The sequence below is a fragment of the Agrobacterium sp. LAD9 genome, from assembly GCF_003031125.1.
In the GTDB taxonomy this organism is placed as follows: Bacteria; Pseudomonadota; Alphaproteobacteria; order Rhizobiales; family Rhizobiaceae; genus Agrobacterium; species Agrobacterium radiobacter.
In genome coordinates, this window is the sequence record NZ_PHGS01000016.1 from 173015 (window position 1) to 230685 (window position 57671).

Consider the following 57671-nt stretch of genomic DNA (forward strand, 5'->3'; position numbering starts at 1 on the left):
TCGCCGATCTGGCCTATACCACGCTTGATCCCCGTACACGGGAGGCCGCACGATGACCGATATCGCGCATAACAATACTGTTGATCGACCCAGCGCCCTGTCGCGCCTATCGACCACCACCATGCGGACGCTTCGAAAGCTCGCAGACGAACCGCTTGGAATGTTCGGCTTCGCCATTCTGGCCATTCTGGTTGTCGTCGCCATTTTCGCCCCGCTCATCGCGCCTTACGATCCTGCCCGTCAGGCGCTCGAAAACGCGCTCCAGCCTCCCAGCTGGGCGCATCTGGCCGGAACCGACGAATTCGGCCGCGACATTTTCAGCAGGCTTGTCTACGGCACCCGCATCACCATCCAGACGGTTTTGTCGGTCTCGATCATCGTTGGTCCGATCGGCCTTGCCATTGGCGTGATGGCCGGTTTCTTCGGTGGCAGAACCGACGCGATCCTGATGCGCGCGACCGATATCGTCCTGTCCTTCCCGTCGCTCGTGCTGGCATTGGCCTTTGCAGCCGCCATGGGCGCCGGTCTCGGCACGGCGATCATCGCAATCTCTCTGACGGCATGGCCGCCGATTGCGCGTCTTGCCCGTGCGGAAGCGCTTGTGGTGCGCAATACCGATTACGTCGCCGCCGCCCGTCTCTATGGCGCCTCGCCGCTGCGCATCCTGTTTCTATACATCGCGCCGATGTGCATTCCCTCGGTCATCGTTCGCCTGACATTGAACATGGCCGGCATCATCCTGACCGCCGCTTCACTCGGCTTCCTTGGTCTAGGAGCGCAGCCGCCGCTGCCGGAATGGGGTGCAATGATCTCCAGCGGCCGCAAGTTCATGCTCGATTACTGGTGGGTCGCCGTCATGCCCGGCATCGCCATCCTGCTGACGAGCCTTGCCTTCAACATCGCCGGCGATACGCTGCGCGACCTCCTGGATCCGCGCCATGCCCGTTCCTGATAGCTCCCCCATTCTTTCGGTCCGCGACCTCAATGTCCGTTTCGGCCGCAACACCATTCCGGCCGTGTCCAACGTCAATTTCGACGTCGGGCGCGAAAGGGTCGGCATCGTCGGTGAATCCGGCTCCGGAAAATCCACCACCGGCCGTGCCGCCATGCGGCTCCTGCCGAAAAGCGCTACCGTGACGGCGGAGCGGATGGACTTTCTCTCCGAACCGCTGCTCACAAAATCCGAACGCCAGATGGGCGCGATCCGCGGCAGCGAGATGGCGCTGATCATGCAGGATCCGCGTTATTCGCTGAACCCGGTGCTGCCCATCGGAAAGCAGGTGGCGGAAGCAGCCGAGCTGCATCTGGCGCTGACCGGCAAGGCGGCGAGAGGTGCCGCCCGCGACATGTTGCTGCGCGTGCGCATCAACGATCCCGACCGCGTGATGGCGCTTTATCCGCACCAGATATCGGGCGGCATGGGCCAGCGCGTGATGATCGCCATGATGCTGCTCGCCAAGCCGAAGCTGGTCATTGCCGACGAACCGACTTCGGCCCTCGATGTCAGCGTGCGCAAGGATGTGCTTTTGCTTCTGGACGAGATGGTGCGCGAGAATAATTCCGGCCTGATCCTCATCAGCCATGACATCCGCATGGTCGCGGCCTTCTGCGAACGCGTGCTGGTCATGTATGGCGGGCGCGTCGTGGAAACGCTGACAAAGCTGGAGGATGCGCAGCATCCCTATACGCGCGGCCTGATCGCGGCGATGCCCGATCCCCGCAATCCGGTGCGGCGTCTCAAAGTGCTGGATCGTCAGGCAATCGATGCGGAGGTGATGCGATGATCACGGTAGACAAGCTCGACGTCGTCTACGGCGAAAAGGAAAAGCGCAATCACGTCGTGCGCGGCGTCAGCCTCACGGTCAACAAAGGCGAAACCCTTGGCATCGTCGGCGAGAGCGGTTGCGGCAAGTCGACCTTGCTGCGGTCGCTAGCGGGGCTGGAAGCCGGCTGGACCGGCTCGATCAGCTTTAACGGCAAACCGGTCGGCAAGACCCGCAGCCGCGACGAACTGAAACTGGCCCAGATGGTATTTCAGGACCCCTACGGTTCGCTGCACCCACGCCACCGCATCGGCCGGGCGCTCGCCGAACCGATCCGCGCGATGGCGCTTGGGGATGGCTGGTCGAAGGTTCCTGCCGCCCTGCAGCAGGTGGGCTTGCCCGCACATTTCGCCGAGCGCTTCCCGCATGAACTTTCCGGCGGCCAGCGCCAGCGCGTGGCAATTGCCCGCGCGCTGATCCTCGAGCCGCCGATCCTGCTGCTCGATGAGCCGACATCCGCGCTCGACGTCTCCATCCAGGCCGAAATCCTGAACCTGCTTGCCGACCAGCGCGAAGAACGCGACCTGACCTTTGTTCTCGTCAGTCACGACCTCGCGGTGATCGCCCATATGTGCGATCGCGTGCTGGTCATGCAGAACGGCGTTTTTGTCGATGAGTTGACCAAGGCCGATCTTGAAGCGGGCGTTACCCATTCGGCCTATTCAGGCGAGCTGTTCGAAAGCAGTTTTCTCTGAAATCCTCCGTCGCGACATGGTCGGCAATAGCCTGAACCGCGACGGGGCTCCGTTCAGACGGACATCGGGTCCGCGGCTCGTGCCAGCCGCGGGCGCGATAATCAGTTCAGCCGATCTCCGTTTTCATCCGAAAACAGATGGATGCAGTCGAGCGCTGGCGAGACCCTTATCTCGTCGCCGACTGCCTGCCCTATGCGTTCCCGAAAGACGCCTAGCACCCTTGAACCGCCGAGTTTCATGGTGACCTGCGTTTCCGATCCCAGCGGTTCGACGAGCATTATCTCCGCCGGTACGCCGGACGCATCGAGTGAGAAGTGCTCCGGGCGGATGCCATAGACGGCCCCTCTTCCCGCCAGACCGGCCGCAGCAGCCGGCAGGGGCAAGACCACACCCCCGGTTTCAAAACCGCCTGCCGATATCGTCCCGGACAGAAAATTCATCGATGGTGATCCGATGAAGCCGGCGACGAACTGATTTGCCGGGCGGTCGTAAAGTTCGAGCGGCGTGCCGACCTGCTCGACCCTGCCGCCGTTCAGGACCACGACCCTGTCCGCCATCGTCATCGCCTCCACCTGGTCATGCGTCACATAGATCGTGGTGGTCTTGAGCTTCTGGTGCAGCGCCTTGATCTCGCCACGCATGACGACGCGCAGTTTCGCATCGAGATTGGACAGGGGTTCGTCGAACAGGAACACCTGCGGATTGCGAACAATGGCGCGGCCCATCGCAACACGCTGGCGCTGGCCGCCGGAAAGCTGGCGCGGATAACGGTCGAGCAGCTGTGTGAGGCCGAGAATATCCGCTGCCCAGTTCACCTTTTCAGCGATTTCCTGCTTGTTTGAACCACGATGCTCCAGCGAAAAGCCCATGTTGCTGGCGACCGTCATATGCGGATAAAGCGCATAGGACTGGAACACCATGGCGATATCGCGGTCCTTCGGGTCGAGATCGTTGACGATCCGCTCGCCGATCCTGAGTTCGCCGCCGGTAATCGTTTCAAGACCGGCTATCATCCGCAGCAATGTGGACTTGCCGCAGCCGGAGGGCCCGACAAGGACGACAAATTCGCCATCCCTGATGTCGAGATCGACACCGTGAATGGTTTTCACCGCGCCATAGCTTTTGCGGATGTCGGACAGGGTAACGTTAGCCATCGATCGATTCCGGTTCTTCAGCCCTTGAGGCCGGTATGGGCGAGGCCTTCGACGAACTGCTTCTGGGCAATCACGAAGACGATGAGCACGGGCAGCGCGGTGAGCGTCGCTGCGGCAAGCTGGATGTTCCACATCGGCCCGCCATAGGCGTCGGTATATTGGGTCAGCGCCTGCGGCAGCGTGAACATTTCGGCGCTGGAAAGAAAGACGATCGGCTCGAGGAACAGGTTCCAGGAATGCAGGAAGGTGAAGATCGCGACCGACGCCAGCGCCGGTTTTGCCAGCGGCAGTGCGATCTTGCGGAAAATCTTGAAACGCCCGAGACCATCGACACGCGCCGCCTCCTCAAGCTCGCCCGGCAGCGTCACGAAAAACTGCCGCATGACGAAGGTAGCGAACACACTTGGCGCGCCGAAAATGGGGACAAGGATCAGCGGCCAGTGAGTGTTGACCATGCCGGCTTTGAGGAACATCTGGAACAGCGGCACGATCGTCACTTCCGAGGGGATCAGGAGGCCAAGCAGCACGATCATGAAGATCAGATTGGCACCCGGAAACCGGATACGTGCGAAGGCATATCCTGCCATGGAGGAGACAATCATCGTGCCAATCGTCACGACAGCAGCAATATAGGCGGAGTTCCAATATTGCCGCACGAAGGGCTGCAACTCGAATACCTTCGAATAGGTCGTCCAATCCTGGTTTTGGGGAAAGAACTGCGGCGGGAAGGCGAAGATGTCGCTGATCGGCTTGATCGATGATGTCACCATCCACCAGGTCGGGAAAACGAACGGGATCAACAGCACACACAACAGCCCGTAAAGCGCCACCTGCATACGGGGGGAAAGGTCAGCTTTCATAAAAGACGATCCTCTTGCGCATCTGCCACTGGGCGAAGGTCAACACGGCGACGATCAGGAACAGCAGGATGGAAAGCGTCGAGCCATAACCGAAGAAATGGAACTGGAAGGCCTGCTGATAGAGGTAATAAACCAGCACCGTGGTCGAGAGACCCGGGCCGCCCTGGGTGAGAACCGCAATCTGCGCAAAAACCTGCAGCGAGCCGACGATGGTGATGATCGAGGTCAACAGGATAGTCGGGCTGATCAGCGGCAGGGTAATGCGACGGAACTGCTTGAAGGCGGGCGCACCGTCGATGCGGGCCGCCTGGTAGAGTTCCTTCGGCACGCCCTGGAGCGCCGCCAGAAACAGGATCATGTTGAGCCCGACATTCTTGAAGACCTGCACGACGATGACAGAAATCATCGCTGTCGTCTCCTCGCGCAGCCAGTTGGGCCCCTCGATGCCGATCATCAGCAACATGCCGTTGATGCCGCCGTTCTTCTGCAACAGAAAACCCCAGACAATCGTCCAGGCGACCAGCGAAACGACCACCGGCGAGAAGAACAGGGTTCTGAAGATCGCAATACCGGCAAGTTTCTGGTTGAGCAGCACGGCGAGCAGCAGCGCCAGCGACAGGTTGAACACGACCAGCCCGGCCGAGAAGATCGCGGTCGCGCCCAGCACCTCACGAAGATTGCCGTCTTCCATCAACATCCGGTAGTTCTGCGTACCGGTATAGGTGAAGGTATTGGCGAGCACATTCCACTCATGCAGCGAATACCAGAACACCAGCCCGAGCGGGATCAGCACGAAGATGACGATCCCGCTCAGTTGCGGGGCGATGAACAGAAAGCCTGCGAGGCTGTCGCGCCGCGCGATGGTCCAGAACGCCGATACCGGGCGACCTGGACGACGGGTAACTTCCTGCGCGACAGCCATGGCTTTCTCCTCAGCGCTTCAGAAGCGGCCCGATCTGGCCGCAGATTTTTTGAAGCGCGCCCGCGACATCGGCCTCCGGCCGCCAGACGGCGTCGAGGTTCGAGCGCACGATCTGCTGGATCTGGGCAAAACCGGTATGGCCGGGCATGACCTTGCCGGTGGCGATGCCTGATATGACGACCTTTTCGATCTGCTCCTGGCTGAGCAGCGGATTGGTCTTTTTCAACACCTCCGCATTCAGCAGCGACTTGCGCGCCGAGGGAAAGAACTGGCTGAGCTTGGCGGAATTTTCCGGATTGGTCATGTAGGCGACGAACTCGGCTGCAGTCTCGGCATTCTTGCCGGACTGCATGACGCCGATGCCCGCCTGGCCGATCAAGGCATATTCGCCAGCCGGCCCCTTGGGCAGCGGCACGAGGTCCCAGCCGAAAGGCTTGTCCTTCGGCAGAAGCGAGGCACGGCTGATCTGGGTTATGGTCATGGCCGCATTACCGGCAAAGAAATCGACCGTCTCGCCCGGACCGGGCATGGCCTTCTTCTCGAAGATGGCGTCGTGGATGAACGAGACGGCATCCGCCATCGGCTTTTCCGCCATGGTGCAGGTTGCACCGTCAGCACTCCAGGGGGAAGCACCCCAGCCGTTCCACACCGAGGTGAGATATTGCCAGCTCTGGTAATTGAAATCGCGGACGACAAGCCCGCCCTTGCCGGCTTTTGCGACGGCAGAGGCCGTGGCGATGGCGTTCTCCCATGTCCATTCGCCGGCAGCGATCATGTCCGCCGGCGTCTTGGCGCCTGCGGCCTTGATGAGATCATTGTTGACGAAGACGGCAAAGGGTGAGGTCGAGAACGGATAGGCAAAGAGCTTGCCATCCTGCGACCAGCGTTCCGTGGCGCCGGCGCTGACTTCCTCGAGATTATAGCCCGGCGCGGCCTTCAGCGTATCGGTGAGCGGGTAGAGCGCACCGGATTTGACGAAATCATAGGCCGAGGTCTCGAAAATCCAGGCCATGTCAGGCGCATTGCCGCCCGCAATCTGGGTCGTGAGCGCAGTCGTATAGGTGTCAAAAGGCAGGGACTCATAGGTCACGCTGACGTTTGGATGATCCTTCTTGAAGCCCGCCGCGATGTCGTTGAACAGCTTCAGATGCGCCTCGTTGGCGCTCCAGATTGTCATGCGCAGCTTGATCGCATCCTGCGCCGCTGCGGCTCCTGCGAGCGCAAACGAGCCGATGAGGGCCAGCGCGCAGGCGGTGGATTGCATTTTCCAATGATTGTTCATTCCCAGTCCTCCTCCAAAGATGGGTTCGATCGAACGGCAGTCCGCCGTCCTAATAGGCCGCTATGTCCGGCCAGCGTATTTCGATGCCTTCGCGGGTCAGCGCCGTCTGGAAGGCATGAAGATGGTCATCGTCTTCCTGCACCTGATGCGGTGTGAGACCTTTTTCCAGGCAGTGGGCCGCAAGCATTCCAGCCACTTCGCCGATATTCCATTCGACCGGATGCAGGCGGTAGCAACCGTTGGTGATATGCGTCGTGCCGATATTCTTGCCGGCCGGAATGAGGTTCTTCACGCGTTCAGGGATCAGCGCGCCGAGCGGAATCTCGAAGGGGCAGGAAGGCACGTCAATGTAATTGTCGCCGCCGGTCGATGGATGCAGATCGATGCGATACATGCCGATACCGATGCTGTCGCGATATCGCACCGCGCCTTTGTCACCGCGAACCGTGTAGGAAAGGCCCTGCTCGACGATGCGCGTGACCGGCTTGATGCGGCGGCTTTCACGAATATAGGGCGCCATGGCGAGGCCATGTTCGGTGCCGGTGATATCGCCGCGCAGCCGCAGCCCGCGGAAACCCTGCCCGCCATCAAGACGCGGCGCTTCCGTCTGCAGCCAGTAGAAGACCGAATAGGAAAGGTCCGCCGCCGCCTTCAGATGCCGCGCCTTTTCCTCTTCCGACACATCGATAATCGTGCCGTCCATATAGTCGATCATCGGCCAGTTCACGAGGCAGATGTCGGACTTGTAGAAACCGGGCGTAAAGTTCTTCCGCGCCGCGATACGGCGGAAAATCCAGAGGTTTTCATCGCCGCCGCCCTTGCGCTGGTCGGCATCGACCAGCAGCGGATCGTCATCGGGATTTGGCGTGAAGGATCGGGTGGTATGATCAAGCGTGCGCGGATGCGGCGCGGTGAAGCCGAGGAGCGGCCCGCCCCAGAAGTGCGGCTGGTAAGAGCGCCAGTAATCGTAATTGTCAGGCTTGTCGATCGTCTGGTCACCGTCGACATGGTCGATGGCAAAGCAGATCGATACGGCCTGCACATTGTCCGGCTGGACTTCAGCCGGCGCACTTGGTTCACCCGTGTCCGACTGCGCCTCGAAACCCTTGGCATATTCCGTGCCCGTCATCGGCAAGAGATCGCCGAGTTCGGTGGCATCGAGGATGTAATCGGCGGAAATGACGATTTCAGCGCCGCTGTCGCGATGGCGGACGGTTACTGAGCGAACCCTGTCGCCCTCGACATCGGCCGCGACCGGACGCCAGGGCTTGAGCACCGTCAGGCGGCCGGCGCCGATATAGGGCATCAGCATGCTTTCCATGACCGCGAGGCTGACACGCGGCTCGGCGCAGATGCGGCTCACCCATCCGCCACCCGGATTGAGATCGCCCCAGGCCCGTGCGCCTTCCGTCAGCGGATAATGGACACGATAATATTGCCGCACACCGTTGCGCAACGCCCGGTAAGAGCGGGTGATGCCGAATTGCTCGACCCATGTATGCTCGTCCGACGGAACGGCCTGACTGGTCAATTGCCCGCCGATCCAGTCATATTCCTCGGTCATGATAACGCGCTTTCCGGCCCGTGCGGCAGCCAGTGCCGCCGCCACGCCGCCAAGGCCGCCACCGACCACGAGAATATCTGCTTGCATGTCTTTCACGTCGTCACATCCGTTTTGTTGACTGGGGACTTGTTTGCGGAGGCTGCCGGGGCCGGGCCCAATGTTTCCCCTCTGACGGGTTCACATTTGAGAAGGATCTGGCTACCCGGACTGCCGGTCTCGATGCGGTTGACCAGCATGGCAGTCGCCTGCCGGCCCATTTCCTCGCGGGGAATTTCATAGGAGGTGAAGCGCACCGGGCTGCGGGCGGCTCTGATATGGCTGCCAAGCACGATCATCGAAAAAGCCTCGGGCACGGCAAGCCCGCGCGCCCGCGCCAGCGCTTCGACACGCACGGCATCGGCCAGCTCTATGAAGAAGGCTGCCGTCGCCCCGCTTTCAAGGATGGCATCAAGGATCTTGTCGGCCGGCCGGTTGACGGCCTTGATATGAAGGGCAAGCGTGGCTGCATCACCGAGCGCCGCACTGAAACCACGCCAGCGGTCAGCGATCGATTCCGCCGGGCCATCGGGGCCGATATAAGCGAGCTTCGAGTGCCCCAGCGCTCTGGCGTCCTCGACGAGCTGCCGTGTTCCCGCGGCATAGTCGCCGCCCACATAAGGAACCGGCCCGCCAGCGTCTTCACGTCGGCCAATGGCCACGAAAGGATAGTCTTCCGAGACCAGCCGGGCGAGTTCCTTACGGTCGAATTCGCGACCGAGAACCAGACAGCCATCGGCGATCCTGAGCCTGTTGCCTTCCGAAAAAATCTTGCGGTTATTGCCGACGCCGGCGCTGGTCAGCAGCAGAAGATCATAGGCCTGCTGCTGCGCCTCTTCCTCGATACCCAGCAGGAACGGCGTGAAGAAGTCGGCCTGCGCGCTCGGGAAAGCCGGCTCGTAGGTGAAAACGCCGAGGATGCGGTTCAGCCCCTTGGCCATTCGCCGCGCGATCGGGTCGGCGACATAACCTGTCTGGCGAATGACCGCCTGTACCCGTTCGCGGGTTTCAGCCGGGATGCGGGCAATCGCGGCCGGTGCGCCATTCAGAACAAGCGATACCGTTGCCTGACTGACCCCAGCGAGCTTGGCGATGTCGTTTTGCGTGAGGCGTTTATGATTGGTCACGCGATGCCCTCCCCGACATCCGATCGTTGCTAATACGTATTAGCTGCTAATGCGCATTAGCACGATTTGTGGGCACCGAGTCAAGCGATAAAGATGCACTTGCTGAGGGAGGCCGCGGGGTTCTGACAAAAAGCCTGCCCCGCGGCGGCAGCACTGGGTGGGATCGGCTATAGCAGCCGTAAAATAGCGATCAGCCCGGATTCACGGACCCGCAGGTGCTTTCTCACCGGTGAGCTTCTGCTCAAGCAACCATGTCCACATCGCCTCGTCCTTCAGCACTTTCCCTTCGACCGCTTCATGGTCCGTATCTTCGAACACGGTGAGCCGGACATTTCGTTTCAGTTCCTGAAGGCGTTGCACAAGGAGCACCGTGTCGGACAGCGGAATCACAGCGTCATTTGCGCCATGAAAGGCCCAGAAGGCTACCCTTTCATTCGTTCGATTGAGGTAATGCCGGATACCGCCGCCGGCGATCGGAACAACCGCGGCAAAAGTTTCAGGAAACTGCGCGGCCATCGACCATGCACCGAACCCTCCCCGGCTATAACCGATCAGATAGATGCGCTCGCGATCCACCCGATGATCGGCCACCACCGCCTGAAGAACACTCGCCACGCGCTCGATCGGATAGAGCAATTCTTCACTCGGATTTTGCGGCGAGAACACCAGAAAAGGAAAATCGCGGCCTTCTTCAATCAGTTTCGGCAGGCCGCTGCGGCGCAGCTTTTCGATGTCGCCGCCGCCCTGATCGCCGCCATGCAGCCATACGACAAGAGGATAGGTCTTATCCGAACTGGCGTAGTCCTTGGGCGTGTAGAGCAGATAGTTGATATCAGAGGCGATGGTGACATCGGATTTCATCGCCTTCTGTTCGGCCTGGGCAAAAGTCGAGGCAGCGATTGCGGCGACAGCGATCAGGCAAAGTTTCAGATGCTTCATGGTCTGGTCCTCCCAAAACGCGCCTCCTCCCGAGGCACGATCATTGAACTCGCGGATCACCGGGTTGGTTCAAAGGTTTCGCTGCAGAATGAGAAAATGCACTGAAACGAATTGAGAATATTCATATATTTCATAATAATACCGTTATTTCCTCATGCGTAATATGATTTGCGATTGCGGGATCGGGCACGCCCGGCAACCAGCAGCCACCGACGAACTGCAAGCGACCTTTCGGAACGATAAATCTCACCACCGACCGTGTTTAAACGACGGGAAAAAGGCGTTCAGCATTTGTTCTGGATTGGTGTTTGAGTCTTTGCTAATCATTGCGACAACAGGGCAGACAATGGCCGGCGATTCCGACGACTGCCATCTCTGAAGATGTCCTCACCATGGGGACAGGCAGGTATCAAGGATTGTTCGCATGGCGGTTGCCTATCTGGAAAAGCTCAACGAACAGCAGCGCAAGGCGGTGGAGCATGGCGTTGGGCTGACAGACGGCCACACGGCCGGGCCTCTGCTGATCATCGCCGGGGCCGGTTCGGGCAAGACCAATACGCTGGCCCACCGTGTCGCACATCTGATCGTGAATGGCGCCGATCCCCGCCGTATTCTGCTGATGACGTTTTCGCGGCGTGCCGCCACGGAAATGTCGCGCCGCGTGGAGCGTATCTGCAAACACGTCCTCGGCGGCAATTCGGGGGCTCTCACCGACGCGCTGGCCTGGTCCGGCACATTTCACGGCATCGGCGCGCGCCTGTTACGCATCTATGCCGAACAGATCGGGCTCAACATCGATTTCACCATCCACGACCGCGAGGACAGCGCCGACCTGATGAACCTCGCCCGGCACGAGCTGGGTTTTTCCAAGACCGAAAGCCGCTTTCCGACAAAAGGCACGTGTCTTGCCATCTATTCGCGTGCGGTGAATTCCCAGACGCCGCTCAAGGAGATATTGCGCCAGCATTATCCCTGGGTCGCCAATTGGGAGAGCGAACTTAAGGCACTGTTTGCAGCCTATGTGGAGGCAAAACAGGTCCAGAACGTGCTCGATTACGACGATCTTCTGCTCTATTGGGCCCAGATGGTCAGCGACCCCATTCTGGCTGATGATATCGGCAACCGCTTCGACCATGTTATGGTCGACGAATATCAGGATACCAACCGGCTGCAGGCTTCGGTGCTGATGGCGCTCAAACCCGGCGGCCGCGGTTTGACCGTGGTGGGCGACGACGCGCAGTCGATCTATTCGTTCCGGGCGGCGACAGTACGAAACATCCTTGATTTTCCGGCTTCCTTCAGCCCGGCGGCCGATATCATCACGCTCGATCGCAACTATCGCTCGACGCAGCCGATCCTTGCGGCCGCCAACGGCGTGATCGATCTGGCGCGGGAGCGGTTCACCAAAAACCTCTGGACCGAGCGGGAATCGCTGGAGCGCCCGAAGCTCGTGACGGTGAAGGACGAAACCGAACAGGCGAACTTCATCATCGACCAGATTCTCGCCAACCGCGAAACCGGCATGACGCTGAAACAGCAGGCCGTGCTGTTTCGCACCTCCAGCCACAGCGGGCCGCTCGAGGTGGAACTGACCCGCCGCAACATCCCCTTCGTCAAATTTGGCGGCCTGAAATTCCTCGACAGCGCCCATGTGAAGGACATGCTGGCCGTGCTGCGCTTCGCGCAGAACCCGCGCGACCGCGTCGCCGGTTTCCGGCTGCTGCAGATGCTGCCCGGCATCGGACCGAAGAAGGCCGGCAATATTCTCGATGCCATCGCGACAGACCCCGAGCCGCTGCTTGCCCTTGCCGAAATTCCGCCGCCGCCGAAGACCGGCGATGACTGGACGACCTTCACGCAGATGCTGGTGGGCCTGCGGCAGGCCCCGAATAGCTGGCCGGGTGAAATCGGGCAGGCACGGCTGTGGTACGAACCCCATCTCGAACGCATCCATGAAGACGCCGACACCCGCAAGGCAGATCTGCTGCAACTCGAGCAGATCGCTGGCGGCTACCCCTCACGCGAACGTTTTCTGACCGAGCTGACACTCGACCCGCCCGACGCCACCAGCGATCAGGCCGGCGTGCCGCTGCTCGACGAGGACTATCTCAGCCTGTCGACCATCCATTCGGCAAAAGGCCAGGAGTGGCGTTCCGTCTTCATCCTGAATGTGGTCGATGGCTGCATTCCCTCCGACCTCGGGGTCGGCACCACCCAGGAACTGGAGGAAGAACGCCGGCTGCTCTATGTCGCCATGACCCGCGCCAAGGACAGCCTGTCGCTGATCACGCCACAACGCTTCTTCACCGGCGGGCAGAACCAGCAGGGTGACCGGCATGTTTACGCCGCAAGAACCCGCTTCATACCGGCGACCCTGCTGCAATTTTTCGAAACGATGACCTGGCCACTGGTTTCAGCCGCAGCTTCGGAGCGTAGCGCGCAGCAGATCCGGATTGATGTGGGTGCGCGGATGCGTGCCATGTGGAAATAAGAGCGGGGGTCCCGGGAATATCGACCTGCACGATGCGCAAACGGACGAGGCCGGCGCCGACTTAGCTTCTGGGAGTTCTTCCTGACACCCGATCACTCTCTAAACGTGAAAAACAGGCCGCGGCCCAACAGGCTTTCGACATGCTGTTCGACGGAGATTCCCTCGCTCTTGTGTGGGCGATCAATAAAGCGTTATTGACTGTCCCTACCGATAAAGCCATATCACCCTGAGTAGGCAGACCAGACAGGATCCGCATAGTGCAACTAGAAGCATTCTCGATATCAGGCTTAAAAAAGATAACTCCGGCTCGTTTCGGCGACAGCAGGGGTTACTTCAGCGAGGTTTTCAAGAGGGAATGGTTTCGCGAAAATGTAGCCGACGTGGAGTTCGTGCAGGACAATGAATCCCTGTCCGCACAGGCCGGGACCGTAAGAGGGCTTCATTTTCAGACAGAGCCTTTCGCACAGGGCAAGCTCGTTCGCTGCATTCGGGGCCGGTTGCTGGATGTCGCGGTGGATATCAGAACAGGATCGCCCACCTTCGGACAATGGGCGGCTGTCGAACTCTCACCCGAAAATGGCGAGCAGCTGTGGGTTCCGGCGGGATTTGCCCACGGTTTCATGACGCTCGTTGACGACACGGTCATCTCATACAAAGTGACGGCACCCTATAGTGCAGCCAACGACCGCGGCGTTAAATGGGATGATCCTGCCATTGGTATCAATTGGCCGAAGCTGGAAGGCTACGTCCTTTCCGAGAAGGATGGCAAGCAACCGCTTCTGTCGGAATTGCCTGAATATTTCACTTATCAAAACACTGGGAACTGATGATGCGCGTTCTAGTTACCGGCGGCGCCGGATTTATCGGCTCGGCCCTCGTACGTTATCTTGTGAGCGAGATCGGCGCGGATGTTCTCACTGTCGACAAACTTACATATGCAGGAAATCTGGCGTCCCTCAAGCCAATCGAAAATGCACCCAATCACCGCTTTCTTCAGGCCGACATATGTGACCGGGTCGCGATGAATGACGCATTCGCGACATTCCAGCCGGATTACGTGATGCATCTGGCCGCCGAGAGCCATGTTGACCGCTCCATAACCGGCGCCGCTGATTTTATTCAGACCAACATCAACGGCACCTTCACGATGCTGGAGGCGGCGCGGCAATATTGGAGCGGCCTTGCGGATGACGCCAAGGCGAATTTCCGCATGCTTCACGTGTCAACCGACGAGGTATACGGCTCGCTCGGGGACGATGGTCTTTTCGAAGAAACAACCCCTTACGACCCTTCATCGCCGTACTCCGCCTCGAAAGCCGCGAGCGATCATCTCGCCACAGCCTGGCAGCGCACGTACGGCCTTCCGGTCGTCATTTCCAACTGCTCCAACAATTACGGGCCATTCCATTTCCCGGAAAAGCTCATTCCGCTGATCATTCTCAACGCGCTGGAAGGCAAGCCGCTGCCGGTCTATGGAAACGGCGCGAACATCCGCGACTGGCTTTATGTGGAAGACCATGCCCGCGCTCTGTGGCTTATCGTTCAAAAGGGCCTTGCCGGCGAGAAGTACAATGTCGGCGGCAGAAACGAACAGAAGAATATCGATGTGGTAAACTGCATCTGCTCCATTCTCGACGAACTGCGCCCGCAATCCAAACCCTATGCAGAGCTCATCAAATACGTCACGGATCGCCCTGGTCACGATGCGCGCTACGCCATTGACGCCACGAAGCTGGAAACCGAACTCGGCTGGAAAGCACAGGAAAATTTTGCGACGGGCATCCGCAAGACCGTGCAATGGTACCTCGACAATGAGTGGTGGTGGCAGCCGCTTCGCGATGACGTTTATGCCGGAGAGCGCCTCGGCGTTCTGACAAAGGGCTGAGCGGATGCGGCTGGCAGTTACCGGCAAAAATGGTCAGGTCGTCAGCGCCCTTCAGGCGCTGGCAAGCGCCGAGCTGGAGATCGTGGCTCTAGGTCGACCGGAACTCGACCTTGCGCAGCCTGAAACTATTTTGAAGGCGCTACAAGAGGTAAAACCCGATGCCGTGGTATCGGCTGCCGCCTATACCGCTGTCGACAAGGCAGAAAGTGAGCCGGACATCGCTTTTGCCGTTAATCGGGACGGAGCAAGGGCCGTCGCGCAGGCGGCAAGTGACATCGGTATTCCCGTGATTCATCTTTCTACGGATTATGTTTTCGACGGCACCAAGGCCACTGCCTATGTCGAAAGTGATCCGACAGGCCCTACTTCCATTTATGGTCGCTCGAAGCTCGAAGGCGAACGAGCCGTTTCGGAGGCTACCGGCAATTACGCCGTTCTGCGAACCGCATGGGTCTATTCAGAATATGGCAACAACTTCGTAAAGACCATGCTCCGGCTGAGCGAGAACCGCGACGAGATCAATGTGGTTGCGGACCAGTTCGGATGCCCTACTTCGGCCAACGATATCGCTGCCGCTATCGTAGCAATCGCAAGGAAACTCGCGGACGATTCCTCGCCCCGTCTTCGTGGAGTTTTTCATCTTTCCGGAACCGGTGAAACGAACTGGGCGAATTTCGCGAAACAGATATTCGCATTTTCTGAAGAAAACGGCGGGAAGTCGATGATCGTCAACGACATCACGACTGCACAATACCCTACACCAGCCCGGCGTCCGGCAAACTCGCGGCTTGATTGCAGCAAGCTGGAAGCGGTTTACGGCATAAGGCTGCCGAACTGGCAAACATCAACGCGCGCGGTCGTCACCGCTCTTGCGCAGAGCAAAAAGGAAACGCCATGAAGGGCATCATTCTGGCCGGAGGCAGCGGCACGCGCCTGCATCCGATGACATTGGCGGTCTCGAAGCAGATCCTGCCGGTCTACGACAAGCCGATGATCTATTATCCGCTGACCACGTTGATGCTGGCTGGCATCCGCGAGATTCTCATTATCTCTACACCCCATGACATGCCGCTTTTCCAGTCTCTCCTGGGTGATGGCTCAAAATGGGGTCTTTCCATTGAATATGCGGTTCAACCCAGCCCGGATGGGCTGGCGCAGGCGTATATGATCGGAGCGGATTTCGTGGCGGGTTCGCCATCGTGCCTTATCCTGGGTGACAACATATATTATGGTCACGGATTGCCGGAGCTTCTGCAGGCAGGCACGAGCGTCAACGACGGAGCGACGGTTTTCGCCTATCATGTGAATGATCCCGAACGTTATGGCGTGGTCGATTTCGATGGCGAAATGCGTGCTCTCTCCATCGAAGAAAAGCCCGCAAAGCCCAAATCCAATTGGGCCGTCACCGGTCTTTATTTTTACGATGCGGATGTGGTCGACATCGCGGCCAATCTCAAACCTTCGGCGCGCGGCGAATACGAGATTACGGACGTAAATCGGACCTATCTGGAGCGCGGCAAGCTGAAAGTATCGATCATGGGGCGCGGTTACGCCTGGCTTGATACCGGCACGCCGGAGAGTCTTCTCGAGGCTGGTGAATTCGTGCGAACACTGGAGAAGCGACAAGGCTTCAAGATTGCATGTCCGGAAGAGATTGCTCTGAGCAAAGGCTTCATCACCAAGTCGCAATTTGCCGAAATCGCCGAAAAAGCTGGCAAGGGCGATTATGGCGTTTACTTGCGTAAACTTGCGAATGTATGATCCCGCTAATAGAAGTCGATCGATAGACGGCTACACTATGCTGTGCTTAAATCGAGTTTAGGTATCGACAATCGATGTATCAATCAAAAACGCTGGGTCTTGAACCGGGCTATTATGATATAAGCGTCAGCAGCGAATCTGGCTTAGACGCGATTGAAATTGCCGATCTTGATGATGTGGAGCGTTGCTGTCGTTTGGACTTCAGCTCGCGAAATATACAATACAAAGTACATTTAAAAAAGCCACTCCGCAAAACAGCGATCAACATAGAAGATGATAAGAAATTCTCGAAAGAATTTCCTATTTCATTTTCCAGAACAACAAAAAGCTCCTTCGAGTTTTGGAAAATGCTCCTCGCAACGCAGAGGCATGCACTCCAGAGCTTCGGACCTGGGGAAAAGTTGTTATGTCTCGGAAGAAATGCGGGTGAACGGGAAAAGGCTGCATTTGCGAACGTCGAATATCGCTACATGCATCTATATGGCCTCGATGACGCTTCCAGAGATAGAAATGGTTGGTACTGGCTCGACGACGGCTGGCCTATTGCCAACGCACATGAACAACCAATTTATACCAGAAAAATTCAGAGCTGTATTTACATACATTTGCACTACATCGAGACTTGGGCGGAGATAAAAACAATTATACTCGAAGATTGCTCGGGAAGCGACGTTATCGTAGGCCTTACAGCAGTCAATATCGAATTTCAGACAGAAATCTTGAAGACATTTCCAAACGCGACAATAGTTGTTACGGAAAATCGCGGTAGAGATGTAGGTCCGTTTATGGAGCTCCTAAGACAGGGAAGCTTCGATAAATATGATGCTGTCTGCAAAATACATGGGAAACTATCACTGAAAGATGGGAGGCAGACGAAGTCTGGCACGAGAATCCGCCGCTATATATTTTCCAGCCTGATAAGAGACGGCGCGCGCAATCGCGTGCTCGATTTATTTGAAGCCATGCCTGATCTTGGTGTTGTTGGGCCAAAAAATCTGAGCTTGCCAAAAGCCGGGCGTTCAGTGGCGCCATACCTGAAAGGCGAGCTGAAGCAAATGAGAAAGATATCAAAACGCACTGGGCTATTGTTGGAACCCGATAAAATACAGTTTTTTGTGGGAACGATGTTTTGGTTTCGCCCAGCAGCTTTCCACAAAATTCGCGAAGCCGATATCGGTCTTCGGGACTTCGATATCGAGAATGGCGCGAAACGCGGAACGTTACAACACAGTCTGGAGCGAATGTTTTCTGCGTTTGTCCGTCAGTCGGGTTACAAGATTGGCACGGTTCAACCAGCAGCAAAAGCCGAAGGCACACATCATACAGTAGAATTTATCTGATGTATAAAGAGCTCCTTGTTTCCGATATTACCGTAATATCCGTGTGTTACAAAAGTGATACAGTTATCGAACAAATGGTCGCTTCTATTCCTATGGAAACGCCAGTTATTTTGGTCGACAACGGAAAAACAAACAAATTTCCACCCTTTCCCACGGAGCGTCAAATACATATCGAAACTCTGGAACAAAACGAGGGGTTTGGTGTGGGCTGCAATGCTGGTGCTGCCGTGGCAAAAACTCCCTGGCTGCTTTTTCTCAATCCGGATGCAACAATTCATCCTGGGAGCTTAGACGAGCTTTTGTCGGCTACACGTCGATATAAACCCGCATCTGCCTTTAACCCCCGTATAGAGAATAGTGACGGCTCAGAGTATTTTAAGAGACGATCTTGGCTATTGCCGCGCAATCGATATATGCCAAAAGGCTGGCCCCCTGTAGACTGTGCTATTCCCGTTCTAAGTGGTGCCGCTATTTTTGTTTCAAGAGAACTATTTCTAAAAGTAAACGGCTTCGACCCCAACATTTTTTTATACCATGAGGATGACGATCTATCTCTCAGACTCGCGGAATTTGGGCCGCTCATGTTTGTTCGAGATGCAGTCGTTACGCATGCCAACGGCAATTCCACAGCGCGATCGCCCTTAGTCGCCAAATTTAAAGCATTTCATATGGCGCGATCAAGAATTTACACGGGCAGAAAGCACAAAAGACCATACCCTTTTTTATCAACGCTTATCCAGGCGCTTCTTTTGCTCCTCTCTCCACAAGCGCTCGTTTCGGCAAGACGTCGCAGCAAAGCAATCGGATTTCTCATGGGCTGCATTCTATACAAAGATATCGAAGAGCCATTTAAGCAACAGAGAGTGAAGTAGGGATACGAGGTTAAAGGCACAGGCTCCCGGCTTCGCTGCGAATTGGCCTATTTTCGAACCTTGAGAATTTACTCCACTTGAAGTGAAACGGCGTGCGGTGCTTCCTTTGACAACTGCGTCACGATTTCATCCAAAGCGAAGCCGTTCTGCGCCAACAATTCTCTCCAACCTGTAAGGTTTTCGTTTGTGGGATTGTCCCTAAGCAACTGAATCTTCACAAAAGGATGCCCCTGCTCCAGAATTTCCCGCCATAGATTGATCGATGTATTGACGCGTCTCCCTCCTAGGGTTCGATCAGGATCAAATAAGGCACCGCAACGAAGGCCTGCACTTTCATATTTGGCGGTCATAGCAACCTCATAGGCCGAAATAATCCGGAACTTGTCCTTCCAGGAAACGACCTGATCCCAAAATTTCCTTACGGCCGGATTTTCAAGCGCAGTTCGATTCAACCTGATGAAAAAACTTTGCAAATGGAAATTTTCCATTTCACAACCCGTCAAGCCGGTAACATCAAACACTGATCTGTTCAGTTCGTCGATAGTTCGCGGCAACCGGTCTTCCGCAACGAAAACACTGTCGTTTGCCATCAGAAGCGAATTCGCGTCCCATAAATCAGGGTATTTCCTGAGAGCCGCAGCCCATAAGGCGAAATCGTAGCCGCTATTTTCCCTCGCCGCGAAGGCATCGCAGGTATCGACACCCGGATCTATAGCGCCGCTGACATCGCCAGTCGCTACTCCCAACGCAAAAATACGCAAACCAGCAGAACGAAGTGCCTGCATGTAACGGAGAGCATGTGGAGAAAATGTCCCAGACTTGTTCAACAAACCGACAAAGAGACAAACGTCAGTGCCGGCAGGTGAAGCAAGCGGTCGATGAACGATAAATTTGACATCGTCCACGCTCTCATATTGCAGAATATGAGATTTTTCTGCAGGCATTTCCGCGATGAGAGCACCCGTTCTCTTCACCATGGGCAATAGAACCAGTTCCAATAGCCTCTCGTTCACGAGGCCATTTGTAAGATCCTCCGCTGAAAAATTTAGTGCCTTCAGAGCAACGAGTGAGGATTTTCTTATCAGCATACATCTTGGCGATCGCCCGACGGAAGCTATTTCAGCATCGTCTATGCCAAGCGCATCGAGCATTTTTTCCAGTCTTCTGCCATTGCTCCAAGGAGTAACACTATTGCGACTATCCTTGACACCGAATACAGCACCAATAGCAGGGTTGGATCGTAAGAGATCCCATGCTGGGCCGCACTCCTGCGCGGGATCACCCATCACTTCCTTCGCCCAGATAGAAAGTGCGAGTTGGCTTTTCGGTGACAGGCCTTCACCATTCAACAGGAAGATGAGGCCACTATCCGGACAATTATCGAATTTGTGCGCAAACTGTGTCGCCAGACTCGTTAACATGTCCCCTTGCAAAGCTTTCAAATCTCGCATCGATAACGATGTGGCTGACCCATCGCGAATTCGCAATGCCGGGATTAGGTCATTATCCGCGGCTTTCGCACCCTGATAAAATGGAAAACTCAAAATTTCCTGGATTGAAACACCCGGTAATCGCAAGTCAATTTTCCTCAGCTTGCGACGAGGCAAAAAGCTACCGAGAATTTGCTTCTTCCTCATACCAAATGACCGGATACCCCGGCGGCGAATGAGCTTACCCGTGAAAGGCGAGTCAGCCGCTATCGTCAACTTGAGATTTTTCATATTGCAGCGCAGAAAATACAGATTTTTTTCACTGCGTGGCATTACGTAATAACTATTTGCCTCACCGTCGGATTCTATAGTAAAAATTAAAATATTAGCATTCCGACAATTCAGAGAAAGAAAATACTTTCCAGGATCGGAAATAGCGAACATCATATCGTTTAGATTATTTTCCGATGTGACATTCATCTTCGACGCCAATTCAAAATCTTTATCCCAAAACTCCATCGGCGAGTAGGCCGCAACCATCATTAATGATGGTTGCGGCCTACTGCGCTTCCGTCAAAACTATCAAGCGACCTTGCGGGCACCTCGGAGAAGCCTGGTCAATATCAACTCTTCCACGCGTTTGGCCATGCCAAGTTCGTCAGGCATTCGTGACGTAAGTTCCAATCCTCTTTGCGACCGCTTAGCCAATTCATCCCCGTTTTTCAACAGTGATGCCATCTGCCTTGCCATGATCCTCGGCTCAGGGTCCGCCAAGAGGGCAATATCATTTCTACCATCATAATTAACCTCATTACCTGCCCGATCAAGATCGATCACGGGCGTACCACAGGCCATCATTTCATAGGGAACCAGGCTGGGATTGGTAGTTGAAAACACAACTCCCAAGTCAGCGTCCGAGTATGCCTGCGCAAGATCATGAATGGTCGGCATGAGACCTTTCAGTGTGATCGGAAAATCAAGTTGCCTCTCATCCACATTCCGAGCGCCATAAAAAATGATTTCAACATCCGGCATCAAGCGGTGAAACTCCGACAGCATCGCTACCCCTAGCTCGTAACAACGGCGCGGCATATCGGGCTTGGCGAAGAATATGATATTCCTCTCGGTTTTTTGGCGTTGACGAGGGAAGTAAACATTTCTGTCGATTGGAAACTCAAAGAAATCAACCTCAGCATTGAAATCTTTTCTGAGGACATGCGCGCACCACGGCCCCGACGATATACCGTAAAGTCCTTTTCGGTACGTGTTCTCCGCAAGAATGTACTCCGTGCCCATCGGGGCAAACATCGGCTCGAAATCCTGAATGAAATACATTACTTCGCCGGTCATGCCCTGCGCCTCGAGCGCGGTGTATACCGTAGACCAATGCGTCGCGAACAGAACGTCCGAGTAACGGAAAATTCCATCATAGACTTTTATCTGCCCCTGGAAGGGATAGAAATGCTCATGCAAAAGCGCCCGTATTTCCGGCGCGCTCTCCTCGACACCGGTAAAGATCAGTCCGACATCATGGCCGAATTGCTCAAGGAAATATGCCGCACGAAGGATATTACGGTGTCCTCCGCCGCCCAGAATCAGTCCTGGAATGATCCAGTCGATTTTTTTTCTCTCCTTACTCAAGGAGAGAAGCTGAGGTGAAGAGGAAACATCCTTCAGCGGCAAAACGTCGAGTAGTCCCGCACGAAGAGCTTCCTGGCCCCAACTGGACAAAGCCGCCTGCCGCGCCGCTTCGCCGATCCGTTGCCTAAGCGAGGCGTCCTGAAGCAGTACTCGCAACTTTTCGTACCATTCGGTCTCGGTAGCAGCGAGCATACCTGTCGTGCCGTCAACGACGGCAATTTCATAAGGTTCGGTTTTCGATACAACACACGGGACTTCGAGAAGTGCAGCCTCGAACCATTTAAGTTCGCTTTTTGCCTCATTGAAAGGGTTGCCGATGACAAGAGGTGCGATGTTTATATCGCAATCCGCCAACTCTTCCTGCATTTTTTGATAGGGCATGAAGTCGAGCCGCTCGATGCGTCCAGAGAATGAATCAAAACCCGGTGGCAGATCCAGTTCGCCAACGATAAGAAGGCGCAGTGACGGAAATTCTTCAAGAAGCCTGAGAATAGCTGGTGCCGCCATCGCGAAATCTTGGTTGTGTGTACGCGAGCCTGAAAAATATCCGATCTTCAGAAAATCTCGTGCCGTCTTCCGCTCCTGCCGCAATACCTCCGCCTTTTCCAGCTGAATTCGATTAAAGGTATTCGGCACGAGATATGCCGGTTTGCCGAGGGCGGCAAGCGCAGCGACCAACGGTTTAGTTGAGCCGATAACGGCATCGGTCTCAAGCAGAAACGCTCTATATCGGCGAACACCCTCAATGTAGGTAGCGCGTTCAGACTCAGGCAAAAGCTGAAAGCCGTCAATTTGATCGACCAGATCAGGTTCAAATACTAGATCATCAATATCAAAAAAGGTTTTGATCGAATGTTGCCTTGCATAACTAATGCAAGACGCCGTCAAATGGCTTTCCGGCGTTCGGAAAAACACGATAGCAGCAGGACGCCATCCATGAGCTTCAATACGACCCATGTGCTCTTCCCGCAGCACTTCAACCCGATAACCGAGGCTCGTCAAAGCCTCCACGGCGTTGAAGACACGATACCGTTTGGACTCCCCCGGCCAACATCCAATAACATAAACTACATCCGGGCCTGGCCCGGCGTCGATCCGCTTCTTGGATGAAACGGAAAGCCTGGCATCGGACGAAAGCGATGCGGACAAGACGGACTGCAACGCCTTTCGCGCCCGCCTTTCTTTTCGGTATCTGGCAGAAAATGTACGCAAGAAGAACCTGTTCGCCTCTCGAAATGGCGAGGTAACCTTCCAGCTCAAGGAAGAACGCATCTCCTGGACACGTTCCGAGAGCCGGGTGACATCTTGCATCAAGGCCGTCTCAGTGGGCCGGAGCGCAAACTTGGCTTTCATCTCCGCCATCGATTGCTCTTTTTGCGTAATCTGAGCCTTCATTTCCGCAATCGAGCGCTCTTCTTGTTCAACCTGCGCCTCCAAATCCATCCTTCGACGCTGCAGAATATCAACATCACGCTCCAGCAGCTTGACGTAGTCCTCGTTGTTCAGAACGGTGATATTCTCGATCGAAGCAATAGTTTCAGCGGCGCCATTCGTCGCTACGCCGATGATGTAGTCGGCAGCATCCAAATCGAAGGCAGGATGCATGAAACTTGGTTCGACCAAAACACCGGGAAGCTGGTAAGCGATGATCGAACCCATATAATTGTTCTGCTGAAAAAACCGCGCGTTGCGGAAGAGAGAACGAAACTTGTTCTCGAACTCGTCAGCAGCGAATTCGTGAATATGAAAATCGTTTCTTTTCTCTTCAAGCGCCCGCGGGGTGGACATCACCAGAATGCCGTCTTCCGCGAGGCAGGACATGATACATTCAAAGGTCTTGTCAGGATTGGGAACGTGCTCGATCAGTTCGAAGCAGACAATCAGATCAAACTTGTCTTCGTAAGAAAACGCAGTGGCATCACCGGTTTCAAAGCTGATGGTTGGTCGAGCGTAAAAAGTCCTGGCGTGTTCAATCGCCTCGGCTGACAAATCGAACGCGGTGACCGATTCTGCGCCGGCATCGGCCAGAATCGCTGAGCCGTATCCCACACCACAACCGATATCGAGGATTTTGGCACCTTTGGCGAACTTCGACGCTAGCTTATAACGCGCAGAATGCTCCATATACATCTTGTCCGCAAAAAGCGGCTCGCAATTTTCCGCGCCGGGCACGATACGCTCACCCGTAAATTCCAATGCCATCAGCACACTCCAAACCAGCAAATATTATTTCGTTACAGTCTAATGACCGCATATTCAGGGCAAGTGGAAAGGGGTCCCGCAAAATGCCCACACTTTTTTTGCTCTCCGTCACGGACCACATCAGATACTGGCAGGTGCTCATCGGGACTAAAAAGCAAGCCCTGCAGTCGCGCCGCCACCAAATACTCGGCGTCCATCCTACCGACCGCTTCCTCAGAACCTTCGGAGGCCCGAAAACCGATCAAGAAATTACGGCTTCTCAACTCCTTCCTGATAATTCCGGCTTCGCGCGCACCGCCTGAAGAAAAGAAAAGCAAGCCACCTACCACCAGTGCCGCAATGCGGGCAATCACTATCCATCTATCAACTCAGTTGTTATTTGTCACCACTTACTGGAGCCTTCGGGAATTCCCGAAAAAGCCTGATAATGAATAAATATCAATGATTTTGGCGCCCTCATATCCCGCATCAAACGCACTCTCAAAGATAGTCGCCCGAGTCCTCGTTATGCTCTAATGCCTAGTCTCTGCCAAATTGAAGGCTTACGCTCGACAGCAATCGTAGTTGTTTCGATAATAAGAGTTTCAGGCTTTTTGCTCACGACGGTGAGGAACTGAAGCGCTTCATCGTGAAATACGTCTACGATTTCCAATCCGATCGACTCCGTGAAAACTCTCGCAGAATGATCATTGAAGAATGTGTAGTGAGAAAAAACAACGTAATTGTCGCGATAAGCGGGCACCTGCCAGATAAAGAGACCGCCTTCGTTGAGCTTGGCAGCAACTGCTTTCCCCAAATCGTGAGCGTTAGGGATATGTTCAAGCGTATGCCACATGAAAACTGCGTCCACGGTATCTGGCACATCATCAAGCGACCCTGCAACTTTTAGCTTGTCGCCGAGCCCAAATTGCGGAACCGTTGTAGTTAGCAGGCCGACGTTGATGTCCACAGCCCAAGCGGTTTCGTAAAATGAGCATGCGGCGGCCGCGAGGTAGCCTTCGCCAGCGCCGAGATCGACGACATTCTTTCCGCCGATGATGTGTCCAACCAAGTAGTTGAGAAACGAAATGTTGTCCCGGTTATGCTGTAGCCGCAGATCATCAATTTTCTGACTATAGAACCCATCGGCGCTGTCGATCTGAACCTTCAGCGCTTCTCCGGAGTCGCCTCGCTCTTTGATCAAATTGGTTCGGTTCGTTATGGAAGTGCAATTAGAGCAAATACACATCTCGACGCTGTCGCCGGATACATCCAGCCTGCGCTGGAAAAGGTATGTGGTCCCAAGCAATCCGCAACACGGACAACTTTCATTATTCATTTTATGCCCCCTTCGACAACTTACGCGACAATAGTTGCGGAGGGAGAGGCAGGCAACCAGAACTTACGACCAGACGCGTCGCGATAGGTTCACCTTTTGCAAGAATATAGTCTAGACCTCAGCCTTAGTGGCGCTCAAAGAGAGTTTGGCAGCGAACCGGAATTGTAGAAAATTCCGATCTCTGGTGTCCCGGGTGCAAATTGGCCGACCTCAAAAGCAGGATACGCTTGATGATGCGAAGGATCGCTTCGAAACCTTGCGCGACTCAATCCGCGCATCCTCTTCTGAAATCGATTCTGTTGCTCGAACGGCTACAGTTATTTATGGCTTCTAGTCGCTGTAAGCGATTGAAGCTCCAGCATAGTCGATGGACACATCGTGCAACTCAAACTCGCTAAGGCTCTGTATGACCGCTTCGCGTGCAGACCTTGGCGCATATACGAGAAGAAACCCTGAACCTCCCGCACCAAGGAGTTTAGCACCGGTGGCACCCGCTTCGAGAGCTCGTTCGTAGGCGTTGTCGATCAACGGATTCGATATGCCCTGAGCGAGTTCGCGTTTGCGGCGCCAGCCTTCTTTCAGGTACTCGCCAATCACGTCCACGTCACGGCAGATGTCGCCACGCAGCTGGCGAGCCTGATCAGCCATGAATTTCAGATTTTCGATAACATCCGCCTTCGATGCAGAATTCTTGCTCTGACGCGCAAGGATTTCACTCGCCGAACGACTCCCGCCGAGATAAAACAGCAGCAGGTTATTTTCGAGTTGCTCGCGCTGCTGTCCCGACAGAGGCACAGCCTCGTGCATAACCGTTCCGTCGTGCGTAAACTCGATAAAATTAATCCCGCCCAGAGCACAGCCATATTGATCTTGCTTGCCGATCGGTTCGCCGAGCTTCTCGATTTCGACGGCACATGCCTGTTCCGCCAATGCCGCGCGGGACACGTGCCTTCCCTGATAAGCATGACACACATTCAGGAGTCCGACAGTGAAGGCACTCGACGACCCCATACCCGTTCCAGTGGGAACATCCGCACTCGAACTCAGATCCACTCGATCAACCTGCAGATCCGAAAATACCTGTCTGATGATCCGATGCTGGATCTGGTCGACCGTTTCGGGGGTCTCTACATGCGAGTATTTCAGAATGTAGCCTTTGGGCTCAAAATACTCATGCATCGCCAGATATATATATTTCCGAATAGAGAAGCTTAAAACTGCTCCGCCGTGCTGTTGATAGAAGCTTGGCAAATCGCTTCCCCCCCCAACAAGACTTATTCTAAGGGGGGTTCTGGAGATTATCATGAAAATTCCCATTTTAAGTTGGGTAGAGCCGATGCCAAATCATCTTCGACGCGATTTGGCTCGATATCCGGAAAACGATGACGGTCATTACCATTGTGGCCGCTGCGGACCAAAATAGACGATGTTCCCACAGCGTTAGCTGCAGCAATATCGCAATACCGATCGCCGACTAACCAGGATCGACCAAGATCGATACCGTGGCGTGTTGCGGCCTGCCGCAGTAACCCGGGTAAAGGTTTACGGCAATCACATGCGATCTTTAACTCCACGATTTCACCTTCCCATCCCGCTTCCGGATGATGGGGACAGATAAAATAATCATCTATAAAAGCACCCGCGCTTTTCGCCAATTGGGCATCAAGTTCCGCGTGGACAGCATCCAGCTCTTCCCAACTCAGTAATCCCTTGGCCACTCCCGGCTGGTTTGTGACACAGATGACCGGGATGCCAGCGTCATTTGCCGCGCGGATCGCCTGCGCAGCACCATCGATAAGCATCATATCGCGCGCGGCGTAAATTCCATCACGTTCGATATTGATAACGCCGTCGCGATCCAGGAAGAGAGCTGGCTTCGGCGTTAGCCGGTTGAGACGTTTCACGCGCCCATCCGCCAGATGTCGCTCAGCCTTCTTTATTCGTTCGGGCGTACCGACATCCTTTGCGTATTCACAGCTCCGATAGGCATAAAGCGCTTCGGCTTCCGCCAGTATCGAAAAAATATCACGCCCCCAATCAGAAGCGCCAGACGATGGAATGTAGTTCAAAGCGGTTGGAGAGAGAACGTAGAGCGCAGCACTGACAAGATTTGGCAACCTGCCTTCATCATCATGCGGCTTCGGATGAAACTGTACGATACGATCGAAACGATCCACCGTCAGCAGGTCGCTGTCATGCGGATGATCGTTGGGATGGACGAACAGTGTCCCTGCTCCACCTCGTTCCCGAGCGAATTCGACGAACGCGGCAAAGTCGATGTCAAACAAGATATCGCCATAGACGACGATGAAGGGTTCCGCCAGATTCGCCGCAATCTGCCGAAACGAACCGGCTGTCCCGAGCGGTGCGGTTTCGGTCACATGGCTGATGCTAACACCAAACCGTGTACCGTCACCGAAATGATCCTCGATGACCGAGGCGAGATGACCGTTCAGAAAAACGAAATCACGAAAACCAGATGCGGCAATATTCTCGACGATAAGCTCGAGCAGCGGCTTCCCGTGAACAGGTACCATCGGCTTTGGTATACCATCCAGCCCCAGCCTTGTTCCCTTTCCTCCGCATAGCACGACGACTTTCATCGCTGCTCCTTCCAGATCGCCCGTGCAGCGGCACGAATTGCGTCGTCAGACGTCATAGTCGGCTGCCAGCCCAGTGAATTCAGCGCCGACGTATCATATTCAAACTTCGGAACATCACCAATCCAGCCCCTGTCACCACCGGTATAGGCTATTTCAGCCCTCTCGCCAGACTCTTCGATTACGATTTGAGCAATGTCCGCAACGGTGGAACGAGTATCAGCCCCAACGTTGTATATATTGATTTTTTGATCGGTTTTTTCCCATACAAGCAAAATAGCGCGGACAAGATCCTCCACATACAGATATGGTTTCACCTGCGTTCCGTCGCCAAGGACGTTAAGCAGCCCCGGCGTAGCAATCAATTTGCGAACGAAATCATAAACTGCGCCATGAGTCGCCCTGGGACCAACGACATTGGGAAACCGGGTGATCCAAGCCTTTATCCCGTAATTTTCGCAATAAGAACTGATAAAAGCCTCAGAAGCCAATTTACCAGCGCCGTAGTGGGAAATCGGGACAAGGGGACCATAAGTCTCGGCGACCTTGCCCTTCGTTTCACCGTAAATTGCCGAGGTCGAGGCGAACACAATCTGTTTGATATCGAATTTGCGAGCAGCCTCAAGCACTTGAAATGTAGTAAGAAATGTCTTTTTGAGATCTATCGATGGCGATGCATGTGAGCGCGCAATATCGGAATTGGCGGCCATATGAAAAACGCACTCGAAGTTTCCGCTCTTCACGACGTCTTCAAAGCGACTTTCATCGAGAATATCGCCCTCGATAAATTCCAACGCACCAGCGTTTAACTGGTGCTCGATATTGCGGCGACGTCCCAGCGACAAATCATCATAGGCGGTGACCTGATGCCCTTTGGCTATAAGATAGTCGCAAAGGAAGCTGCCAATAAAGCCGGCTCCGCCAGTTACAAGAATTTTCATGTATTCTCCTGAAGAGACGTTCGTGGTTGATGCGCCCGATGGACCGCATGCTAGACAGGATTCGTTTCGTCGCGCCGGTTTGCTATGAACTGAGCAATGATATGCATCATAGCCTGATGGCAATCTTCGACAACACCGTAATTGTCCGCGGCGGCGTGCAATGAAATATCGCACGCGTCTTTAAGTTTTCCTCCGCCGAAGCCTGACAGGCCAATCACGGACATCCCCTTGTCTTGCGCATGCTTCACAGCCGCAAGAATGTTTCCGCTACTTCCGGAGGACGAAATAGCAATCAGGACATCACCAGCTTCGCCAAAAAAATCGACCTGTGTTGAGAACACATTTTCGAATCCATAGTCATTTGCGATCGCCGAATAAAGCGCAACATTTGAACTCAGTGAATGTGTTTTGATCGTTGAGTGACCTGAGCAAGATGTCCCCTTTGTCCAATCACAGCAAAGATGGTCAGCGATTGCCGCCGATCCGCCGTTACCGACGACATAAATCCTCTTGCCATCACGTCCAGCGGAAAAAACAACCTCGGCAGCCCGCTCAAGCGCGGCGAAATCCAGCGATTCCATCGCATGACTAAATGCCCCAACGTAATCCCTGGCAAAGCTTACGATGTCGGAACCATCGAATTTTCTATTTCTGTGACGTGGATCTGTGGTCATTCAAAGTCCCCAAAAAATGAGGCTGGGTTACTCGCATTTAAGTAGAAAGGCAATGACCCACCGTCCGGATTCTCACTCAAATGATCGCTCCTCTTCCTTTTTTTAGTTCCACCCATGATACTCTTCAATATTTTGCAATTCCACAAAGATAATTGTCTACACTCCCTCGTGTTATTTAAGAAAACAATCAAAAATATATAATCAATTATCAAAAACTTATCATAATATAATCAGCTAATATAATACAATATTACTAAAGAAATTACAGATAATTGAACATACATTGATAATATGTATTGAAATTAAAAAATACTCAAATTATATACAGAAATCAAATATTACTACAAAAAATATAAATGAAACATATATAAATTAATTATGGATTATTTATGAAGAATGTTGTTTCAGTAATAATTCCCGTGCACAATATGGAATTATATTTAGATCAATGCCTCTCCTCCATAGAACTGCAAAGCCATGAAAACCTGGAAATTATTTGCATAAATTCGTGCTCAACCGACAATAGCGCGACAATCATAAAACGCGCGATGTTGCGTGATAGCCGTATCCGTTACGTTCAGCAGGAAATAGATGCGGGTCTCGGCGGAAGCCGAAATGAAGGCTTGAAACATGCGACCGGTGAGTATGTCCTGTTTGTCGACAGTGACGATTGGATCGCACAAGACATGATCGAGTCTCTGGTGTCTGCGATTGAGGCGCACCACGCTGACTATGCCTTCGGAGCTGTTGAAGGATATGACAACGAAACGTCGCGATACCTTGGTATCGAACATCCCTTTCACTCCCTCGCGGCGCGAAAACTCGCTACTGACGGCGTCATTGATCTCGCAAAGCATCCCACAATTTTAACAGATATGTACCCGTCGGCTTGGCTGGGTCTGCGCCGGCGTGCAAAAATCGCCGAACTTGGTGTTGATTTTCCCGAAAATCGTCTCGCGGAAGATCACCGCTTTCACTATCGCTACGGGTTTAACTCCAGTCGCGCGGTATATTTACCCATTCCTTTTTACAAACATCGCCGTAACCGACGTGGTCAACTTTCTTCGGAGCAGTCCACACGCACCTTAGGAGTGCTCGACACGATCGAAGAAAATTTTTTGATTTTTGACCAGTTTCTCTCCAAGAGAGACGCCCGCGCAGCCAAGGCCAAGACCGCGCTGAGGCTGGTTTACGAGAAACTCGGCCAAATATCCGAGAAAACACCGGCTGGAGAGGCATTTTTCTCCCGCGCCCGCAAAATCCTTTCACAGTTTGACATCGAAGAAATATATCTGCATGGCGACATTTTCGTTGAGCATCGCCATACACAGGAAATCCTGGGGGCAACGACAGACGCGCTGATTGCGAAGGCGTTGCGGACCGAAACCTTCGAAGGGCGCGAACTACACGGCGGTGAACATTGGGCCGATATAGAACTGAAATTCGATCCGCCCATAAATCTCGATTTAGCACATTTGGCACTGTCGGTCGATTTGGATACGCCGGCGCCGATTTCACTGCGGCTTGCCCTGATTTGTGAGCCGGTGCAGGAACAAGGAGAGCAGGCGGCGACAGGCCCACATGTCTTTGAGTTTCGGCTTACCTTCCAGCCCTTGCAGAATGTTGTTACGTTTGAATGTGGGCAAATGATCGCGGCGGAGGGTCGGCCTGACGTCACCAAAGTTTGCAAGATATGTTTTGGAGGTCTACTTCCTGTCGGAAAGTTGACGCAGAAACTCTTTGCATTAACGTCGGATCATGCGCTCATCGATCTCGTCGGTACCGCAAATAAACCCGCGGAAGCCCATCAACCTGATGCCGCCGCACCACCACCCCACATACCCAGAGGGAAGCGCCGAGGTATTTCTGCTGTCGTAGCGGACATTAGGGCGCTTCGTAAGCTGCCCACCGCCACGGCCAATCTATACGCCGAACTGAAGGCCCTAGATCAATCCCTGACAGAGCGTCACCTGCAGATTCTTGATCTGAGCGAGCGCGCTGAGCGCCTTCTGGAATCCAACTCCACCACTCTTACAAAGTCCCTCTCCGAAAAAATTCTCGGTGCGAGTGAGCAGACCAAGCAATCCTTCGAGGCCAATTCGAACTATTTGGCCAAATCCCTCTCCGAGCAAATCCTCAAAACGAGCGAGCACGCTAAGCAAGCCCTAGAATCCAGCTCAACCAATCTGACCGCATCCCTCTCCAACTTGGCAACCATCGAAAAGTGGCTGCTGGGAAGCGCCAACCGGTTGGAGGAACATATCGAATCCAACCGTCAACTGATACCGCGAAACGATGGAATGCACGCTTGGCATCCGACCTGGATACCATCGGACATACCGCTCTTTTTCCACGGCAACAGTTGGATTTGGGCGGACAAATTTAAAGAATATTACTTCAACAACAAAGACGTCGTGCCCCAGAAGATGGAGCGACTTATCGCGGGCCTGGATACCGAGAGCGCAGCCGTGCTTCGCTGGCTGTGGGAGACCGCCGTCTTTAAAATCCCTTTCGCGCGCACGTCCGCGGATGCCGGCGCGCTGTTGCGACGAGATTATGTTTACAGCCCTGCCGATCTCGTTGAACAAAAGAAGATTCTACGCCACTTCGCCGACGAGACCTCGGAGTTCGCGATACCCCATGGCCAGACGATGGAAATCCCGGTCTTCTATTACCATCACGGACTGCGCACTCTGAACCAGAAATACCTCGACTACATGGCGGGGTACGATGCACTCGATTGTGGTGCGTTCATCGGTGATACCGCGGTGGTTCTGGCGCGTAAATATGCCTTCAGAAGGATTCTTTCGATCGATCCAAGCCCCGACAATATTCGAAACATGATGAATGTCCTCTCGCAGAATGGCGTCACCAACGTGACGCCGATCCTTGCCGGCGTGGATGAAAGTGAAGGGGAATTGATCTTTCGCGGCAAAAACGCCGTGACTACCGCTGTCCAGTTCGATCCGCAAACGTTCAGCGTGATGCCTCCCGATCAGACTTCGGTGCGCGTAAGGAGTATTGACGATATAGTCGATTCCGAACAGGTTTCTCCGCGTTTCATCAAGTTCGATATCGAAGGATTTGAACAACGCGCTATCCGTGGCGCAAAGCGTACGATCGAAAAGTACCGACCGATATTATCGATTTCGGTTTATCATCGTCCTGAGGACATGTTCGAGATCAAGCCATTCCTGGAGGAATGCAACCTCGGATACCGCTTTATTGCGCAACATCAGAACCCTTTCGATCCAATCTACGAAACGGTCCTTCTGGCCCTTCCAGAACTCTAAGGTGAGTACGATGCGACTGCTTCATTCAATCTTCTGGGATTATTTCATCGACAGGCGGTTTGGTGGACCTCCCGGATACCTCGCCCATCTTCGGGCCGGATTGGACCAACTGCCGCCTAATCCTGAATTCGATATCTGGATCGACTGCTATCCAGAGGCTCACTTCGCACCACAAGGTCCGCGCCGCGACCCCTCGCAGCAAGAATTGATCAGCCACATCAGGTACTTCGAAGAAATAGGGAACTTCGAATTGTCAGAGGCCGAGTTCGAACGCCTAATGCGCCATCGCCCTGCCAGCGTCCATCTGCACACAAGCCCACTCGCCTACAAGGTCATTCGCACGTTCAAGCGGCATGGTATTACGGGGATTCCCGTGATCCTGACAAGCCACACGCCAGAATCCAACGGAAAGGAGATGGCCGACCAGTATCGGGTTCCGGGTATCGACCCGCGTCTGTGTGATCGGTTCGAGCGTGCAGTACGCTTTATCGAGGCACTGGCATTCCAGGCTGCTGACATCTGGATGTTTCCCAGCCGCGAAGCGATGGAGCCTTACTTTGCGACAATCCCAAAATTCGACACTTGGATGAATGGGAAAGACATCCGTTATGTCGAAACTGGCGCTTGCCTGCCGCGTCAATCGGTGTTCACCGATCAAGCGAAGGCGAAGTTCGGCTTGTCAGGTCGGAAAGTGATTTCCTTCATGGGTCGCCACAATGAAGTCAAAGGCTATGACGTGTTTTGCGACGCGGCGACAAAATTGCTCGCCGAGAGAGAGGATGTCACAATTCTGGTAGCGGGCGCTCCGAACCCGTTAATCGAAGCGCCGCGAGATCCCCGGTGGATCGAACTCGGTTGGTACGGCTATCCAGGAGATGTCCTAGCAGCTTCCGACGTCTTCGTTCTGCCAAATCGGATGACCTACTTCGATCTCGTGCTGATTGAGGCGATTGGTATGAAAACCCGGGTGGTGGCATCGTCCACCGGCGGTAACAAGTCAGTCGCAAAGATGTCGAAGAATGCTATCGCGTTGTTCGACGGTTCGATTGATGATCTCAAACGTCAGATTTCTAACGTATTGGACGACACGCTTGAGTCGACCAGGCGGTTGGTCGATACACTTGATCGTGCGTATGAACAATACTTTACACCCTTGAGGTTCGCTTCACGCTATCAGGAGATGATCCATGACGTTTATCGAGATCATGGTATCCGCGGCGATCAAATGAAGCCCGGATCATGACGGTCTCAACGAATATGTTGCGACATCCGGCTAATCAATGCGGTAAAGGCTAGGAAAATGCAGAATTATCTCGTCGTCGGCGCGGGATTCGCAGGAGCCGTCTACGCAAGAATCCTTGCAGAGGGTGGCCATCAGGTTCAAGTTATCGACCGGCGTGACCATATCGCCGGGAACGCTTACGATTTTGTAGATCACAACGGCGTTCGCGTGCATCGCTACGGGCCACATCTGTTTCACACCAAAAACGAAGACGTCGTTCAGTGGCTGTCTGCTTTCACAGACTGGGACCCGTATCAACATCGCGTAAAGGCGATACTGCCGTCTGGTGTCCGCACACCTTTGCCAGTGAACCGAAGCACGATCAACGATGTTTTCGGCACCCAGCTGTCAACCAGTTCCGAAGTCGAAGCGTTCCTAAAATTACAAAGTGAAAAGATTGCCGAGCCAACTAATGCAGCCGAATACCTTTACAAAAACATCGGCCGGACCCTGACAGATCTATTCTTTCGACCATATACAAAAAAGATGTGGAACCTCGACTTGGAAGACATGTCGGATTCCGTGGTTCGCCGAATTCCTGTCCGGACCGACGATGAGGATCGCTATTTTCCTGATGCAACTTTTCAGCTGATGCCCAAAGATGGGTATACGCGTATTTTTGAGCGGATATTCAGCCACCCGAACATCAAGGTTTCACTCGGCGTCTCCTTCACCAAGGAGATGGAGGTTTTTTATGATCATGTATTCAATAGCATGGCAATCGATGAGTATTTTGATGGCCGGTTCGGTGCACTGCCATACAGGTCGATAAAATTTCACTCTTTGGCGTTGCCAAGTGTGGGGGGCCAAACCGACGTCAGTGTCCTGAATTTCACAGACAACAGTCGTTACACCCGTGAGACCTATTGGCACCTTCTACCAAACCATCTGGTCGAAAACACTGGAACAGTGACGAAGACCATCGAAGAACCGTGTGATTACCTTGAAAACGATATGGAGAGGTACTATCCAGTTAAAACTGCAGATGGAAGATTCCAAGAAATTTACCTAAAATACAAAACCTTATCAAATACACTTCCCAATATTACTTTCATAGGTCGCTGCGGTACATATCAATACCTCGACATGGATCAAGTTATCAATCAGTCGCTGATCGGAGCCAGGAAGTTCAGGCGGGATGTTGAAGCATTAAAGTAGAATCTCTGCGCTAAGGCGCTCCGCGAGAAAAAGACGGTAGGGCCGCCGATTTCAAAAGCAACGAGATCAACAAAGGCTTTGCAACAGCGCTTGACTTTAAGTTTTGGAGGTCGCGCTTGAATGTATGTTCAAAGGCCTGCGGGCTTTTATGAAAAGCTGGAGACGTTAATTTTATCAGGGGATTCACTTCACATCGCAATCGCAGGTCATGTCGTGGGCATCACTGACAATCCAGGCCAGTTAAGGCACCATCCAAGAGCCGGACGACGCCATATCCTGGTAGCTTAGTGAGCCAAGTGCACGGGATCGAGAGTGTCCCCAGAAACTGGCTGGAAACGGGAATGACGACAGGTTCAGGACATTGACACTCTCCGATCTTCGATCTATTTGGCGTCAATGCCGGATCGGTGGCGTCGCAGATATGCGAAGGCAACATGAAAAAAGCGAAATCCATCACTACATATAAACGTGATCATTTCGTTTTGCGCGAGCGATAATTGACTGGACAGCAATTCAGCACCGTCAGACACCCAGGGAACAAATCAAGGATGTTTCAGTGATAGGATCTTTTTTGTCGCCAGACGACAAGAAGTTGCTTGTGCGACTCTTTAAAGAAAATTTCAAAAAGCACGTTGGTTGGTATTCCCTAGCTATCGCTTCAATGTTTGTCGTTGCTGGCACAACGTCTCTCAGCGCGTGGATTATGCGCGATATCGTCAATAGCGTTTATCTAAAACGTGGTTTCGACGTCGTGCTTGAGATCGCATTTGCGGTCGCTGCCATCTTTATCGTCAAGGGTATAGCGACCTTTGTCCAGAGCTACTATCTGAGCAAAGCGGGCAACAGTATTGTTGCCGAGCAGCAACGAAAAATTTATGACAGACTCCTAAAGCAAGGCGTTTCTTTTTTTCAGAATATGCCCTCTTCGGAGTTGCTCGTCCGTGTGACCTTCAACGCCCAGTCAGCACGTAGTGTCATAGACACTGTAGTGACGTCGTTCGTTCGAGACCTATTTTCCTTGCTCGGTCTAATTTTCGTAATGTTCGCTCAAAATTTTCTATTGAGCGCAATCTCGATGATTATCGGCCCAATAGCTATCTTCAGCGTCCGCCTGGTGCTCAAACGTGTGCGTAAAATAATGGAAGCGGAGCTTGCTTCCATTGGCGAGATTGTCAACGTCGTACAAGAAACGAGCATAGGCGTGCGAGTGATAAAGGCATTCTCACTCGAGAAGCTTATGCGTCAACGCATGGACAAGGCAGTTTCCGATGTCGAGCATCGTTCAAACGGTATTGCAAAACTTGAGGCAGCAACAAGTCCGATCATGGAAACGCTGTCGGGCCTTGCCATTGCCGTGGTTATTGCGGTTTCGGGCTACACCGTGCTCGAGAAGGGTGGCTCGCCAGGGGACCTGATGGCCTTCATCACCGCCCTGCTCTTGGCCTATGAACCAGCCAAACGTCTCGCTCGTATGCGTGTTCAAATTGAAGGTGGCATGATCGGCGTTCGCATGATGTTTCAGGTACTGGATGCGCCGCTGACGCTTACTGAAAAGAAGGATGCTCTGCCGCTTCCCAAGGCGAGTGGTGATGTGGAGCTCAAGAACGTAAGCTTCGAATATGTTGCGGATCAGCCGGTTTTGAAGGACGTCAGTATTCTCTTCGAGGGTGGTAAAATGACCGCCTTGGTCGGCCCGTCCGGCAGCGGCAAGTCCACCCTCATCAATCTGATGATGCGCCTCTACGACCCACAAAACGGCTCGGTCGAAATCAACGGCATGGATTTGCGCGATGTTTCCTTCGCCAGTTTGCGTGAACACGTATCCTATGTCGGTCAGGAAACGTTCCTGTTCTCGGGAACCGTTAAACACAACATTTCCGTCGGCCGGGACAATGCAACCGACGAAGAGATCATCGCCGCCGCAAAGGCCGCCAATGCGCATGATTTCATCATGAAAATGCCGAACGGCTACGACACGAAGCTCGGCGAAAACGGTTCCGGCCTGTCGGGTGGCCAGAGACAACGTGTGGCGATCGCCCGTGCGATGCTGCGTGACGCGGACATATTGATCCTCGATGAAGCTACGAGCGCACTGGATTCGGAATCCGAGGCCCTTGTCCGCGATGCCTTGGAACGTCTGACACTGAACAAAACGTCGATCGTCATCGCGCACAGGCTTTCCACCATCAACCGCGCAGACAAGATTGTGGTGATGGACAATGGCGAGGTCGTGGAACAGGGAAGCCGTCGCGAGTTGCTCGCAACGGACGGCCTTTATAAGCGGCTTCACAGCATACAGTTCGACGCAGACGTCGCGTAGTCAGAACAGGTCGGGCGGGGCACTCTCCCCGTCCGATCACGCTCCGTGCAGGGGCATCAGCATTGTCGCCGGCATTGTTGCAGCCTGCCTTGCCCACGATTTTCCGCTTTCCTTGTAGGTGTACCGGCACGACTAGATCGCCGTTCGTTTGGCGTGCCAGGAGAATCGCAACAATTGCTCATCGTTCGGCACCACCTCTCCTTAAAGCTGGCGATGTGGTCGAACTCGACACTAATGGCCTTGGCAGACAGCGCCAAATCATGACAGCATCTGCCGTTTGAAACATCCGGGACCCTAGACGCAATGACGGCAATCGAAAAACTGGCCGAAAGTTTCGCAAAAGCGAGCCGCGATGGTGCAAAAATCACTCTGGCGGCGTTGCAGGCGGAGGGCCTCATTCCCGGTAGCCTTGAAGAGGCTATGGCGGTCCAGCGGGCTTTTGCTGAAAAATGGGCGGAACCGGTCGCCGGATGGAAACTGGCGATCCGCCCGGATGGCGAGGCCATCGGGGCGCCCATGTTCGATTGCGTTCGGGTCGATGAAACCAATCTCGCTTCTTTTCCTGAAGATGGCACCGAAGGCGTCGAGGTCGAAATCTGCTTTACGCTTTCCGCCGATATCCCCGCTGCGGCGGCGGGACCGCTGACCAGGGAAGACCTGATAGGATATATCGACAAGGTCCACCTTGGTGCTGAACTTCTCCGCTACAGGCTGGTGGAGAAAAATCAGGTGCCGTTTCCGCTTTTTCTCGCGGATCGCCTCGCCAACCACGGCTTCGTCATCGGCCCGGAAGTGGATAAAGGCATCGTGGACGTCTTTGCCGGAAATGGTGAGAACCTACCGCGGCTTACCGTTACCGAGGGGTCGGCGCAGCTTTTCGACGCCACGGTAAAACATCCGAATGGTGATCCGCTCGCCCCGCTTGTCGCCTTTGCCAATGCGGCATTCAACAAGGGCGACATGCTCAAGGCCGGCAATGTCTTGACGACGGGCAGTTTCTGCGGTGCGATACCAAGCACACTTGCCGGCGAGACGCAGATCACGCTGAAATCGGTTGGTGCTTTCACGCTATCCGGTCCGAAACCATAGGCCCCGCTCATTCGGGACGCCCTTTTTTTGGCCCCCCGCCGTCTTCATCCGGGTCGCGCTTTCCAATGCCTCCGGAAGGTCACTTCACCCGCCCGTATTCGCCCAGAAAATCGAGCAGCGCCCGGATGCGGGAGGGAAGCGGCCCGCGCTGGCCGACATAGACGGCATGAAACATCTCCGTCTCACCCGTATCGAGATGATCGAGCACGGGGATCAGTCGGCCGGCGGCGATATCCTCCCTCACGGTGAAAGCGGCAAGACGCACCAGCCCGACGCCGGCAAGCGCCAGACGGCGAAGGCCTTCACCATCGCTCACCTGCACACGTCCCGTCGCCGGGATGAGGACGGTCTTTCCGTCGTCCCGCAATGGCCACCCGTCGACTGACCGGGCATATCCAAACCCAAGGCGATTGTGATCTTCCAGATCGGCGATTGTTTGCGGCACACCGCAGCGCTCCAGATAGTCAGGGGCGGCGGTGATGATCATCCTTGTCTCGCCGAGTTTGCGGGCAACGAGGCTTGAGCTTTTGAGCGGCCCGGCACGCACCGCGACATCCATGCGCTCTGCAAGGAGGTCGACCACCTGATCGGTCTGGACGATATCGAGCGTGATGCCCGGATGCAGCGACAGAAAGCGTGGCAGGATGGGCGCAAGAATATGCGTTGCATAAGAAGCGCTGGTGTTGATCCGCACGCGGCCGACAGGCTGTTCACCCAAGCCGGCGGCGCGTTCGGCCTCTTCGAGATCGGCGAGGATGCGGGTGGCCCTCTCGTAAAAAGCGCAGCCCTCCGGCGTGATCTGAAGCTGCCGGGTGGAGCGGATGAGGAGGCGCGCGCCCAGGCGGCCTTCCAGCCGTGCGATAAGCTTGCTCACCGCTGAAGGCGTCATGTTCGCCGCCGCGGCCGCACGGGAAAAACCTCCGAGTTCAACGACCCGCACGAAGATTTCCATCTCCCCTGCCCGGTTAATCTCAAGTCGCGCCATGATGACTTCATCTCACAAGTGATAATATTCTCGGCATTCTATTTCATGCAAGAACCATCGTCTATCTTCAGACAGCGATTGAAACACATCACAATCTTCGTCTGCCAGATCACGACGGGATGGACAGGCACGGCGCCATCAGGCCCCCGGCCCAGAACCATGCCGAAGCAACAAAGGAACGCCCCATGGAATATCGCTATCTCGGCAAATCCGGCCTGAAAGTGCCGGTTTTGAGTTTCGGCACCGGAACCTTCGGCGGCTCCGGCCCGCTCTTCAGCAACTGGGGCAATTCCGATGCTGCGGAAGCCCGGCGTCTGATCGACATTTGTCTCGAAGCCGGCGTCAACCTGTTCGATACGGCCGATGTCTATTCCAATGGGGCATCGGAGGAGGTGCTCGGCGAGGCCATCAAAGGCAGGCGCAACAGCGTTCTGATTTCAACCAAGACCAGCCTGCCGATGGGCGACGGGCCGAACGAGGCCGGATCGTCCCGCTTCCGGCTGCTGCGCGCGGTGGATGATGCCCTGCGCCGTCTCCAGACCGACTATATCGACATCCTTCAGCTCCACGCCTTCGATGCCTTCACACCGGTTGAGGAAGTATTGTCGACGCTCGATACGCTCGTCCGATCCGGCAAGGTGCGATATACCGGCGTTTCGAATTTTTCAGGCTGGCAGATCATGAAATCGCTCGCCGTCGCGGACCGATATGGCTGGCCGCGTTATGTGGTCAACCAGGTCTATTATTCCCTTGTTGGCCGCGATTACGAATGGGATCTGATGCCGCTCGGCGCGGATCAGGGCCTTGGCGCGATGGTCTGGAGCCCGCTAGGCTGGGGGCGGTTGACCGGAAAAATCCGCCGCGGCACGCCGCTGCCCGAAGGTAGCCGCCTGCACGAGACCGCCAGCTTCGGCCCGCCGGTGGATGATGACCACCTCTACCGCGTGATCGATGCGCTCGATGCTATCGCGGAAGAAACCGGCAGGACCGTACCGCAAATCGCACTCAACTGGCTGCTCAGGCGTCCCACCGTTTCCACGGTCATTATCGGCGCGCGCAATGAGGAACAGCTTCGCCAGAACCTCGATGCCGTGGGATGGGAACTGACGCCCGCGCAGGTGGCGCAGCTGGACGCGGCCAGTGAGACAACGGCGCCCTACCCGCATTTTCCGTATCAGCGGCAGGCGGGTTTTGCGCAGCTCAATCCGCCGATCGCATAACGCCAAGCCCTCACATTGTGGGGTGGCGACGGACCCACCGTTGAGGTGGAAATTCCCGTATTTCCGAAGCGCACCGAGACAGAACCAAAAAAGGGCCGCCAGCAGGATAACGTTCATCGCACAATCTCTTGCAAGACTTGCGATGTGGATGCCGCTGGCGGCTTTATCGGTGAAACGCCGAGCTTCACGAGAGGTCGCCACATGGCCAAACCCGAGCGGCCCTACAGAACTTGTTTCCCCCATTTGATGTTTCGCATCAAACAGACACCCAGGGTACGGCTATGAAAAGCGGTAATGCAATCGAACGCAGCCTTTCTCGATTGCCTTTGCGCTGATCAGATCCGGGCTTGCACGATACCCGGTGAGCGGAAAAAGAGGCTGACCCGAGCCGAGTATCTCCGGGATAACGTAAATCTCGATCTCATCCAGCGCACCGCGCTCCATGAAGGCCATCTGCAACCGGCCGCCGCCCAGCATCCAGACATCGCCGTCATCGAGAGCGCGCAATTCCTCGATCAGCGAATCCACATCGGCGCGGATCTCCAGCGGTCCTTTCGGCCTTTCGATCGGCCGCGACGTGACGACGATGACACGCTGCCCTTCATAGGCCCAGGGTGACGGCTCGCTGGCGATGAAATCATACGTCGCCCGCCCCATGACCACCGTTCTTATCCCCTTCAGGAACAGCCGATAATCATGCTCGCCAAGGTCCATGTCGTCATATTTGTAGAGCCAGTCGAGCGAACCGTCTCCCGAGACGATCAACCCATCCAGACTGGCAGCGATATATCCACGAATGATCGCCATCTCATCCTCCTTGATTTATAAATGAATATACGTTTATATATGCGGCATGCCAAGACACAAGCTGATTTCCGACAATCAGGCGCTGGACGCCCTGCTGCCGCTGATGTTGCAAACCGGGCCAGACGGCTTGACCTTCGCCGCAGCCGCAAAGGCTTGCGGTCTCTCCGCCGCAACTCTGGTGCAGCGGTATGGCAAGCGTGAAGACCTTGTCGAAGCAGTGCTTCTGCGGGCTTGGGACGGGCTTCAGGCCTTAACGGAAGCGGCCGACGCAAAGGAACCCGTGACACCGCAAGGCGCCATATCCCTGCTCATGGGGCTGACATCCACCGAATCCGCTGAACAGAATGCGAGTGACGGATTGCTGCTGTTGCGGGAAGATATTCGCAATCCAGTCCTGCGAGAAAGAGGTGCGCTTTGGGGTCAAACGCTTGCCCATGCACTCGGCCGCCGTGTTACGGAGAATGGGAAAAACGCCGAACGGCTTGGCTGGCAGATGGCCTCCATCTGGCAAGGGGCTCACATATGGTGGGCATTCACCCGTGCCGAAGACGCCGGCCCGGAGATCCGCAAAGCACTGGAGGAATGGGTTGCGATGGTGGAACGAGCCGAGCGTTTATCAAAATAACGACGTGCCGGTTTTGCGCAGTGCAGACCGGCGAAACATAGCGCCCCCTGCTCTTCCGGAACCGCTGTACCGAACCCGAAACGCGCCTTCTTCTGGCTTACCGCCGGCTTCGCATGGCGTGTAAAAAACCCCTTGACCTCAACCATGGTTGAAGTTCTAGAAGTGGTGTCACCTTGTTTTCGCAAGGCTCTTTTCATGCTTTTGAGCGAACAGTTGACAAAGGACACCCCATGGCTTTCCAGCTTCCCGACCTCCCTTACGCCCATGATGCGCTCACCCCCTCGGGCATGTCCGAGGAGACGCTGAAGTTCCATCATGATCTTCATCACAAGGCCTATGTCGATAATCTCAACAAGGCGATATCAGGCACCGAATGGGAAAAGAGGAGCCTCGAAGAGATCGTCCGGGGCAGCTATGAGAAGGGCGCGGTGGCGCAATCCGGCATCTTCAACAATGCTTCGCAGCACTGGAACCACAATCTCTTCTGGGAAATCATGGGGCCGGAAAACCACGTGATACCGAAGGTGCTGGAGGACGCGTTGACGCAGTCCTTCGGCTCGGTCGCGCTGTTCAAACAGAATTTCGCGCTCGCCGGCGCTTCCCAGTTCGGCTCGGGCTGGGCGTGGCTGGTGGTGGACACCGATGGTTCGCTGAAGATCACCCGCACCGAAAACGGGGTCAATCCGCTGTGCTTCGGGCAGAAGGCGCTTCTCGGCTGCGATGTCTGGGAACACAGCTATTATATCGATTTCCGCAACAAGCGCCCCGCTTACCTCGAAAACTTCCTCGACAAGCTGGTGAACTGGCAGGCGGTTGCCGCCCGCCTTTGATTTGAGCCCCACCGATCCGGCCAGTCCCGCTGCCCTGTGCGGCTGGCCGGATCAGGCGCAGCCGGACAGCCGCCGTCCGGCTGCAACTCCATTCGAGCGTCTCAATGCCCTATGTCGTCACCGAAAACTGCATCGCCTGCAAATATATGGACTGCGTGGAAGTCTGTCCGGTCGAGTGTTTCTACGAAGGCGAGAACATGCTCGTCATTCATCCCGATCAGTGCATCGACTGCGGTATCTGCGAGGGGGAGTGTCCCGCCGCGGCGATCCGGCCGGATACCGAAGCGGGACTGCATGCCTGGCTCGACCTCAATCGCCACTATTCCGGCATCTGGCCGCGCGTGCACGAGAAAAGGTCACCGCCTGACAATGCCGACATCATGAATGGTGCTGCGGCAAAGATATCCATTTTTTCGAAAAATCCGGGAGCGGGCGGTTAGCCCGGCACACCATGTCTCATAATTTCAGGCTGATCGCCGGCGGCGTCGTCAATCACGCGCATATTCCGCTGAAAGCTTGCGCGTCTCCCATGATCTCCCCGCGTGAATTCAAGGATTCGATGGCAAGCCTTGCTTTCACCGTAGCCGTGGCCACGGCCGCCCATGCCGGCGAGCGGATCGGGCGAACAATCACCTCCTTCATGCCGCTCAGCGCGGAACCACCGCTGCTGATGATCTCCATCGACGCCAGCAGCCGCATGGTCGATCTCATCGCCGCGAGCAGGCGCTTCTCCGTTGCGGCACTGGCCAGAGGACAGGAGGAGATTGCCGATGTCTTTGCGGGAAAGGCAATTCATCCGGACCGGTTCAGCATCGGAGACTGGGATACCTGGCCATCAGGAAGCCCTAAACTTGCCGATGCGCTGTTATCCATGGATTGCGAACTCGTCGGCTCCATCGATGCCGCAGACCATATCCTGTTCGTGGGCGGCATAATCGAGGCCGTCAAAAATCCGCTTAGCAAAGCCCTGCTCTGGAGCAAACGCGCCTATACCGGCACGGATCAACGCTACCCCATCACTCCGTCTCGATAATCCGAAAAGGCTCTCACCGCCATGACCGGCAACGGCTAGAGAAAATCCGCCTGCTGTCGGCGCCTGTCGCCATTGGCGCGGGCAAAGCTACCCGGAGCGACACCCGTTCTCCTGCGAAAAGCGGTGCTGAATGCGCTGGCGGATTCATAACCGATCTCCTCCGCGATATGATCGAGGGACTTTATCCCGCGCATCAACGCGTCTCTGGCAAGCGCCATTCGCCAGCGGGCCAGATATTCGATCGGCGCGCAGCCGAGCATTTCATTAAAACGCGCTGCGAAGGCCGAGCGCGACATGCCGGCGATCCCGGCCAGTTCGGCCACAGTCCAGTTCGCGCGGATATTGGCGTGCATGGCGGACAATACGCGGGCAAGCCCGGGTAAACGCATCCCCTTCACCAACCCCGCCGGAATTGCCTCGCTGCCCGCATTCGGCCGACGCAGCACTTCAACCAGCAGAACCTCCAGCATGCGCCGGATGATCAGCTCTTTGCCCGCATCCTCGCGCACGCATTCTTCCGACAGCAACTCGATCAGGCGCGCCAGCCGGGATGCTCCGCCCTCGCCCGCCGGCACATGGATCAGGTCCGGCATCAGCGACAGCAGAAGCGCCGCATTGACCCGCTCGAACATGAAGCTTCCGCCCAGCGCGACAAAATCAGGCTCCCCTTCCTGTTCACCATGCCGCACCGCCCGGCCTTGCGGCTCGACCTGAATACACTCGACGTCGGGATCGCTGCAAAGCGAGAAGGCGGGCGTGGAGGGCAAAAGCAGGAAATCGCCACCTGACAGCCGCAGGGGCTCCCGGCCATCGATCATGACCCAGGCCGCACCGGCCAGAACGACGGCAAAACCCGGCGCATCATAGGCGCGATAACGCACACCCCAACGGCCCCGGCCGGAGATTGGCTTTGAAACGGCGGCGCTCGGCCGCAAAAGATCGATGATATCGCTAAGAGGATCCACTGTCTGGACGATCAATAATGAATTACAGTATCCAGAGCATATATCATCCAGAACACATCGTCTATGTCAGGTCATATCGAACAATGGAGACTTATGATGACCAAGACGATCCTCATCACCGGCACCTCATCCGGCTATGGCAAGGCGACCGCCGAATTTTTCCTCTCGCGTGGCTGGAATGTCGTTGCGACCATGCGGCGTCCGGATCCCGATCGCTTCGGCGGCAATAATGACCGGTTGCGCGTCCTGCCGCTGGATGTGACGGACGGACAAAGCGTCGCGGCCCTGATCGATGCGGCAGGTCCGGTCGATGTGCTGGTAAACAATGCCGGCATCGGCATGGTCGGCGCTTTCGAAGCAACGCCAATGTCGGCAATCCGCACGATCTTCGACACCAACAGCTTTGGTGTGATGGCAATGACGCAGGCGATCATCCCCCAGATGCGAGAGCGCCGGTCCGGCGCGATCATCAACGTCACATCCAGCGCCACGCTCGCATCCTTTCCGCTCGCCGCCGCCTACACCGCCAGCAAGCAGGCAATCGAAGGTTTCTCCGGTTCGCTTGCCCATGAACTCGGTCATTTCAACATCCGGGTGAAGCTGGTGGAACCGGGCTATGCACCAACCACCCGTTTCACGACAAATGCCATCCTTCCGCTGGAAGAGCTGCTGCCGGACGATTACATGGACTTCGCAGGCCCAATTCTCGAAGGCTTCGCCAAACCGGCCATGACGACCAGCGAACAGGATGTCGCCGAAGCAATCTGGAGCGCCGTCCATGATGTGTCCGGCCAGCTCCGTTTTCCCGCTGGCCCTGACGCAATTGCGCTCGCCCGGGCGGGGTGACGCGCGATAGCGGCTTCACCGTGTGGCGATAGCGTCGAACAAGCGAAGGACGTGCTTCGTCGCTTGTTCGACGGTAGCAACGGCGCCTTCAAGGCGCTCGTTCATCGGGCCCATGCTTGCCGGCATCCATCTTCAGCCAGCTGGTGAAAGCTTCGACCTCATCCGTCTGGATCGCACCGACGCCGGCCTCGGCGAGTGCGCCCCACACCGCCTCCGGTTCTTTGAGCGCCCGCGTATCGTTGAAATCGAGGCAATGGGCGACATCCAGCGTGTTGATCCACAACCGGATATTCTGACGCTCCATCTCGGCACGGCCTTCGGCCAGATCGGCAATATCGGTGAATTTCACCTCGATCATCGGCGCCTGCAATGCCTCGATGCGGCGCAGATCCTCGGCAAACCTGCCCTTTCTCACCGGAAACATCGGCATATGCGGGATCTTGCCGAACCAGTCCGTGTCGAGCATCTCGAAACGGCTGGCCTCAGGATCGATATCGGTCTTCACCAGCACCTGGTCTTCAACACCGAGCCGCAGCACGGTTTCCATGACTTGCGGCAGATCGCGGGTGAATTTGATGTCGATATTGACGGTGATCTTGCCCCGTGCCTCTTCCAGCAGTTCTTCCAGTGTCGGCACACATTCATGGGTCACGTCAGCCGCATCGCCACCCGCGCCGGCCTTCAGCTTTGCTGCGCGAACCACCTCGAAAGGCAGCGCGCTCACGGTCCCCTTGCCCGTCGTGGTGCGGTCGAGCGTTTCATCATGAATGACGACCAGCCTGCCATCGGCCGTCGCCTGCGTGTCGATCTCGATCATCTCGACACCCGCCGCAACCGCGGCCCGGACGGAGGCAAGTGAGTTTTCTGCCGTAGCAGTCCAGAAACCACGGTGGGCGATGGTCAGGATGGCCGGATTGTCGCGCGAGCAGAGTGCAAGCACATTGCAGGGATTGGAGGTATTGTGGGAGGTAGCGAGGGTTCGGTGCATGGGTCGACTTTCAGGTCTCATGGTCGGCTGATTTTGTCGCCTTCAATTAATACACATAAGGCGTAATATTTATGACAAGGGCTGGGAATAATGTCCCCGTGTACCAAAGCCCCGTGTTGCCGCCGCCCCGCACAGCCGTTATCCAAGGCCATGACAACAGATCAGACGCTGCACCAGAGCTTCGACCGCCAGCCGCTTGCCAGCGAGAATGAGCGTCTCATTCTGGATATCGTGCGCCGCCACGGCCCCATCGCCCGGGCATCGATCACCGGCCACACCAACCTCACGCAGCAATCCGTGCACCGGCTGATCGAAGGTCTGCAGGAGCGCGGGCTTCTGCGAACCGGCGCGCCGCTCAAGGGCACGCGCGGCCAGCCGAGCCCCACCATCGAGCTGGTGCCGGAAGCGGCCTATTCGCTCGGCATTTCCATCAACACCGACTCCGTGGTGATCTGCATCGCCGATTTTCGCTGCGACGTGATTGTCGAGGAAAAACTTGACATGCTTCCGGAGGACCGGGAGGAGACGCTCGCCGCCTTGTCTCTGGCCCTGGAGCGGTTGCTGGCGGAACGCGGCATCCCGCGCGAGCGTCTGCTTGGCCTCGGTTTTTCAATGTCCGGCTTCTTCGTGTCGGAAGACCGCGCCTTTAACGCGCCGGAACCTTTGCGCGACTGGTCGCTGATGGACCTGAAGCCGATCCTTGAGAAACGGTTCCGCCTGCCGGTCTGGCTGGAAAACAACGCCACCACTGGCGCGATCGGCGAAAGCCTACGCGGCGTCGGCTCCTGGTGCCAGACCTTCGCCTATCTGTCGTTCAACTATGGTTTCGGTGGTGGACTGATCCTCGGCGGCCAGCCTTTTCACGGCTTTCACGGCAATGCCGGCGAATTCAGCGGCATATACAGCCCGGACGAAGCGCCGAAACGTCCGGCCCTGCAATATCTGATCACCACCCTGCAGAAAAACGGCGTCGACATCCATTCGATCGAGGCGCTTTACCAGCAGTTCGACCCCGCATGGCCGGGCGTCGAGGAATGGCTGACCGAAACCATGCCGCAGGTGGACCGTCTGGTGGCGAGCCTGATCTCGATTCTTGATCCGCAAGCCATCGTCTTCGGCGGGCAATTGCCGCGCGCGCTGGGCCAGATGATGATCGAACGCACGCACATGCCCTCGGAGCGCGAACACCGTTACGGCGTCGGCCCGAAGGAGGCCAAACTGGTTCTTAGCGAAACGGTGGGCGATCCCTCTGCAATCGGCGCCGCGCTGCTGCCGCTCAGGGTCCGCTATTTCCTGTAGGCTGGCCCAAGCGGCCTGATGTAATCCCGCAACAATCATCACGGAAACGTGAGGCCAATTTGGCCCCCGGGTTTTTACGGGCTGGCAGCAAACGCCCGATGGCATTAAACATGATCATAATAATCATGTTTCTTGCGATATGAGGCGGCGCGTATATTCGCGGCCGCATCATGCGGCAAGCCAATACGTCACCGGGTCGATTGATGAGTAAAGCCCTGTTACAGGTTCTCGATGCCGAGGAGGAAAGCCGCCTGATGCGGTTCTTCCGCCGGCGACTGCAGAACCGGGAAGATGCCGCCGATGCCATGCAGGAAACCCTGCTGCGGGCGCTGGAAGTCTCGCATGCCACGCTGATCGACAATCCGCAGGCCTATCTCTTCCAGATCGCCCGGTCCGTCGCCCGCCTGACGGCCATTCGCCAGTCGCGCGAGCGGCCGTTATTCGCACCTTACGAAGCGGGTTTTGCCGTTGCCTGCGAAGAGCCGGGGCAGGAACGGATCATCGCCGGACGGCAGCACCTGATTTTGATGGCACGGGCCATCGAGGCCCTGCCGAGACGCTGCCAGCAGGTCTTCGTGCTCAGCCGCCTGCATGGCCATTCCAATGGCGAGATCGCCGCCCGGCTCGGCATTTCCCGCAACATGGTGGAAAAACACATTATCAAGGCGCTGCTGCACTGCCGTCAGGTCCGCGTGCAAATAAAAATGTAAACCTGCATCAGGTGTTCGCATCCTTTTTCACTCTATAAGGGAAAAGGAATACACATCAGCACGCAACAAACGGCAGATCAGGACATGAATGAGCGCCCGGACGGTCTGAAGGATGACGGCTTGACCGATGACGGTCTGGCCGAGGAGGCCGCGCTGTGGGTGGCGCGCATGCAATCAAAAGATGCGACGGAAGCGGAGCGCGCGGTGTTTCATGTCTGGCTGCGGGCCGATGCCGCCCATGCTGCCGCCTATGAGGAAATGCAAAGCCTCTGGGGAGAACTCGGCGAGATCGATCTTGCGCCGGCCGAGCGGCAAAAACGCCGAAGGCCCCGCCGGGCGATGCTGGCGGGCCTGGCCGGTCTCTGCCTCATCGGGCTTGCGGCGCTGTTTGCGGACAAAAGCGGATTAAAGGACCGCTGGCAGGCGGATTATTACACCGGCATCGGCGAAACGCGCGTGCTGGCGCTGGAAGACGGCAGCCGTATCAGCCTGAATACCGACACGGCAATTGCCGTCCATTATTCGCAAAAGGAACGGCGCATTACCCTTCTTCGCGGCGAGGCCTATTTTGATGTCGCGAAAAATCCGGAGCGCCCCTTCATCGTGGAGGATGGAGCGCTGACGGCAAAAGCGCTCGGCACGCATTATTCGGTCCGTACCGGCAATGGCGTACTGCCGCAGGAGGTGCAGGTGGAGGAAGGCCGGGTGGAGGTGACGACAGGGGCCGAGGTCGCCGTGCTCACGCCCGGAGAGGCCGTGACCCTTGGTGGCGACGGCAGGCTGGTGCGCGCCCGCAAGGATGTTGCCAACAGCATGGCATGGCGGGTGGGCAAGCTCGTCTTTTCCGGCCAGCCATTGCGTGAGGTTCTCGATATTCTCTCGCAATATCGCCGGGGTCGTATCGTCATTCTCGATGAGGCGGCGGCGAAACAGCGCGTTTCCGGCATTTTCGACCTGAAGGATACGGATCAGGCGCTCACCATTCTCGAAGAAAGCCTTCCCGTTTCGGTATCACGGCTTTCCGGAATGCTGGTTTTCGTGCGCTCCAGATAAAAATAACTTTTTTGCGGCGCCGACGTCAGGAGGCGGCCCGCCTTTTCACTCTAGGCAATCAGGACCCGTTTCAGCGGGCGGCATGATCACGAGTGAGAGGGAATGACATGAATTTGGGCAAGCAGGCACGTGGCTGGTTCTGGCTGACGACGACGGCGATCATAGGCGGTATCGTCGCGGCAGGTCCGGGCGCCACGACCGCCAGCGCGCAGACACCGCCGGCCGCAAGCGGCGCATCCGCGACCGTCACCGTCTCCATTCCCGCAGGGCCGCTGGAAAACGCCATCCTCAGCTTTGGCCGCCAGGCCAATCTGCGCATGGTCTACCCCTCCGCGATCACCAGAGGCCGCAGCACTGCGGGCGTCAAGGGCACGCTCAGCGTATCGGCGGCCGTCAGCGGGCTTCTCTCCGGATCGGGGCTGAACTATGCGCTGGCCGGCGGCAATACGGTTCGCATTTTCGATCCCGCCGGCCAGACTGGTGAAGGCGGCGGTTCTGCCGCCGCCGGCAGCACCCTGCTTGCGCCAATCACCGTGCAGGGCACCGGCCTTGAAGGCGCCAGGGGCATCATCGAGAGCAATGGCTATGTCGGCAAATCCGGCCGCACCGCCACCAAGACCGATACGCCTGTTGCCGAAACCGCGCAGTCGATCACCACCGTCAGCCGCAAGCAGCTCGATGATCTGAAGCCGCAGAACCTCTCCGAAGCGCTGAACTACACGCCCGGCGCGCGCATCGGCCAATATGGCGCGGAGCCGCGCTTCGACGCCTTCAAGGTGCGCGGCACCGATCTCAGCACCACAGGCATTTTCCGCGACGGCCTGCGGCAGGTCAGCAGTCAGAACGGCAGCGCCCGGCTTGAGCCCTATGGCGTGGAAGCCGTTTCCATCCTGCGCGGCCCAGCCGCCTCCATCTATGGCGCAAGCAGCTCCGGCGGCATTGTCGATATCATCTCGAAGCGCCCGACGGAGGAGACATTGCGCGAGGTGGAGCTGCAATATGGCTCCTACGGCCGCGTGCAGGGCGCTTTCGATCTTTCCGGCGCTGTCGATGACGAAAAGACCATGCTTTACCGCCTGACCGGCGTGGCCCGCGACGGACGCAACGAAATCAGCGCCATCAAGGACGACCGGCTGTTCATCGCGCCGGCCTTCACCTTCCAGCCGGATGCCGGCACCAAGCTGACACTGCTCGGCGAATATATGGACAGCACCACCGGCGGCACCTGGGGTTACATCAACAACTACGGCAGCGACGGCAAATCAATCGGCGCGACGCCGGTTTATGGCGGCGATTCCCGTTTTAATGACTTCGAGCAGAAACAATGGCGTGTTGGCTATGAGTTCGAGCACGAAATCAACGACAATGTCACCTTCTACAGCAAGGCGCGTTACTCCGGCCTTTCGGCCGACCAGCAATGGGTCTTCGCCAATTATCCCGGCATCACCATCGAGGATAATGAAGGCGTTTCCGCCGATAATTACCTGAAGACCGAATTCGACACCGGCCCGGCGAAACATACGCTGCTGACGGGTATCGACTTCAGCCACATGTCCTACACATCGAAACAGGGCAACGGCGCCAGCCCCTTCACCGACACCTTCACCTATGTGCCTGATGTGTCGCTGATACTGAAGCAGAGGATGAACACCCTCGGCATCTATGCGCAGGATCAGGTTGAAATCGATCGCTGGCGCCTGACGGCCGGCATCCGCCACGACTGGCTGGATACCGAATATCAGTCCCAGACCGTGGGTGCGGCAGCGGCTCCCACCTATGATGGCGATGAAACAAAAACGACGGGCCGCGCCAGCCTCGGTTATGTCTTCGACAGCGGCGTGATGCCCTACGTCAGCTACGGCACCTCCTTCGTCGCCAATCCGGGCGTCATCATCACCACGGGAACGGTCACCGGCCAGGCGCAGCCGACGGTCGGCAAGCAATATGAACTCGGCGTCAAATATGCCCTGCCGCAATATAACGCTTTGCTGAGCGCCGCCTTCTTCAATCTCGATCAGGACAATGCCACGGTCTACGAAACCTCGTCCGGCATCAACCTGCTGCGGCAGCTCGACCTGCGCTCGCGCGGGGTGGAACTGGAAGCGACCGCCTCGCTCGACAATGGCTGGAGCCTCATCGGCTCCTACTCCTATAACGACGTCGAAATCACCAAGCTGACGTCGGAAACAGTTGGCAGGCAGCTCAATTCCTCGCCCTACCACACCTTCTCGCTCTGGGCCGATTATGAATTCCAGAGCGGCGCGCTGGAAGGCCTCGGCATCGGCGCGGGCCTGCGTTACGTGGGATCGAGCTTCGGCGACAACCAGCACACGCCCATTCTCGACAATGAATCCCGCACCTTCGTCGATGCCTCGCTGCGATACGATCTCGGGAAGGCCTTGCCCTCGCTGGAAGGTGTGAAGCTGCAGGTCAACGCCACCAACCTCCTCGACGAGGTCAAGCAGGTCTGCACCACGGGCTTCTGCTATTACGACGAGGGTCGCAAGATCGTCGGCAGCATCCGGTATCGTTTCTGATGCTGCAGCAGACCCCCCTCGCAGCAAAACCGTCACCCGCCGCGGTCTTCGTGGCGGTCGGCGGACTTTATGTCGGCCAGAGCGTCATTGGCGGGCTGACCTTTCTCGGTCTGCCCGCAGTGCTCAGAACCGCTGGCCTGCCGCTGGACCAGATCGGCCTGCTTTATCTCGTCGTTCTGCCCTGGGCGCTGAAATTCCTCTGGTCGCCGCATGTGGAGCGTTACCGCCTGCCGCCGGTCGGCAGGAACCGCTCGCGGATAATCGTCGGCGCGGGCATCGCCGCCTGCGCCTGCGGCCTCGCCACCCTCGCCTTCACCGGCCCTTCGCCAGTCTCCGTCGCAATCGTCATCCTGTCGGTGATCGCGCTGGTGACCGCGACGGTCGATATAGCCTGCGATGGTTATGCGGTCGAAACACTGGCGGCCGAACATCACGGCTGGGGCAATGCGGCGCAGGTGGGCGGCTCCTATCTCGGTTCGGCCATCGGCGCGGGCCTTTTTCTGGTGCTGGTGGAGCGGTCCGGCTGGACGAGCGCCACGCTTGTGATGGCCGGACTGGTCATCCTGCTTGCCCTGCCCTTCCTGTTCGGCCCGGCGGCAAAAACGGTGGCGCAAACCCGGGATCACCTGCCCTCCATCAGAAACGCGCTGAAGCGGCGCGAGGTGCGCACCGGCCTTCTGGTCGCGGCCGTTTATGTCGCCGCACAGAAATGGGGTCTCGCTATGCTCGGCCCGTTTCTGGTCGATTATGGCTTTGATCTCGCCACCATCGGCGCATTGAATGGTGTCGGCAGCATGATCATCGGTTTCGCCGGTGCGCTGCTCGGCGGCACGCTGGTGAGGCTTTACGGCGCATCGCGGGTTCTGCTCGTCGCCATCTTCGTACAGACGGCGCTGCTCTGCGTCTTCGCCTATTTCAGCGTCCATCGCGACGTTTCGCAATGGGTGGTCATGGCGGTTGCGGTAGCAAGCTCCTCGGGCATCATGTCCATCGGCTTTGTAGCGCTCTACGCCTGTTTCATGGGCTGGTCAGACCCACGGCAGGCCGGGGTCGACTTCACCCTCTTCCAGTGCATGGACGGCATCGTCAGCATGGCGGGCGGCCTGGGTGCCGGCGCGATTGCCGAAAAATTCGGCTATCAGGCCTCCTTCGCGCTTGCCGCCATCGTTTCCGTGCTCGCCGCACCCGTCATATTCCTGCTGATGCGGCGGCAGAATTCCTGAAACGGGACCCTTTCGGGCGCGGCGGCATGACCGCGCCCGCACTGTCGCAGCCTACTCGACCACTACCGATAATGCCGAACCCGTATAGACCGGCCGCACTTTCACAGTGCCCGCATCTATCGACGTAAAGGTTCCGGTCAGGCCATTGGCGGAGATAACGTCGAGCCGCGTTCCGGCGGCCGGTGCAGCGCCATCGAAAACGAGCTTCAGCGTTGCGCCCTCAAGCACCGCATTGCCCCTGATCCGCAACGGAGCCTTTTCCGCATCAAGCATCAGCGTGCCGCCCGTCTGCATATAGTCACCGCCGATGACAACGTCTTTGCCTGCCCTGAGCGAAAGCGCGCCGCCGGTGACCAGCACATCGCCGGTTCCAAGCGCATCGGCAGACGACGCCACCAGCGTTCCCTCCCTCAAAATGGTACCGCCGCCATAGCTGTTATGGCCGCTGAGCGTCAGCGCCCCGCTGCCGGATTTGACGAGACGCCCTGCCCCGGCAATATCGTTCGTCCAGCGGTCTGCCGCATTGAACCCGCCGGCGGCGGCATCCATGATCACCTCGACATCGCCGTCAAACGCGCCGTAGCCACCGGCGGCGGCCACCAGATTGATGCGGCCCCATCCATTGCTGTCATCAAGCAGCGGATAACCGGCCTCGATGCCGGTGGAAAACAGCACGGCGCGCCGTTCTGCTGCATTGAGATAAGGCAGGCGCGTCTCCAGCAGGACTTCGGCGCCCTTCGGCACCACCATCGGCGCATCGCCCACGGCCTTGTCGCGGCTGAAGGAGAACGTCATGCGCCGGCGATAATCCGCCCCGTTCTTCGCATCATCGGCAAAGCGGTCGGCATCCGGCCCTGCGCCATGGGCGAAATCGACAAGCGACTGTCCCTGCGGCAGACGCTTAGTGAAATAGGCCTGCAAGGCTTCGTGCGCCGCCTTCTTCACCTCGGCATTTTTCGGATCCTGCAGCATGGCCGCAGCCATCGCGGTTGCCGTGATGCGGCCGCCGATCACGTCGAGCGGCGAATGCATGCCGGCGACGATACGGCTCTCGCCAAGTTCGGAGGCCGCCGTCAGCAATTCGGAAAAGCGCTCCGGCGCAGCATAGGCATAAGCGATGGCGGCGAGATAGGCGGCATTGGTGTGCCCGCTCGGGAAACCGCCATCCTTGCCGCGACCGCGGGTTTCACGCACATATTTCAGTGCCGGCACGATGACACCGGGGTCGCTGTCATAGTTTTCGAATGAGCGGTCGCCGATCGTTTCCTTACCCGTCTCGATCACCTCGCCCTTGGCGTTCATGCGCCAGGGACGCGGTGAGGAATAGAAATATTTGGCCGGCGATGTCGTGCCTTCCGGACCACGGATAACCTTCATGAAGGCGACGAAATCCTTCAGTTCGCTATCGGCCGCACCCGCCTCGGTGCCCTTGTCGTCCTCCTTGCGGGTGATGACCTCGTTCGGATCGAAATCCGCAGGCGTGTGATTGATCGTCGTCGTCGCACCCGCCCCTTCGCGATACCAGGCGGCAAGCGGGCCCAAGCCCTCGATGACGCTGTAACCCTGCGAGCGTCGGTCGTTCATATAGGCTTCGAAAGCGGCGGCACGCGTGCGGTTCTCGCCGGTCACGGACAGGACATAACGCATGTTTTCCTGCCAGACAGCGGGATCAACGATCTTCACATGGCTGAAATCCGCCGGGCCATCACCATTGGCGCCGCCATCGGCCCATTTTTCATCGCCAAGCGTCCAGATGCGATTAAAACCGGAGAGGATTTCAATGATGGGATTGTCCCGGTCGTCATAGGCCCGGACTTCCTCGCCCTTCTCATTCTTGCCGGTCTGGTTGCGATAATTGTCGGCAAGCGGCAACGGATATGTCGCGGCCGGTTCCGGCACCGTGATGGCATAACCACGCCCCACCGGTTCGGCGGCATCAAAAGCCTGCGCGCCGGGAACAAAAACCAGCAAGGCGACCGAGGCGAGCAGGGTCGAGCGTGCGGAAAAGAAAGACGACTTCTTTAGTCTGGCCATGACGAATCCTATGATTTTCAGCGAGTGACGCGTGACGAAAACAGGCGGCGCGGCGTTCCGCGCGCCTCATCGTCAGGTTTAAACAAAGCATATTTCAGTTTTTCGATGGACCGACGGGAACGGCTCCTTGCGGCAGCTCCCCTGAAAGAAACGGCGCAATATGCCCGAAGCAAACACCCCGGGCATATCGTTCGATGGCTTCTTCATTCTGCCAAAGGCGGAAGGACGTGCCGTTATTTCTTGACCGCGACAGCCTCGTTGATCTTGGCGACGTCATCCTCCAGAACCTTGTAGGTCTGGTCGAGCGTCAATTCACCGACGATGAGCTGGCTCATGCGCTGCACGATCTGCTGATACATGGCGCTGCCGCCCTTGGCGCGCTCGAATTCACGCGCGGCCTGCGGCACATTCTTCTTGTTGTCGAGGAAGACCTTCATCGCCGCCTTGGCGTTTTCGCTCTTCAGCTTGTATTGCGGATCGACGATCTCGGCACCCGTCAGGATGACATAGTTCTCGGCAATTTCCCGCTGCACCTTTTCGGAGCCGAGGAATTCGATGAAATGGGCGACATCCTCGGGATATTTGGTGCGCTTGAAGCCGACAATTGCGGTGCCGCCGGGCATGGCGTAGCAGCCGGCATCGCCGCAGGGCGCATTGATCGCGGTCCATTCGAAACCGTCGCCGATCTTGTTCTGGAACGGATTGACCATCCAGTTGCCGGCGAGATAGGTCACGACATTGCCGTTGACGAACTCGTCACCCATGTTCTTGTACTGGGAACCGCCGGCCGCACCCCACATCTCCTTGGGGAAACTGCCGTTCTGCGTCCATGAAAAGAGATCGGCGATGTATTTTTTCGCCGCATCATCAGGGAAGCTGAATTTGCCGTCCTTCACATAGGTCGAGCCGTAAGAGAAGGCGCCGCCGGAAAAGCGGTGGCCGGAACGGTCCATCGTGAAGGGGATCTGCACGCCGGTCGCCTTGGCGACGCGGGCGGACGCTTCCACGATCTCGCTGAACTTGGCGGTCGGGCCGGGCAAGGGTTCGCCGGCCTGCTCGAACAGCGTCTTGTTGACGAAAGGCAGGTTCAGCGTCTGCGACGCCATATAGCCGTTGATCGACTTCGGATCGTTGACATTGGGCAGGCGAAGCTGGTCGAGGCTGGAACCGTGTAGTTTCGCGAAGGCTTCCGCATCCTTCATGTAAGGCCGCATGTCGAGATAATAGGGCGCCAGCTGCCAGTCGGTGATCTTGGCGATATCGGGCCCCTCGCCCACCGCCAGCTGCACCGGCAGCTGCTTGGAAACCGCGTCATAACCCGACGATACGAAATTGATCTTTACACCCGGATTGGCCGTCTCGAACTCCTTGCTGAGTTCCGACATGCGCTGCACGTAACCCTGGTCGTCATCCGTAAAAAGGAACGTAATCGTGCGGGTCTCGGCCTGGGCCGTCGCAAGACCGGCGACGGAGGCCATTACGAGGGCGCTGACGCCCGAAAACAATTTCATCATGCTCATCCTCCCAATGAAAACATTTTCATAAATCGAATGGAAGCTCCTCTGCTTAATTCGATTTATGATGTTTTGCGACTTGACAGAATAAACGTCAAGCTGTTTGTTTTGGCGAAATCGCACAAATCGGCGCAGAAAAGCGAAAGCAGGTTTGTGAAAATAATTTCATTATAGATCGACGGGAGGCGATCCATTATGACGGATGGACCATTTGCGGCGAACGCGTCGCAGCCCACATATACCGTCACGGATGGCGAGACGGTGACCGCCTGGATCGTCTCCGATCTCGTGGAGACGTCGTTT

The 57671-nt window shown here is 56.3% G+C and carries 49 protein-coding genes (2 of these 49 running past the window's edge); 29 read left to right on the forward strand and 20 right to left on the reverse strand.

The genetic code is table 11. The features are described from left to right. The 4 genes in view from DA915_RS18120 to DA915_RS18135 are tightly spaced (each overlapping or abutting the next) and all read left to right on the forward strand, a layout consistent with a single transcriptional unit that may run on beyond the window. Window positions 1-56: the end of an ABC transporter permease gene (locus tag DA915_RS18120; protein WP_060727246.1), read on the forward strand. 973 nt of this gene lie to the left of the window's left edge; the window shows 56 of its 1029 coding nt (coding positions 974-1029); the start codon falls outside the window, past its left edge; its stop codon occupies window positions 54-56. Further along, window positions 53-952, forward strand: coding sequence for an ABC transporter permease (locus DA915_RS18125; RefSeq protein ID WP_020009778.1), 900 nt, complete (start codon window positions 53-55; stop codon window positions 950-952). The genes DA915_RS18120 and DA915_RS18125 overlap by 4 nt, the downstream gene beginning before the upstream one ends. After that, on the forward strand, window positions 939-1784 hold the full coding sequence (locus DA915_RS18130) for an ABC transporter ATP-binding protein (RefSeq protein ID WP_087746941.1): 846 nt from the start codon (window positions 939-941) through the stop codon (window positions 1782-1784). The genes DA915_RS18125 and DA915_RS18130 overlap by 14 nt, the downstream gene beginning before the upstream one ends. Beyond that, the gene (locus DA915_RS18135) at window positions 1781-2518 is read left to right on the forward strand and encodes an ABC transporter ATP-binding protein (protein WP_107676822.1); all 738 of its coding nucleotides are present in this window, start codon (window positions 1781-1783) and stop codon (window positions 2516-2518) included. The genes DA915_RS18130 and DA915_RS18135 overlap by 4 nt, the downstream gene beginning before the upstream one ends. Before the next feature lie 101 nt (window positions 2519-2619). On the opposite strand, the gene DA915_RS18140 is transcribed toward DA915_RS18135, so the two are convergent. The 7 genes from DA915_RS18140 to DA915_RS18170 form a co-directional block, all read right to left on the reverse strand. Then, window positions 2620-3672: an ABC transporter ATP-binding protein gene (locus DA915_RS18140; RefSeq protein ID WP_107676823.1), complete on the reverse strand. Its 1053-nt coding sequence runs from the start codon at window positions 3670-3672 to the stop codon at window positions 2620-2622. Window positions 3673-3689: 17 nt separating this feature from the next. Continuing rightward, window positions 3690-4532, reverse strand: coding sequence for a carbohydrate ABC transporter permease (locus tag DA915_RS18145; protein ID WP_087746935.1), 843 nt, complete (start codon window positions 4530-4532; stop codon window positions 3690-3692). After that, complete coding sequence (locus DA915_RS18150) at window positions 4522-5454, reverse strand: carbohydrate ABC transporter permease (RefSeq protein WP_107676824.1); 933 nt, start codon at window positions 5452-5454, stop codon at window positions 4522-4524. Before DA915_RS18150 ends, DA915_RS18145 begins: the two co-directional genes overlap by 11 nt. Before the next feature lie 10 nt (window positions 5455-5464). Next, window positions 5465-6736 carry a sugar ABC transporter substrate-binding protein gene (locus tag DA915_RS18155; RefSeq protein WP_020009773.1) on the reverse strand — a complete coding sequence of 424 codons (1272 nt, stop codon included), beginning with the start codon at window positions 6734-6736 and terminating at the stop codon, window positions 5465-5467. Between the two features lie 49 nt (window positions 6737-6785). Next, entirely contained in the window at window positions 6786-8387 is a 1602-nt protein-coding gene (locus DA915_RS18160; RefSeq protein WP_107676825.1) for an FAD-dependent oxidoreductase, read from the reverse strand. Between the two features lie 5 nt (window positions 8388-8392). Continuing rightward, window positions 8393-9463: a LacI family DNA-binding transcriptional regulator gene (locus tag DA915_RS18165; RefSeq protein ID WP_107676826.1), complete on the reverse strand. Its 1071-nt coding sequence runs from the start codon at window positions 9461-9463 to the stop codon at window positions 8393-8395. Window positions 9464-9664: 201 nt separating this feature from the next. Then, window positions 9665-10402: a PHB depolymerase family esterase gene (locus DA915_RS18170; protein WP_107676827.1), complete on the reverse strand. Its 738-nt coding sequence runs from the start codon at window positions 10400-10402 to the stop codon at window positions 9665-9667. 424 nt (window positions 10403-10826) lie between these two features. On the opposite strand from DA915_RS18170, the gene DA915_RS18175 reads away from it, so the two are divergent. The 7 genes from DA915_RS18175 to DA915_RS18205 all read left to right on the forward strand — a co-directional run bounded on the left by DA915_RS18175 (window position 10827) and on the right by DA915_RS18205 (window position 18751). Continuing rightward, window positions 10827-12893 (forward strand): ATP-dependent helicase, encoded by a 2067-nt coding sequence (locus DA915_RS18175; protein WP_107676828.1) that lies wholly within the window; start codon window positions 10827-10829, stop codon window positions 12891-12893. A 257-nt stretch (window positions 12894-13150) separates the two neighbouring features. Next, window positions 13151-13720 (forward strand): dTDP-4-dehydrorhamnose 3,5-epimerase, encoded by a 570-nt coding sequence (gene rfbC / locus DA915_RS18180; RefSeq protein ID WP_035212887.1) that lies wholly within the window; start codon window positions 13151-13153, stop codon window positions 13718-13720. Window positions 13721-13722: 2 nt separating this feature from the next. Then, window positions 13723-14778, forward strand: a complete 1056-nt coding sequence (rfbB, locus tag DA915_RS18185; RefSeq protein WP_107676915.1) for a dTDP-glucose 4,6-dehydratase — start codon at window positions 13723-13725, stop codon at window positions 14776-14778. Between the two features lie 4 nt (window positions 14779-14782). Next, entirely contained in the window at window positions 14783-15676 is an 894-nt protein-coding gene (gene rfbD, locus DA915_RS18190) for a dTDP-4-dehydrorhamnose reductase (protein ID WP_107676829.1), read from the forward strand. Then, window positions 15673-16539, forward strand: coding sequence for a glucose-1-phosphate thymidylyltransferase RfbA (gene rfbA, locus DA915_RS18195; protein ID WP_003505575.1), 867 nt, complete (start codon window positions 15673-15675; stop codon window positions 16537-16539). Before rfbD ends, rfbA begins: the two co-directional genes overlap by 4 nt. A gap of 74 nt (window positions 16540-16613) precedes the next feature. After that, window positions 16614-17879, forward strand: a complete 1266-nt coding sequence (locus DA915_RS18200; protein WP_107676830.1) for a rhamnan synthesis F family protein — start codon at window positions 16614-16616, stop codon at window positions 17877-17879. Beyond that, a complete protein-coding gene (locus DA915_RS18205; RefSeq protein ID WP_107676831.1) occupies window positions 17879-18751 on the forward strand; it encodes a glycosyltransferase family 2 protein in 873 nt (290 codons plus the stop codon). The genes DA915_RS18200 and DA915_RS18205 overlap by 1 nt, the downstream gene beginning before the upstream one ends. A 68-nt stretch (window positions 18752-18819) precedes the next feature. Here DA915_RS18205 and DA915_RS18210 read toward each other — a convergent pair whose 3' ends face one another. Both DA915_RS18210 and DA915_RS18215 read right to left on the reverse strand, forming a co-directional pair. Then, on the reverse strand, window positions 18820-20724 hold the full coding sequence (locus DA915_RS18210; protein WP_107676832.1) for a rhamnan synthesis F family protein: 1905 nt from the start codon (window positions 20722-20724) through the stop codon (window positions 18820-18822). A 39-nt stretch (window positions 20725-20763) separates the two neighbouring features. Further along, window positions 20764-24024 carry a methyltransferase domain-containing protein gene (locus tag DA915_RS18215; protein ID WP_107676833.1) on the reverse strand — a complete coding sequence of 1087 codons (3261 nt, stop codon included), beginning with the start codon at window positions 24022-24024 and terminating at the stop codon, window positions 20764-20766. Between the two features lie 83 nt (window positions 24025-24107). Here DA915_RS18215 and DA915_RS18220 point away from each other — a divergent pair, with 83 nt between their 5' ends. Beyond that, window positions 24108-24326, forward strand: a complete 219-nt coding sequence (locus DA915_RS18220; RefSeq protein ID WP_107676834.1) for a hypothetical protein — start codon at window positions 24108-24110, stop codon at window positions 24324-24326. A gap of 203 nt (window positions 24327-24529) precedes the next feature. Here the strand turns inward: DA915_RS18220 and DA915_RS18225 are convergent, their stop codons facing one another. The 5 genes from DA915_RS18225 to DA915_RS18245 all read right to left on the reverse strand — a co-directional run bounded on the left by DA915_RS18225 (window position 24530) and on the right by DA915_RS18245 (window position 29557). Further along, complete coding sequence (locus DA915_RS18225; protein WP_107676835.1) at window positions 24530-25342, reverse strand: bifunctional 2-polyprenyl-6-hydroxyphenol methylase/3-demethylubiquinol 3-O-methyltransferase UbiG; 813 nt, start codon at window positions 25340-25342, stop codon at window positions 24530-24532. 330 nt (window positions 25343-25672) lie between these two features. Continuing rightward, the gene (locus DA915_RS18230; RefSeq protein ID WP_201279902.1) at window positions 25673-26593 is read right to left on the reverse strand and encodes a GHMP kinase; all 921 of its coding nucleotides are present in this window, start codon (window positions 26591-26593) and stop codon (window positions 25673-25675) included. 50 nt (window positions 26594-26643) lie between these two features. Continuing rightward, window positions 26644-27945 carry an HAD-IIIA family hydrolase gene (locus tag DA915_RS18235; protein ID WP_107676836.1) on the reverse strand — a complete coding sequence of 434 codons (1302 nt, stop codon included), beginning with the start codon at window positions 27943-27945 and terminating at the stop codon, window positions 26644-26646. Next, entirely contained in the window at window positions 27942-28883 is a 942-nt protein-coding gene (locus DA915_RS18240; RefSeq protein WP_003505567.1) for an NAD-dependent epimerase/dehydratase family protein, read from the reverse strand. Before DA915_RS18240 ends, DA915_RS18235 begins: the two co-directional genes overlap by 4 nt. A gap of 50 nt (window positions 28884-28933) precedes the next feature. Continuing rightward, entirely contained in the window at window positions 28934-29557 is a 624-nt protein-coding gene (locus tag DA915_RS18245; protein ID WP_107676837.1) for an SIS domain-containing protein, read from the reverse strand. A 389-nt stretch (window positions 29558-29946) separates the two neighbouring features. On the opposite strand from DA915_RS18245, the gene DA915_RS18250 reads away from it, so the two are divergent. The 5 genes from DA915_RS18250 to DA915_RS18275 all read left to right on the forward strand — a co-directional run bounded on the left by DA915_RS18250 (window position 29947) and on the right by DA915_RS18275 (window position 38699). Continuing rightward, the gene (locus tag DA915_RS18250) at window positions 29947-32850 is read left to right on the forward strand and encodes an FkbM family methyltransferase (protein ID WP_107676838.1); all 2904 of its coding nucleotides are present in this window, start codon (window positions 29947-29949) and stop codon (window positions 32848-32850) included. Window positions 32851-32860: 10 nt separating this feature from the next. Continuing rightward, entirely contained in the window at window positions 32861-34093 is a 1233-nt protein-coding gene (locus DA915_RS18255) for a glycosyltransferase family 4 protein (protein WP_107676839.1), read from the forward strand. Window positions 34094-34150: 57 nt separating this feature from the next. Continuing rightward, the gene (locus tag DA915_RS18260; RefSeq protein WP_107676840.1) at window positions 34151-35290 is read left to right on the forward strand and encodes a UDP-galactopyranose mutase; all 1140 of its coding nucleotides are present in this window, start codon (window positions 34151-34153) and stop codon (window positions 35288-35290) included. Between the two features lie 556 nt (window positions 35291-35846). Next, window positions 35847-37610 carry an ABC transporter ATP-binding protein gene (locus DA915_RS18265; protein WP_035212884.1) on the forward strand — a complete coding sequence of 588 codons (1764 nt, stop codon included), beginning with the start codon at window positions 35847-35849 and terminating at the stop codon, window positions 37608-37610. Window positions 37611-37913: 303 nt separating this feature from the next. Further along, a complete protein-coding gene (locus DA915_RS18275; protein ID WP_107676842.1) occupies window positions 37914-38699 on the forward strand; it encodes a 2-keto-4-pentenoate hydratase in 786 nt (261 codons plus the stop codon). Between the two features lie 79 nt (window positions 38700-38778). Here the strand turns inward: DA915_RS18275 and DA915_RS18280 are convergent, their stop codons facing one another. Beyond that, a complete protein-coding gene (locus DA915_RS18280; RefSeq protein ID WP_060727268.1) occupies window positions 38779-39684 on the reverse strand; it encodes a LysR family transcriptional regulator in 906 nt (301 codons plus the stop codon). A 185-nt stretch (window positions 39685-39869) separates the two neighbouring features. Here DA915_RS18280 and DA915_RS18285 point away from each other — a divergent pair, with 185 nt between their 5' ends. Further along, a complete protein-coding gene (locus DA915_RS18285; RefSeq protein ID WP_107676916.1) occupies window positions 39870-40904 on the forward strand; it encodes an aldo/keto reductase in 1035 nt (344 codons plus the stop codon). 279 nt (window positions 40905-41183) lie between these two features. On the opposite strand, the gene DA915_RS18290 is transcribed toward DA915_RS18285, so the two are convergent. Continuing rightward, window positions 41184-41711 (reverse strand): dihydrofolate reductase family protein, encoded by a 528-nt coding sequence (locus DA915_RS18290; protein WP_003505555.1) that lies wholly within the window; start codon window positions 41709-41711, stop codon window positions 41184-41186. Between the two features lie 46 nt (window positions 41712-41757). Between DA915_RS18290 and DA915_RS18295 the strand changes: the two genes are divergently transcribed. The 4 genes from DA915_RS18295 to DA915_RS18310 all read left to right on the forward strand — a co-directional run bounded on the left by DA915_RS18295 (window position 41758) and on the right by DA915_RS18310 (window position 44199). Next, window positions 41758-42336: a TetR/AcrR family transcriptional regulator gene (locus DA915_RS18295; protein WP_107676843.1), complete on the forward strand. Its 579-nt coding sequence runs from the start codon at window positions 41758-41760 to the stop codon at window positions 42334-42336. A 230-nt stretch (window positions 42337-42566) separates the two neighbouring features. Then, window positions 42567-43166: a superoxide dismutase gene (locus DA915_RS18300; protein ID WP_107676844.1), complete on the forward strand. Its 600-nt coding sequence runs from the start codon at window positions 42567-42569 to the stop codon at window positions 43164-43166. Window positions 43167-43270: 104 nt separating this feature from the next. Further along, on the forward strand, window positions 43271-43606 hold the full coding sequence (fdxA, locus tag DA915_RS18305) for a ferredoxin FdxA (RefSeq protein WP_003505552.1): 336 nt from the start codon (window positions 43271-43273) through the stop codon (window positions 43604-43606). 11 nt (window positions 43607-43617) lie between these two features. Beyond that, entirely contained in the window at window positions 43618-44199 is a 582-nt protein-coding gene (locus DA915_RS18310) for a flavin reductase family protein (RefSeq protein ID WP_107676845.1), read from the forward strand. Between the two features lie 35 nt (window positions 44200-44234). On the opposite strand, the gene DA915_RS18315 is transcribed toward DA915_RS18310, so the two are convergent. Continuing rightward, complete coding sequence (locus DA915_RS18315) at window positions 44235-45179, reverse strand: AraC family transcriptional regulator (RefSeq protein ID WP_107676846.1); 945 nt, start codon at window positions 45177-45179, stop codon at window positions 44235-44237. An 81-nt stretch (window positions 45180-45260) separates the two neighbouring features. Between DA915_RS18315 and DA915_RS18320 the strand changes: the two genes are divergently transcribed. Next, window positions 45261-46010: an SDR family oxidoreductase gene (locus DA915_RS18320; protein WP_107676917.1), complete on the forward strand. Its 750-nt coding sequence runs from the start codon at window positions 45261-45263 to the stop codon at window positions 46008-46010. Window positions 46011-46098: 88 nt separating this feature from the next. Here DA915_RS18320 and DA915_RS18325 read toward each other — a convergent pair whose 3' ends face one another. Next, window positions 46099-46998: a glycerophosphodiester phosphodiesterase family protein gene (locus tag DA915_RS18325; RefSeq protein WP_107676847.1), complete on the reverse strand. Its 900-nt coding sequence runs from the start codon at window positions 46996-46998 to the stop codon at window positions 46099-46101. A gap of 150 nt (window positions 46999-47148) precedes the next feature. Here DA915_RS18325 and DA915_RS18330 point away from each other — a divergent pair, with 150 nt between their 5' ends. The 5 genes from DA915_RS18330 (at window position 47149) to DA915_RS18350 (ending at window position 53820) form a co-directional block, all read left to right on the forward strand. Continuing rightward, the gene (locus DA915_RS18330; RefSeq protein ID WP_107676848.1) at window positions 47149-48297 is read left to right on the forward strand and encodes an ROK family transcriptional regulator; all 1149 of its coding nucleotides are present in this window, start codon (window positions 47149-47151) and stop codon (window positions 48295-48297) included. Between the two features lie 203 nt (window positions 48298-48500). Further along, window positions 48501-49007, forward strand: a complete 507-nt coding sequence (locus DA915_RS18335) for a sigma-70 family RNA polymerase sigma factor (RefSeq protein WP_035212879.1) — start codon at window positions 48501-48503, stop codon at window positions 49005-49007. Window positions 49008-49091: 84 nt separating this feature from the next. Then, on the forward strand, window positions 49092-50060 hold the full coding sequence (locus tag DA915_RS18340; RefSeq protein WP_107676849.1) for a FecR family protein: 969 nt from the start codon (window positions 49092-49094) through the stop codon (window positions 50058-50060). A gap of 107 nt (window positions 50061-50167) precedes the next feature. Beyond that, the gene (locus DA915_RS18345) at window positions 50168-52597 is read left to right on the forward strand and encodes a TonB-dependent siderophore receptor (RefSeq protein ID WP_107676850.1); all 2430 of its coding nucleotides are present in this window, start codon (window positions 50168-50170) and stop codon (window positions 52595-52597) included. Then, complete coding sequence (locus DA915_RS18350; RefSeq protein WP_107676851.1) at window positions 52597-53820, forward strand: MFS transporter; 1224 nt, start codon at window positions 52597-52599, stop codon at window positions 53818-53820. The genes DA915_RS18345 and DA915_RS18350 overlap by 1 nt, the downstream gene beginning before the upstream one ends. A gap of 51 nt (window positions 53821-53871) precedes the next feature. Here the strand turns inward: DA915_RS18350 and DA915_RS18355 are convergent, their stop codons facing one another. Further along, the gene (locus tag DA915_RS18355; protein WP_107676852.1) at window positions 53872-55854 is read right to left on the reverse strand and encodes a phosphatase PAP2 family protein; all 1983 of its coding nucleotides are present in this window, start codon (window positions 55852-55854) and stop codon (window positions 53872-53874) included. Window positions 55855-56087: 233 nt separating this feature from the next. Next, on the reverse strand, window positions 56088-57368 hold the full coding sequence (locus tag DA915_RS18360; RefSeq protein WP_003505538.1) for an ABC transporter substrate-binding protein: 1281 nt from the start codon (window positions 57366-57368) through the stop codon (window positions 56088-56090). Window positions 57369-57563: 195 nt separating this feature from the next. Here DA915_RS18360 and DA915_RS18365 point away from each other — a divergent pair, with 195 nt between their 5' ends. Continuing rightward, window positions 57564-57671, forward strand: the start of a protein-coding gene (locus DA915_RS18365; RefSeq protein ID WP_107676853.1) for a hypothetical protein. The gene runs 2415 nt beyond the window's last position; only the first 108 of its 2523 coding nucleotides appear in the window; the start codon lies at window positions 57564-57566; its stop codon lies beyond the right edge, outside the window.

Excerpts from the sequence above, each read along its gene's own strand:
- DA915_RS18125 (WP_020009778.1), top strand. The coding sequence starts at position 53 with ATGACCGATATCGCGCATAACAATACTGTTGATCGACCCAGCGCCCTG.
- DA915_RS18130 (WP_087746941.1), top strand. The coding sequence starts at position 939 with ATGCCCGTTCCTGATAGCTCCCCCATTCTTTCGGTCCGCGACCTCAAT.
- DA915_RS18135 (WP_107676822.1), top strand. The coding sequence starts at position 1,781 with ATGATCACGGTAGACAAGCTCGACGTCGTCTACGGCGAAAAGGAAAAG.
- DA915_RS18140 (WP_107676823.1), bottom strand. The coding sequence starts at position 3,672 with ATGGCTAACGTTACCCTGTCCGACATCCGCAAAAGCTATGGCGCGGTG.
- DA915_RS18145 (WP_087746935.1), bottom strand. The coding sequence starts at position 4,532 with ATGAAAGCTGACCTTTCCCCCCGTATGCAGGTGGCGCTTTACGGGCTG.
- DA915_RS18150 (WP_107676824.1), bottom strand. The coding sequence starts at position 5,454 with ATGGCTGTCGCGCAGGAAGTTACCCGTCGTCCAGGTCGCCCGGTATCG.
- DA915_RS18155 (WP_020009773.1), bottom strand. The coding sequence starts at position 6,736 with ATGAACAATCATTGGAAAATGCAATCCACCGCCTGCGCGCTGGCCCTC.
- DA915_RS18160 (WP_107676825.1), bottom strand. The coding sequence starts at position 8,387 with ATGCAAGCAGATATTCTCGTGGTCGGTGGCGGCCTTGGCGGCGTGGCG.
- DA915_RS18170 (WP_107676827.1), bottom strand. The coding sequence starts at position 10,402 with ATGAAGCATCTGAAACTTTGCCTGATCGCTGTCGCCGCAATCGCTGCC.
- DA915_RS18175 (WP_107676828.1), top strand. The coding sequence starts at position 10,827 with ATGGCGGTTGCCTATCTGGAAAAGCTCAACGAACAGCAGCGCAAGGCG.
- rfbB (WP_107676915.1), top strand. The coding sequence starts at position 13,723 with ATGCGCGTTCTAGTTACCGGCGGCGCCGGATTTATCGGCTCGGCCCTC.
- rfbD (WP_107676829.1), top strand. The coding sequence starts at position 14,783 with ATGCGGCTGGCAGTTACCGGCAAAAATGGTCAGGTCGTCAGCGCCCTT.
- rfbA (WP_003505575.1), top strand. The coding sequence starts at position 15,673 with ATGAAGGGCATCATTCTGGCCGGAGGCAGCGGCACGCGCCTGCATCCG.
- DA915_RS18200 (WP_107676830.1), top strand. The coding sequence starts at position 16,614 with ATGTATCAATCAAAAACGCTGGGTCTTGAACCGGGCTATTATGATATA.
- DA915_RS18205 (WP_107676831.1), top strand. The coding sequence starts at position 17,879 with ATGTATAAAGAGCTCCTTGTTTCCGATATTACCGTAATATCCGTGTGT.
- DA915_RS18210 (WP_107676832.1), bottom strand. The coding sequence starts at position 20,724 with ATGATGGTTGCGGCCTACTCGCCGATGGAGTTTTGGGATAAAGATTTT.
- DA915_RS18215 (WP_107676833.1), bottom strand. The coding sequence starts at position 24,024 with ATGGCATTGGAATTTACGGGTGAGCGTATCGTGCCCGGCGCGGAAAAT.
- DA915_RS18220 (WP_107676834.1), top strand. The coding sequence starts at position 24,108 with ATGCCCACACTTTTTTTGCTCTCCGTCACGGACCACATCAGATACTGG.
- DA915_RS18225 (WP_107676835.1), bottom strand. The coding sequence starts at position 25,342 with ATGAATAATGAAAGTTGTCCGTGTTGCGGATTGCTTGGGACCACATAC.
- DA915_RS18235 (WP_107676836.1), bottom strand. The coding sequence starts at position 27,945 with ATGAAAGTCGTCGTGCTATGCGGAGGAAAGGGAACAAGGCTGGGGCTG.
- DA915_RS18240 (WP_003505567.1), bottom strand. The coding sequence starts at position 28,883 with ATGAAAATTCTTGTAACTGGCGGAGCCGGCTTTATTGGCAGCTTCCTT.
- DA915_RS18245 (WP_107676837.1), bottom strand. The coding sequence starts at position 29,557 with ATGACCACAGATCCACGTCACAGAAATAGAAAATTCGATGGTTCCGAC.
- DA915_RS18250 (WP_107676838.1), top strand. The coding sequence starts at position 29,947 with ATGAAGAATGTTGTTTCAGTAATAATTCCCGTGCACAATATGGAATTA.
- DA915_RS18255 (WP_107676839.1), top strand. The coding sequence starts at position 32,861 with ATGCGACTGCTTCATTCAATCTTCTGGGATTATTTCATCGACAGGCGG.
- DA915_RS18260 (WP_107676840.1), top strand. The coding sequence starts at position 34,151 with ATGCAGAATTATCTCGTCGTCGGCGCGGGATTCGCAGGAGCCGTCTAC.
- DA915_RS18275 (WP_107676842.1), top strand. The coding sequence starts at position 37,914 with ATGACGGCAATCGAAAAACTGGCCGAAAGTTTCGCAAAAGCGAGCCGC.
- DA915_RS18280 (WP_060727268.1), bottom strand. The coding sequence starts at position 39,684 with ATGGCGCGACTTGAGATTAACCGGGCAGGGGAGATGGAAATCTTCGTG.
- DA915_RS18285 (WP_107676916.1), top strand. The coding sequence starts at position 39,870 with ATGGAATATCGCTATCTCGGCAAATCCGGCCTGAAAGTGCCGGTTTTG.
- DA915_RS18290 (WP_003505555.1), bottom strand. The coding sequence starts at position 41,711 with ATGGCGATCATTCGTGGATATATCGCTGCCAGTCTGGATGGGTTGATC.
- DA915_RS18295 (WP_107676843.1), top strand. The coding sequence starts at position 41,758 with ATGCCAAGACACAAGCTGATTTCCGACAATCAGGCGCTGGACGCCCTG.
- DA915_RS18300 (WP_107676844.1), top strand. The coding sequence starts at position 42,567 with ATGGCTTTCCAGCTTCCCGACCTCCCTTACGCCCATGATGCGCTCACC.
- fdxA (WP_003505552.1), top strand. The coding sequence starts at position 43,271 with ATGCCCTATGTCGTCACCGAAAACTGCATCGCCTGCAAATATATGGAC.
- DA915_RS18310 (WP_107676845.1), top strand. The coding sequence starts at position 43,618 with ATGTCTCATAATTTCAGGCTGATCGCCGGCGGCGTCGTCAATCACGCG.
- DA915_RS18320 (WP_107676917.1), top strand. The coding sequence starts at position 45,261 with ATGACCAAGACGATCCTCATCACCGGCACCTCATCCGGCTATGGCAAG.
- DA915_RS18325 (WP_107676847.1), bottom strand. The coding sequence starts at position 46,998 with ATGCACCGAACCCTCGCTACCTCCCACAATACCTCCAATCCCTGCAAT.
- DA915_RS18330 (WP_107676848.1), top strand. The coding sequence starts at position 47,149 with ATGACAACAGATCAGACGCTGCACCAGAGCTTCGACCGCCAGCCGCTT.
- DA915_RS18335 (WP_035212879.1), top strand. The coding sequence starts at position 48,501 with ATGAGTAAAGCCCTGTTACAGGTTCTCGATGCCGAGGAGGAAAGCCGC.
- DA915_RS18340 (WP_107676849.1), top strand. The coding sequence starts at position 49,092 with ATGAATGAGCGCCCGGACGGTCTGAAGGATGACGGCTTGACCGATGAC.
- DA915_RS18345 (WP_107676850.1), top strand. The coding sequence starts at position 50,168 with ATGAATTTGGGCAAGCAGGCACGTGGCTGGTTCTGGCTGACGACGACG.
- DA915_RS18350 (WP_107676851.1), top strand. The coding sequence starts at position 52,597 with ATGCTGCAGCAGACCCCCCTCGCAGCAAAACCGTCACCCGCCGCGGTC.
- DA915_RS18355 (WP_107676852.1), bottom strand. The coding sequence starts at position 55,854 with ATGGCCAGACTAAAGAAGTCGTCTTTCTTTTCCGCACGCTCGACCCTG.
- DA915_RS18360 (WP_003505538.1), bottom strand. The coding sequence starts at position 57,368 with ATGATGAAATTGTTTTCGGGCGTCAGCGCCCTCGTAATGGCCTCCGTC.